Annotated in this window: 43 protein-coding genes (1 of these 43 only partly in view); 19 read left to right on the top strand and 24 right to left on the bottom strand. The window is 60.1% G+C overall.

The window, feature by feature from the left end:
- Window positions 1-842, top strand: the 3' portion of a protein-coding gene (locus TBK1r_RS14010; protein ID WP_095742452.1) for a ribose-phosphate diphosphokinase. Its footprint begins 109 nt before the window's first position; 842 of the gene's 951 nt are visible here — the last part of the coding sequence; the start codon falls outside the window, past its left edge; its stop codon occupies window positions 840-842.
- Window positions 843-849: 7 nt separating this feature from the next.
- Here the strand turns inward: TBK1r_RS14010 and TBK1r_RS14015 are convergent, their stop codons facing one another.
- The gene (locus TBK1r_RS14015) at window positions 850-1545 is read right to left on the bottom strand and encodes an IS630 family transposase (protein WP_145209010.1); all 696 of its coding nucleotides are present in this window, start codon (window positions 1543-1545) and stop codon (window positions 850-852) included.
- Window positions 1542-1985 carry a helix-turn-helix domain-containing protein gene (locus TBK1r_RS14020; protein WP_145209012.1) on the bottom strand — a complete coding sequence of 148 codons (444 nt, stop codon included), beginning with the start codon at window positions 1983-1985 and terminating at the stop codon, window positions 1542-1544. The genes TBK1r_RS14015 and TBK1r_RS14020 overlap by 4 nt, the downstream gene beginning before the upstream one ends.
- 491 nt (window positions 1986-2476) lie before the next feature.
- On the opposite strand from TBK1r_RS14020, the gene TBK1r_RS14025 reads away from it, so the two are divergent.
- Window positions 2477-3577 (top strand): acyltransferase family protein, encoded by a 1101-nt coding sequence (locus tag TBK1r_RS14025; protein ID WP_419581333.1) that lies wholly within the window; start codon window positions 2477-2479, stop codon window positions 3575-3577.
- A 22-nt stretch (window positions 3578-3599) separates the two neighbouring features.
- On the opposite strand, the gene TBK1r_RS14030 is transcribed toward TBK1r_RS14025, so the two are convergent.
- Window positions 3600-5213 carry an amidophosphoribosyltransferase gene (locus tag TBK1r_RS14030; protein WP_145211581.1) on the bottom strand — a complete coding sequence of 538 codons (1614 nt, stop codon included), beginning with the start codon at window positions 5211-5213 and terminating at the stop codon, window positions 3600-3602.
- A gap of 311 nt (window positions 5214-5524) precedes the next feature.
- On the opposite strand from TBK1r_RS14030, the gene proB reads away from it, so the two are divergent.
- The 3 genes from proB to TBK1r_RS14045 all read left to right on the top strand — a co-directional run bounded on the left by proB (window position 5525) and on the right by TBK1r_RS14045 (window position 9195).
- The gene (proB, locus tag TBK1r_RS14035; protein WP_419581334.1) at window positions 5525-6676 is read left to right on the top strand and encodes a glutamate 5-kinase; all 1152 of its coding nucleotides are present in this window, start codon (window positions 5525-5527) and stop codon (window positions 6674-6676) included.
- A gap of 97 nt (window positions 6677-6773) precedes the next feature.
- The gene (locus tag TBK1r_RS14040; protein WP_145211586.1) at window positions 6774-7955 is read left to right on the top strand and encodes a S1 family peptidase; all 1182 of its coding nucleotides are present in this window, start codon (window positions 6774-6776) and stop codon (window positions 7953-7955) included.
- Window positions 7956-8394: 439 nt separating this feature from the next.
- A complete protein-coding gene (locus TBK1r_RS14045) occupies window positions 8395-9195 on the top strand; it encodes a hypothetical protein (protein ID WP_145211589.1) in 801 nt (266 codons plus the stop codon).
- Window positions 9196-9256: 61 nt separating this feature from the next.
- Here the strand turns inward: TBK1r_RS14045 and rfbA are convergent, their stop codons facing one another.
- Genes rfbA through TBK1r_RS14060 form a run of 3 tightly spaced genes read right to left on the bottom strand, consistent with a single transcriptional unit; the run spans window position 9257 to window position 12524 of the window.
- Window positions 9257-10141 (bottom strand): glucose-1-phosphate thymidylyltransferase RfbA, encoded by an 885-nt coding sequence (gene rfbA / locus TBK1r_RS14050; protein ID WP_145211592.1) that lies wholly within the window; start codon window positions 10139-10141, stop codon window positions 9257-9259.
- Window positions 10138-11205, bottom strand: coding sequence for a dTDP-glucose 4,6-dehydratase (gene rfbB, locus TBK1r_RS14055; protein ID WP_145211595.1), 1068 nt, complete (start codon window positions 11203-11205; stop codon window positions 10138-10140). Before rfbB ends, rfbA begins: the two co-directional genes overlap by 4 nt.
- Window positions 11202-12524, bottom strand: a complete 1323-nt coding sequence (locus tag TBK1r_RS14060; RefSeq protein WP_419581335.1) for a prolipoprotein diacylglyceryl transferase — start codon at window positions 12522-12524, stop codon at window positions 11202-11204. Before TBK1r_RS14060 ends, rfbB begins: the two co-directional genes overlap by 4 nt.
- A 107-nt stretch (window positions 12525-12631) precedes the next feature.
- Between TBK1r_RS14060 and TBK1r_RS14065 the strand changes: the two genes are divergently transcribed.
- Window positions 12632-13528 carry a hypothetical protein gene (locus TBK1r_RS14065; protein WP_145211601.1) on the top strand — a complete coding sequence of 299 codons (897 nt, stop codon included), beginning with the start codon at window positions 12632-12634 and terminating at the stop codon, window positions 13526-13528.
- Between the two features lie 281 nt (window positions 13529-13809).
- Here TBK1r_RS14065 and metF read toward each other — a convergent pair whose 3' ends face one another.
- Window positions 13810-14700, bottom strand: coding sequence for a methylenetetrahydrofolate reductase [NAD(P)H] (gene metF, locus TBK1r_RS14070; RefSeq protein WP_145211604.1), 891 nt, complete (start codon window positions 14698-14700; stop codon window positions 13810-13812).
- Between the two features lie 629 nt (window positions 14701-15329).
- Here metF and TBK1r_RS14075 point away from each other — a divergent pair.
- Complete coding sequence (locus TBK1r_RS14075; protein ID WP_419581336.1) at window positions 15330-16790, top strand: GntP family permease; 1461 nt, start codon at window positions 15330-15332, stop codon at window positions 16788-16790.
- Here the strand turns inward: TBK1r_RS14075 and TBK1r_RS14080 are convergent.
- Entirely contained in the window at window positions 16707-18083 is a 1377-nt protein-coding gene (locus tag TBK1r_RS14080) for an A24 family peptidase (protein WP_419581337.1), read from the bottom strand. The two genes, TBK1r_RS14075 and TBK1r_RS14080, sit on opposite strands and share 84 nt — an antisense overlap.
- A gap of 186 nt (window positions 18084-18269) precedes the next feature.
- On the opposite strand from TBK1r_RS14080, the gene TBK1r_RS14085 reads away from it, so the two are divergent.
- The 5 genes from TBK1r_RS14085 to TBK1r_RS14105 all read left to right on the top strand — a co-directional run bounded on the left by TBK1r_RS14085 (window position 18270) and on the right by TBK1r_RS14105 (window position 22199).
- A complete protein-coding gene (locus TBK1r_RS14085; RefSeq protein ID WP_145222599.1) occupies window positions 18270-19655 on the top strand; it encodes a cryptochrome/DNA photolyase family protein in 1386 nt (461 codons plus the stop codon).
- A gap of 360 nt (window positions 19656-20015) precedes the next feature.
- Window positions 20016-20447 (top strand): 50S ribosomal protein L13, encoded by a 432-nt coding sequence (gene rplM / locus TBK1r_RS14090; protein WP_095737125.1) that lies wholly within the window; start codon window positions 20016-20018, stop codon window positions 20445-20447.
- Window positions 20448-20532: 85 nt separating this feature from the next.
- Window positions 20533-20946 carry a 30S ribosomal protein S9 gene (rpsI, locus tag TBK1r_RS14095; RefSeq protein ID WP_095737124.1) on the top strand — a complete coding sequence of 138 codons (414 nt, stop codon included), beginning with the start codon at window positions 20533-20535 and terminating at the stop codon, window positions 20944-20946.
- Window positions 20947-20961: 15 nt separating this feature from the next.
- The gene (gene infA / locus TBK1r_RS14100) at window positions 20962-21183 is read left to right on the top strand and encodes a translation initiation factor IF-1 (RefSeq protein WP_094411247.1); all 222 of its coding nucleotides are present in this window, start codon (window positions 20962-20964) and stop codon (window positions 21181-21183) included.
- A 203-nt stretch (window positions 21184-21386) separates the two neighbouring features.
- Complete coding sequence (locus tag TBK1r_RS14105; RefSeq protein WP_145211608.1) at window positions 21387-22199, top strand: inositol monophosphatase family protein; 813 nt, start codon at window positions 21387-21389, stop codon at window positions 22197-22199.
- Between the two features lie 235 nt (window positions 22200-22434).
- On the opposite strand, the gene cls is transcribed toward TBK1r_RS14105, so the two are convergent.
- The 8 genes from cls to TBK1r_RS14145 form a co-directional block, all read right to left on the bottom strand.
- Window positions 22435-24030, bottom strand: a complete 1596-nt coding sequence (gene cls, locus TBK1r_RS14110) for a cardiolipin synthase (RefSeq protein ID WP_145211611.1) — start codon at window positions 24028-24030, stop codon at window positions 22435-22437.
- Between the two features lie 345 nt (window positions 24031-24375).
- Window positions 24376-25404, bottom strand: a complete 1029-nt coding sequence (locus tag TBK1r_RS14115) for an acyl-CoA desaturase (RefSeq protein WP_145211614.1) — start codon at window positions 25402-25404, stop codon at window positions 24376-24378.
- A 334-nt stretch (window positions 25405-25738) separates the two neighbouring features.
- On the bottom strand, window positions 25739-25945 hold the full coding sequence (locus TBK1r_RS14120; RefSeq protein WP_095737120.1) for a small basic protein: 207 nt from the start codon (window positions 25943-25945) through the stop codon (window positions 25739-25741).
- A 119-nt stretch (window positions 25946-26064) separates the two neighbouring features.
- Complete coding sequence (locus TBK1r_RS14125; protein ID WP_145211617.1) at window positions 26065-26460, bottom strand: hypothetical protein; 396 nt, start codon at window positions 26458-26460, stop codon at window positions 26065-26067.
- A 2-nt stretch (window positions 26461-26462) separates the two neighbouring features.
- Window positions 26463-27761 carry a beta-ketoacyl-[acyl-carrier-protein] synthase family protein gene (locus TBK1r_RS14130; protein WP_145211620.1) on the bottom strand — a complete coding sequence of 433 codons (1299 nt, stop codon included), beginning with the start codon at window positions 27759-27761 and terminating at the stop codon, window positions 26463-26465.
- A gap of 22 nt (window positions 27762-27783) precedes the next feature.
- Window positions 27784-28293: a 3-hydroxyacyl-ACP dehydratase FabZ family protein gene (locus tag TBK1r_RS14135; protein WP_145211623.1), complete on the bottom strand. Its 510-nt coding sequence runs from the start codon at window positions 28291-28293 to the stop codon at window positions 27784-27786.
- The gene (locus TBK1r_RS14140; protein WP_095737163.1) at window positions 28293-28682 is read right to left on the bottom strand and encodes an acyl carrier protein; all 390 of its coding nucleotides are present in this window, start codon (window positions 28680-28682) and stop codon (window positions 28293-28295) included. The genes TBK1r_RS14135 and TBK1r_RS14140 overlap by 1 nt, the downstream gene beginning before the upstream one ends.
- Window positions 28683-28767: 85 nt before the next feature.
- A complete protein-coding gene (locus TBK1r_RS14145; RefSeq protein WP_145211624.1) occupies window positions 28768-29259 on the bottom strand; it encodes a 3-hydroxyacyl-ACP dehydratase FabZ family protein in 492 nt (163 codons plus the stop codon).
- Window positions 29260-30136: 877 nt separating this feature from the next.
- On the opposite strand from TBK1r_RS14145, the gene TBK1r_RS14150 reads away from it, so the two are divergent.
- The 3 genes from TBK1r_RS14150 to TBK1r_RS14160 all read left to right on the top strand — a co-directional run bounded on the left by TBK1r_RS14150 (window position 30137) and on the right by TBK1r_RS14160 (window position 35210).
- Window positions 30137-33025, top strand: a complete 2889-nt coding sequence (locus TBK1r_RS14150; RefSeq protein WP_145211627.1) for a DUF1553 domain-containing protein — start codon at window positions 30137-30139, stop codon at window positions 33023-33025.
- 1 nt (window position 33026) lies between these two features.
- A complete protein-coding gene (locus tag TBK1r_RS14155) occupies window positions 33027-34427 on the top strand; it encodes a DUF1501 domain-containing protein (RefSeq protein ID WP_145211630.1) in 1401 nt (466 codons plus the stop codon).
- A 171-nt stretch (window positions 34428-34598) separates the two neighbouring features.
- Entirely contained in the window at window positions 34599-35210 is a 612-nt protein-coding gene (locus TBK1r_RS14160; RefSeq protein ID WP_145211633.1) for a peptidylprolyl isomerase, read from the top strand.
- A 392-nt stretch (window positions 35211-35602) separates the two neighbouring features.
- On the opposite strand, the gene TBK1r_RS14165 is transcribed toward TBK1r_RS14160, so the two are convergent.
- Window positions 35603-39349, bottom strand: coding sequence for a 3-keto-alpha-glucoside-1,2-lyase-like domain-containing protein (locus tag TBK1r_RS14165; protein WP_145211636.1), 3747 nt, complete (start codon window positions 39347-39349; stop codon window positions 35603-35605).
- Window positions 39350-39984: 635 nt separating this feature from the next.
- Between TBK1r_RS14165 and TBK1r_RS14170 the strand changes: the two genes are divergently transcribed.
- From TBK1r_RS14170 to TBK1r_RS14180, 3 genes are all read left to right on the top strand, one after another.
- Entirely contained in the window at window positions 39985-40656 is a 672-nt protein-coding gene (locus TBK1r_RS14170; protein ID WP_419581339.1) for an RNA polymerase sigma factor, read from the top strand.
- A 186-nt stretch (window positions 40657-40842) separates the two neighbouring features.
- A complete protein-coding gene (locus tag TBK1r_RS14175) occupies window positions 40843-42111 on the top strand; it encodes a PQQ-binding-like beta-propeller repeat protein (protein ID WP_145211642.1) in 1269 nt (422 codons plus the stop codon).
- Window positions 42112-42120: 9 nt separating this feature from the next.
- Complete coding sequence (locus tag TBK1r_RS14180) at window positions 42121-43968, top strand: arylsulfatase (protein WP_145211645.1); 1848 nt, start codon at window positions 42121-42123, stop codon at window positions 43966-43968.
- Window positions 43969-44155: 187 nt separating this feature from the next.
- Here TBK1r_RS14180 and TBK1r_RS14185 read toward each other — a convergent pair whose 3' ends face one another.
- The 7 genes from TBK1r_RS14185 to TBK1r_RS14215 all read right to left on the bottom strand — a co-directional run bounded on the left by TBK1r_RS14185 (window position 44156) and on the right by TBK1r_RS14215 (window position 55527).
- The gene (locus TBK1r_RS14185; RefSeq protein ID WP_145211648.1) at window positions 44156-47137 is read right to left on the bottom strand and encodes an exo-alpha-sialidase; all 2982 of its coding nucleotides are present in this window, start codon (window positions 47135-47137) and stop codon (window positions 44156-44158) included.
- A gap of 193 nt (window positions 47138-47330) precedes the next feature.
- A complete protein-coding gene (locus TBK1r_RS14190) occupies window positions 47331-48824 on the bottom strand; it encodes a sulfatase (RefSeq protein ID WP_419581340.1) in 1494 nt (497 codons plus the stop codon).
- Window positions 48821-50416 (bottom strand): sodium:solute symporter family protein, encoded by a 1596-nt coding sequence (locus tag TBK1r_RS14195; protein WP_145211651.1) that lies wholly within the window; start codon window positions 50414-50416, stop codon window positions 48821-48823. The genes TBK1r_RS14190 and TBK1r_RS14195 overlap by 4 nt, the downstream gene beginning before the upstream one ends.
- Complete coding sequence (locus TBK1r_RS14200) at window positions 50416-51861, bottom strand: sulfatase (RefSeq protein ID WP_145211654.1); 1446 nt, start codon at window positions 51859-51861, stop codon at window positions 50416-50418. Before TBK1r_RS14200 ends, TBK1r_RS14195 begins: the two co-directional genes overlap by 1 nt.
- Window positions 51862-52007: 146 nt before the next feature.
- Window positions 52008-52961: a dihydrodipicolinate synthase family protein gene (locus TBK1r_RS14205; protein ID WP_419581341.1), complete on the bottom strand. Its 954-nt coding sequence runs from the start codon at window positions 52959-52961 to the stop codon at window positions 52008-52010.
- On the bottom strand, window positions 52958-53659 hold the full coding sequence (locus tag TBK1r_RS14210) for a GntR family transcriptional regulator (RefSeq protein WP_145211660.1): 702 nt from the start codon (window positions 53657-53659) through the stop codon (window positions 52958-52960). The genes TBK1r_RS14205 and TBK1r_RS14210 overlap by 4 nt, the downstream gene beginning before the upstream one ends.
- A 1094-nt stretch (window positions 53660-54753) precedes the next feature.
- Window positions 54754-55527 carry a gamma-glutamyl-gamma-aminobutyrate hydrolase family protein gene (locus TBK1r_RS14215; RefSeq protein ID WP_419581342.1) on the bottom strand — a complete coding sequence of 258 codons (774 nt, stop codon included), beginning with the start codon at window positions 55525-55527 and terminating at the stop codon, window positions 54754-54756.
- A gap of 860 nt (window positions 55528-56387) precedes the next feature.
- Between TBK1r_RS14215 and TBK1r_RS14220 the strand changes: the two genes are divergently transcribed.
- On the top strand, window positions 56388-57500 hold the full coding sequence (locus TBK1r_RS14220) for a 3-oxoacyl-ACP synthase III (RefSeq protein WP_145211664.1): 1113 nt from the start codon (window positions 56388-56390) through the stop codon (window positions 57498-57500).
- Window positions 57501-57671 lie beyond the last annotated feature (171 nt).

A 57671-nucleotide genomic window follows, 5' to 3' on the forward strand; every position in this document is an offset into this window, starting at 1 on the left:
ACGGGGAAAATTATTGCAAATTGGACGAAGACGTCCGTGGTCGCGATGTGTTTCTGGTTCAGCCGACGTGCCCGCCGGTCAACGACAACTTGTTCGAGTTGTTGGTGATGATCGATTGCTGCAAGCGCGCCAGCGCCGAACGGGTCACCGCGGTGATCCCGTACTATGGCTATGCGCGACAAGACCGCAAAGACGAAGGCCGCGTGCCGATCACGGCCAAGATGGTCGCCAACATCATCGCTCGCGCCGGTGCCGATCGCGTGTTGACGATGGATCTGCACGCCGCCCAGATCCAAGGCTTCTTTGACGTCCCGGTCGATCACCTGTATGCCGCACCGGTGCTCAATGAACACTTCAGCAATCGCGGATTGACCGATGACAAGATCGTCGTGGTCAGCCCCGACGAAGGCAGCATCAAACGCGCCGTCGGCCACGGCAAACGCCTCGGCGGAAAACTGGCGATCGTCGACAAACGACGCACCAACGCGTTGGAGGTCCGCCAAAGTACGATCATCGGCGGTCCCGTCGAAGGCAAGATCGCGCTGATGTTTGACGACATGATCAGCACCGCCGGATCGATCTGTGGTGCCGCCAAACTGGTTCACGAAGCCGGGGCCGCGGAAATCCACATCGCCTGCACCCACGGCGTCTTCTGCGGACCGGCCATCGAACGACTCCGCGAAGCCCCCGTCGATTCGATCACCGTCACCGACACGATCCCGATCGCCGCCGACAAGATGTTGCCCAAGATGGTCCAATTGTCCGTCGCACCCCTGTTGGCCGAAGCGATCAAACGGATCCACCACGATCAATCGATCAGCGAACTGTTCCGCGAACGCTAGTGGTGCGTCAAAGTCTAATTTTAGGGTAGACGGATTTGAGTTTAACCCGGGCGTCGTCAATTTTCATCTGCCAGTCAACGCCTCGTTGTCTTGCATTGATGTCCGATGACCATGCTGCAATCTCTCTGGCCAACTCCTCAATACTTCCAATGCGTCGCCCGCCAACACATTGACGGGTGATGCTGCTTAACTCGTTCTCTGCGATATTGAGCCAGCTACCGTGCTTGGGCGTATAGCACCAGTTGATTCGCTTCACCAACGCCCGTGCTCGAGACGGCTCAAACACTTCGTAGAAAGCCCCGCGAGTGTGCGTGTTGAGATTGTCGCAAACCAACGTCACCGTCTCGCAATCGGCGTAACGTCCCTCAAGCAGCTCAGCCATTAGCAAGGCCCAGTCCGCTTTGGTCTTGGTCTCTCTGGCGTAGGCTTCTCGCCATCCTGCCAGCGGCTCGGTGTACATGAAAATGTTCGCTACTCCGGCACGTTCGTATTCATAGTCCACCCGGCGGGGATGTTCGGTGGTCGCTTCGATCGGAACGTTGACGTCCTTGATCAGTTGGACCGGTTGTTCATCCATGCAGATCACCGGATGACTCGAATCGTACGGTTTTTCGTAAGTTTCTAGCACATCTTCCATGCTCGCGGCGAACTCCGCATCGCACTGTGGCGGGATCACCCAGTACTCGATGTTGCGATTATTCATGCGATTTTCTTTAGCGTCTGGCGAACGGTTTCATGCGAGACCGAATCGCAGATCCCCAGTTCGACGACTTTCTCGGCGAGCAATCTCAGCGACCAGTTGGCATAGCCTGCTGGCGGTTTGCCTAGACGAGTGGCGATGATTTTCGCCTCTTCTTGACCGCTGAGGCATTTAGGTCTGGCAGGCTCCGCACGTTTCTTTCCCTGCAGTGTTTGCTCAAAGCCAAACTCGACAAACCGCTGTCGTATATTTTCGACCGTCTTGGTGCGGCAACGATAAGCTTCAGCAATCGCCGCATCGGTCCATGCCAAATCGTCTGCATCCGCAGCAAGCAAGATTTGGGCACGACGCACCTTCTGGCTAGAACCGCTAAACTTCTTGACGATTGCATCGAGCGTCCGACGCTCCTGATCGTTCAACCGAACGATGTACTTTTTCTGCATTGGAAAACCCTCCGTGTTCCCCAAAGCATGAAGCTTTTACGCGATTAGACCAACCCTAATTCTTGAAGCTGACGCACCACTAGGGCGGCAGCGGGGCAGGAACGTCACTGCCGGCGAAGAGGATGGGGTCAAAAAATGGGGTGGTCAAAAAATCATCCCACCGAAGTCCAGCTCAAGGCTCAGTGTTTCTCAAGGCTCAGTGTTTCTCAAGGCTCAGTGTTATTGAGCGACCACGAACGACATGATCACGACCACGGCGTGGGATTTCGTGTCGTTCGCGTTTTTCGTGGTTGAAACAACCACGATCCATCGACCGGATCTCGATCGCACGGGGCGGCGACGAGCGGTGCATTCGGCACATCCGGAATTTCTTGAACCGTATTCGCACCGCTCACCACGGGTCGGGCGGAAACCCGCCGATGGCGGCGAACGGGCAAAGCACATTTCAGGATCACTTCTGCACGCCCCACGACGGTCCTCTCGGTTCTCCCATGGCCCAGAATTCGCCAGCCACTGAACACGTTCTCCAGCCGCATCGACGCATTCTGGAGTTGGATTCACTGCGGGCGCTCGCAGCGATCAACCTGCTGCTGTTCCATTTCACGCACGTCTACAGCGTCAAATTCGGATACACCTCGCCACTGGGTTTCGAATGGCCTTACGGCGCGTACGGCGTCGAGATGTTTTTCATCCTGTCGGGGTTCGTCAACAGCATGTCGCTGATGCGACGCGGAAAACCCGTCGACTTCGTCGCTGCGCGGTTGATCCGCATCCTGCCGATCTTCTTGATGGTGATCGTTGCCAATTTATGGATCATGAGCTTCGCGCCGCTCAATGAGATCGGCATCACGACGGCACAATTCGCCGCCAATTTGACGTTGTTGCCACGCATCTTTGGACACGAGTGCGTCGACCCGGTGATGTGGACGTTGCAAGTCGAGATGATGTTCTACTTCACGCTGGTCGCGTTGTATCGATCCGGCGGCCTGCGGCGCTACTTTGTCGGCTGGGGATCGTTACTGGTCCTGTCGTATTTTGTTTGCCCGGCGCTCGATGCGGTGGAATCGACGGCGGCCGGTGCGTGGTGGTTCTCGCTGGCAACGGCGGCCCGGCGTTTGATGCTGTTGGATTTCGTGCCGTTGTTCTCAATGGGATTCCTGCTGTACATGGTGAAAACCAAAACGGGGCGGTTGTGGCAAAACCTGCTGGGCATCCTGGTCGCCGCCTTCGTCTTTCACAGCATTGATCACGGCAAGCACAACCCGGCGGCGACGGCGTTGATCCTGGGACTGGTGACCGCCTGTGCGTACGGCAAGATGCCCGTGCTGCGGTTCCGTCCGCTGCTGTTCGTCAGCACGATCTCCTACGCGCTCTACCTGTGCCACAACAACCTGGGGTGCGTGTTGATTCACCGACTGGACCACAGCGGCTATCCGCCAGTCGTGTGCTTCGGTTTGGCCGTTGTGTTCGCGTTCTGTCTGGCGACGCTGGTGACCACGCGGATCGAAGGCCCGATCACGAACTGGCTGCGAACACGCTGGGAACGCTATCGCAGCGGAGAACAGACCTCCGCGGCGGTGGCGACGGAGTAGCCGCGGAGACTCGTTTAAACCGTTACTGCTCGCTCAGTGCGGCGGCGAGCTGTTCGTAAGTGCGACCGGAATCGATCTTGTTGCCGCGGTTGTCCAGTGCGATCTGGTACAAGTGTTGGCCACAGGTGGTCGGGTACTTTCCGGTGACACAGGCTCGACACAAATGGTCGGCTGGCAATTCGATGGCGCGTGCGAGCGCTTCGACCGGCAGATACCTGAGCGAGTCGGCGCCCAAGTCATCGGCGAGCCGTTGCTGGGCTTCATCGGTCAATTCGCCTTCGGTGCCGAAATACTTGGGCCCGATTAACTGATCGATCGTGCTCATGTCGATACCGTAAAAACACGGCGCGACGATGGGCGGACAAGCCACGCGAACGTGAATTTCTTTGGCGCCGCCGACTTCGCGAATCCGATCCAACAACACGTTCATGGTGGTGCTGCGGACGATCGAATCTTCCACCAGGATGATGCGTTTGCCTTCCATCACCTCGCGCAGCGGAGTGTACTTCGTCGCCGCTTTGACTTTCCGCGCCCGGCCGCCTTCGATGAATGTTCGACCGGCGTACCGATTTCGGATCAGCCCTTCGCGGCAGGGGATGGACAGTTCGTAGGCCATCGCGTCGGCGGCGGCTTTGCTGGTGTCCGGGACGGGGACGATGATCGTGTCGGGATCGTCCAACGGGACACGGCCGAGTTCGCGTTCACCGCGGGCGAGTTCTTCCCCCAGTCGCGTTCGGCTCAAGTAAACGCTGCGGTCATCCAGCGTGCTGGCGACGTTGGCGAAGTAAATCCATTCAAAGAAACAATGCGCGGGCTTGTCGACCGGCGCGAATTGTTCCATCCGAAACCCCGACTCGGGGCTGACGATGATCGCGTGTCCCGGCGGCAGCGATTTAATTTGATCGGTTTCAAACCCCAAGTTCAGCAGCGCGACACTTTCGCTGGCAGCGGCAAACAGGGGGCCCTCTTGGACATAACACATCGGTTTGATGCCCAGCGGATCGCGGGCCACGATCATCTCGCCTTCGGCGGTCAACAACGCCAACGAGTACGCACCGTCAAAATCGGCGGCGACCTGTCGCAGCACATCGATCCATTCGATCCGCTCGGTCGAATGGCTGAGCACCCGGCCGATTTCGTGCAGAATGATTTCGGTGTCGGTATCGAGTGTCAGGTGATGGTCGCCGTCGGCCAACAAGCGTTCTTTCAAAACGCCATAATTTGCCAGTTGGCCGTTGAAACAAAAACTGAACCATTTCCGTTTGTGGATGTGATCCCGCTGAAACGGCTGGGCGTAGCTGCGGTCGTCCTGGCCACAGGTGGCGTAGCGGACGTGACCGATCGCCGCACGTCCGGCCAGACCCCGCATCAAGGACTCGCATTTCGCGCGGTGGTTGAGCCGAAACACCTCGGTGACGGTGCCGACGTCTTTCCGTGTGTGCAGCAATTTGGCTCGATCGGGATCATACGTGGACATCCCGGCGGCCAATTGGCCGCGGTTCTGGATATCCAGCAACATCCGCGGCAGCAATCGAGAGATCTGACGCGGCCCCTCGTCGGTGCACATCGGGCTGCGCCCGCGGCCGGAAAGATGGTAAATCGCCGCGACACCGCATTCGTGGTGCAACTCGCTCATGCCGGGGTTTGCTCGTCAAACGTTGAGAGGGGAGATCATGGGATCGCAGCGAGCATGTGACTCGTCGCAGATGTCTACGTGCCTATTGTCCAAATGCAGACCGATTTGTCGAACCGCCCAGTCGCGGGGAGGATTCGATTTTCGAAAATTTGACGCGGTTTGGCCAATCACCCGCCTTTTGCCGGATAGGCGATGTTCGGATCGGAAGTTATCGTGTTCGGGGTTCTGTCGCTTAGACAGTTTACTTGAGAACGTCCGCCGGACCTGTTTTTTCGCGTTCCGCCCAAACTTCCTCGCCGTTTGTTGCCTTTGTGACTGATTCGGATTCCAGCCAGCTGCGTCACGCCGCGATCGAGGGAGCACGCTGCGTGGTTGTCAAAGTCGGCACACGGGTGTTGACCGATCCCCAAGGCAAATTGGATCGTCGCCGCATCGAATCGCTGGCCAATGGCCTGTGCCAGATCGCCGACACCGGCCGCCAGACGGTCATGGTCAGCAGCGGGGCGGTCGGCGCCGGCATGGGAAAACTGAATCTGGATCGACGCCCGACCGATTTGGCAAAGTTGCAAGCCGTCGCCGCGGTCGGACAAGCCGATCTGATCCAAGCCTATGAGAAAGCATTGGCGGGGTGTGGCCGGCACGCCGCGCAAGTCCTGCTGACACGCAACGATCTGCGCCGCCGCGACGGATACCTGCACGTTCGAAACGCGTTGGCGAGTATTCATGAATTGGGCGCCGTGGCGATCGTCAATGAAAACGATTCCGTCGCCGTCGCAGAATTGATGACAACATTCGGCGACAATGACCGCCTGGCCGCGCAAGTCGCCGGGCTGCTGGACCAAGCCTTGCTGATCATCCTGTCGGACGTCGATGGACTCTACGACGGCCCGCCAGACGCCCCCGGCAGCCGACGCATCGATTTGGTCCAATCGCTCGACGACAAAATCTTGGGCCTGGCCCAAGATCACCGCAGCACCCTCAGCAAGGGCGGCATGGCCAGCAAGCTGTCGGCGGCCAAGCTGGCCACCGCACACGGACACGCCGTCATCATCGGTCCCGGCCGCGTCGACGGAGTGCTGGAACAGATCCTCCGCGGCGATTCTATCGGTACGCTGTTTCTGCCCGGCCAACGGAACCTCCGCGGGCGACGCCGTTGGATCAGTGGTTCGGCCGAAATCGAAGGCCAATTGATCGTGGATGCCGGGGCCGCACGGGCGCTACGCGAAAACGGCCGCAGCCTGCTGGCGATCGGAATCCAAGAGGTGCGTGGCAAATTCAACGCCGGTGCCGTGGTCACGATCAAGGACCAGGAGGGCAACGAAATCGCCCGCGGTCTGTGCAATTATCCCTCCAAAGAAGTTGATCGGATCAAGGGAAAAATCAGCGACATGATCACCGGAATCCTCGGCCACCGCCCGTACGATTCGGTCGTCCATCGCGACAACATGACGCTGCGAATCTGACCTGGTAACACTCCCCGGCAATCTCCGCTTGGTCAGACAGACCCGTCCGCCCGCGGCGAATGAACTCGCCGCGCACTCTCTGTCGCCAGGTGCCGCCATGCCCGTTTGGACCCGAAACACGCTGCTCTACCCGTTTTTGATCGCCCTGGGCATGATCGCCCTGCCAACCACCCCGCTGCACGCCGATTCCGCCGGCTACCAGCAAACGCTCAAAAGCACCGCGTGGGTGATCACCAGCAACGCCGAAAATGAAACCTCCGCCGGAACCGGCGTCTACGTCGATGCCGAGAAAAAGCTGCTGTTGACCAACGCCCACGTGATCGGCGAAAGCCGCAAGGCCGTCGTGTTTTTCCCGACCCAATCGGGCGGCAAGCTGGCCGTTCGCCGAAAATTTTACCTCGACAACATCCTCAAACTGGGCATCCAAGGCGATGTCGTCGCGGTCGACCGCAAACGCGACTTGGCCCTGATCCAATTGCCCCGCGTGCCGGCCGGGATCGAAGCGATCGCGATGGCCGATGACAGCACGACACCGGGCGCCAAAGTCGCCCTGGTCGGCAACCCCGGCGACAGCGAAATCCTGTGGATCTACACCGCCGGGACCGTTCGGTCGGTGTACCAAAAGAAATTCAAATCCAGCCACGGCGAACATGACTTCATGGCGTTGGAAATACAGAGCCCGATCAAGCCGGGTGACAGCGGTGGTCCGATCGTCGACGAAGCCGGCAAGCTGGTCGGATTGGCCCAGTCGTTCTCCCCGCAAAGCCCCTTGGTCAGCTTCTGTGTCGACATCACCGAAATCCGCCAAATGCTGGCCAGCCCTTGGAAAAGCGCCCCGCTGCCGGCCAAGGTGCTGCTCGACGAAGCCGGAATCGAATACACCCGACATTCCAGCGGCCACTACCAAATCGACCGCACCGTCGGATCAAAAACCCAAGCCGTCTTCGTCGCCAAGAACACCGAATACCACGGCCGGGCCGACATTCGCCGCATCTGGTCGACCGTCCAGACGACCGACCAGGCTCCCAGCGAAACGCTGCTGATGCGACTGATGCGTCAGAACACGGCGACCAAACTCGGCGCCTGGGCCATCGAAAAAACCGACTCCGGCTACGTCGTGTTCTACGTCGCCAAACTGGACGCGACCGCCAGCGACGAAGCCATCGAAAGCACCATCGACTACGTCGCCCGCCTGGCCGCCGCCATGGAGCAAGACCTGAAACCGAAACCCGACCAAAAAACCGCCCAAGCCACGCTGCAAGCCTGGTTGGCGGAGTAGGGGGAGGTTTCAAGTTTCAAGTTTCAGGTTTCCTGACTCTAACGTTTTCTATGTACCGGAATTTGCCGGATAGGCGAAGTCTTTCAGGCCCGGAGGGCCGGCAGAGTGAATGCCGGTGGCGTGAGCCACCGGAGATGATTCCAAGGAGTCTCTGAGGCCCAGCGGGCCGACACAATTCCCCAGCTTTTAGCAATACCCGCAGCTCATGAGACCGATTATGCCGGCCTTTCAGGCCTCCGTGATCGAGGTCTTTCCATTCCGGTGGCTGACGCCACCGGCAAGCATTGTGCCAGCCCTCCGGGCTTCATCGCGAACAAACATGGAAAACGTCAGAGTCAGGAAACTCAAAACTTGAAACATTCTCCCATGAGATCCGCTTGGTTGTTTGAAAGGCAACTCAACGCCGCAACCCAACATTCTTTCTTCCGGATCTCGACCCATGAAACGCACTGCCAAAAAACTCTTCGTCGCCGCAGCCATCGCCGCCGTCTCGATTCAATCCGTTCCGACTGCATCGGCGTGTGGCGGACGCGGGGGGCGAGTTTCTTATGCCCCGGCTTACGGCGGCTATTCCCGCGCCGCGTCGAACTATCGCACGACGTTGCCCGTGACACCGCCGATTCATAACGCTCGACCGTCGTTCAACCCGCCGTTGCACCAAACGTCGCAACCCGCCGCGGTCGCACCGCCGGTATCGACCGCATCGACGGTTGCTGCCGTTCGCCCGCGACCGCGGGCCCAAGTCGCGTTGCAAACTGCGGCGGCACCGCAGCCCACCAACACGGCCTCAACCGTCCAATCGCAGCCGTCCGCGCAAACGACCGCAACGACTTCGGCGGTGGATGCCGAAACGTCGGCGCTGGCCGCACTGGCGTCCCTGGCCGCTTCCCAGCCGACGGCGACGACGACTCCATCAACCACGCCGCAGCCCTCCGCGCAACCGGTCGCAGCCTCCGCAGCCACACCCGACCACATCGGCAGCTTTCGGGCAACGCTGCCGAGCAACGTCACGATTGAATTGAGCTTGAACGGCAGCGGCACGTTTTCGTGGGTCGTCAGCAACAACGGCAAAACCAGCCAGTTCTCGGGCCAATACCGCGTGACCGACGGACGGTTGACGTTGGTCCGCAGCAACGACCTGCAGAAGATGGCCGGCAAGCTGACCCTGGGACCGAACGGTTTCACGTTCCAACTGGACGGTGCCAACAACGCCGGACTGGATTTCAAGAAAGTGGGGTAGGTCACACGGTGCATCACGATGGGCATGCTCGACATGCCCATCGTCCGACGCAACCGCGGGCTTAGCCGCGATGCGTGATCGGGTGCTCGAGCAACTTGCGAAGATAACGTCCGTACTCGCTGTGCCGAATCGATTCGGCACAGCGGGCGAGCCCTTGGCGATCGATCCAGCCGTTTCGAAACGCGATCTCTTCCGGACAACAAACCTTCAACCCCGTCCGCTTTTCGATCGCACCAACAAAACTGCTGGCGTCATGCAAACTCTCGTGCGTCCCGGTATCCAGCCAAGCGATCCCACGGCCCAGCACCTTCACTTCCAACGCCCCTTGCTCCAAGTAAACGCGGTTCAGATCGGTGATCTCCAGTTCGCCGCGCGGTGAAGGCGACAACTGCTTGGCAATCTCACTGGCACGGGAATCGAAAAAGTACAAACCGGGTACGGCAAAGTTGGATCGGGGCTCGGCGGGCTTTTCTTCCAACGTGATCACGCGGCCGGCGGAATCGAACGACACGACGCCATAGGCGGATGGGTCTCGCACTTCATAGGCAAAGATTTTTGCGCCGCGGACTAGCTCCGCCGAACCACGCAGCAATTGAATCAAGCCCTCGCCGTAAAACACGTTGTCGCCCAAGACGAGACAACTCGGTTGGCCCTGCAAGAAATCTTCTCCCAGGATCAACGCTTCGGCTAATCCGCCGGGACGCTGCTGGACCTCATAAGAAATCCGAAGTCCCCATGCCGAACCGTCCCCCAACAACGACTGAAACAGCGGCGTGTGACTGGGGGTGCTGATCAGCAAGATGTCTCGGATTCCGGCCAACATCAATGTCGACAGCGGATAGTAGATCATCGGCTTGTCATAGACGGGCAACAACTGTTTGCTGATCGCCGTCGTCAACGGCGCCAGTCGGCTGCCACTGCCGCCGGCCAAAATAATGCCCTTCATGATGGATCCGTCCTTGAAACCTGGCCGAGTCGCTGGAGTTGGTAGTTCCCGTCCAGGATCGATTGCCACCAGTCGCGATGGGTCAGGTACCAATGGACGGTTTGGCGAAGACTGGTTTCCAGGTCAAATTGCGGCCGCCAACCGAGTTCGCTGCGGATCTTGGTCGAATCGATCGCGTACCTGAAATCGTGGCCCGGTCGATCAGGCACGAACTTGATCAGCTGCTCGTATCGCCCGTCGCGTCGTGGATTCAGTTCGTCCAAGATGCTGCAGAGCGAACGGACCAAATCGATGTTACGCCGCTGGCTGTCCCCGCCGATGTTGTACGTTTGGCCGACACGACCGTTCTCTAACACACGGCACAGCGCCCGGGCGTGATCGAGCACATACAGCCAATCGCGAATGTTTTCACCCTTGCCATAGACCGGCAGCGATTGCTCCCCGAGCGCCTTGATGATCATCAACGGCAGCAGTTTTTCGGGGAACTGGTACGGTCCAAAATTGTTGCTGCAATTGGTCACGATCACGGGCAAGTCGTACGTCGTCTTCCAAGCCCGGGCCAGGTGGTCCGAAGCAGCTTTGGTGGCCGAGTACGGTGAATGCGGGTCGTACGGCGTCGACTCGCTAAACTCGCCGGTCGCACCAAGCGTCCCGTAGACTTCGTCAGTGGAGACATGCAGAAAGCGAAACGACGCGGCGCGCTGGCTCGCCAGGCCTCGGTAATAATCCACCGCCGCGGTCAACAGATGGAACGTGCCGACCACGTTGGTCTGGATGAACGCGGCAGGGCCATCGATGGAACGGTCGACGTGTGATTCGGCGGCCAGATGCATCACGGCGTCGGGACCATGCTGGGCAAAGACACCACGCATCGCTTCCAAGTCCGCGATGTCGACGTGACATAACGTGTAGCGGTGATCCTCGGCGACGTCGGCCAACGAGTTGGGATTGCCCGCGTACGTCAACTTGTCCACGTTGATGACAGTGTGCGATGACGACGTGAGCAAATGGCGGATCAGGTTGCTGCCGATAAACCCGCACCCACCAGTGATCAGGATCTTCACTTGACCACTCCTGACCTCGCAGCGTCGCTGCCATCGACCGTTTCCGTGCGGACGAAATACAGCCAAATCAATCCGGCGATCGACAGACTGAACACGACGACACTGACCCACTGGGAAATCGACAGCGACGTGTTGAATTGACCGGCCTCGTCGACCCGAACGATCTCCAGCACGAACCGCAACACCGCGTAGGAAGCAAACCCGATGAACATCAACGCGCCGGTGCGAGTGATCATCAACGACAGGGCGCAAAGTGCAATGCAAAGGACCAGGGCACTGATACTGCTGATCGGTTGCGCCGCACGCACCGGCAACGCCCGCTCGGGAAGCTGGTCGGGCGCCAACACGTGTGTCTTACCAGAAACACGCATCATCCATCCCGGCACAATCTCTTCTTCGGGGGTCTCCGGGTCGGCTTGCTTGAACGGACGTCGATCAAAGTCACCGGCTTCGTAGACGTCGTTGGCCTGGATGCCCAATTCATCCGCGACGCTGTCCGGGACCACCGAACGAATCTTGCCGGTTTTTAAATCGATGTTCATGCCCAGCAATTCGCCGCTGGCCAATTGCTCTTGATAAACCTTGGTGATCGGCGGAAATCGCAGCGACGCCCAACCGGGTTCGCATCGCCCGCCGTAACAGCAACCGTTGAGCAGGCAGCCGATCCGGCCAAAAAAGACGCCCAGGAAAATGCAGGGGACAATCGCATCACCGAAACGCAGCAGAGGGATTTTGTTTCGAGAGGTGAAAACGAGGAAGGCGAGGAATCCGCCGATGAACGAACCGTAGACCACCAACCCGCCTTCGGTGAACGCCAGCATGTTTTTGATCGTGTCCAGCGTCGTCTCGCCGATGTATTGGTCGCGGTACTGGATCACATAAAACAGCCGGGCGCCGACGATGCCGCCGATAAAGACCCAGGGGGCCAACCCGAAAATCCACTCGGGGTTCATGCCGGCACGCTCGGTCCGGTAGGCCGCCAGCGCAATCGCACTGGAAACGCCCAACACCAAGAACACGCCGTAGCCGCGGATCGCCATCCCGACCGGATCGCCGGCGACGTTTGTCAATTCGACGCTGGGCAGGATAAACACGACCAAGCCCGCCGCGATCGCCCAAAACAAGCCTTCGCCGGCGAGGACCTGGCCGAGCGTCGGTGGTCCGGACGGGTCGTTTTCTCCCGCGTGCCGGCTGAGTTGAAACTGGGCCCAAACCAGCCGAACGACGAGTGCCAGCACGAGGATCCCCAGCGCCCAACCGAACCCAAACACGGGAAACGGCCCGATTTCGTGGGGAATGAAGAAAAGCGTGCGTTGCATCGATGACGGTGAAGGGTTGAAGTTGCGAAAAACCCGGTGACATTGGCCTAGACCACCGGCGTCTCCCTTTTCTACGCTCCAGAGAGTGAAAAAGTCCAGGTCGCCTCGTGGCATCCCCCCGAGGACGCCCACCCAATGACGACCACCCGATCACGAACCACACCTACGAGATCGCCAGCATGATGCGGCCTTCCCATTTCATCGTTCCGAATTGGTTCGCGGCAATCCTTTTGATTGCCGGGTGCAGCCTGCTCACATCGGCCCGCGCCGACGCGGCCGAACCGCCCCAGGTCCGACTCGCCGCAGCAAACGTCCCGGTCGCCCCCGGCGACGCATTCCAAGTCACCGTGGAGGTGTTTGAAGTGCTCGGCAATGAAAAACTACAGCTCCAGGATCGCCACCTGGTGCTGTTCAAAGGCGGCAAAGCCTACGACTTTGGGTTGACCGAACCGCGCGATGTGACGCTGATCGACCCGGTCAATTCCCAAGTCATCTTGCTCTCACGTGTCGACCACGTCAAATCGACGATCACCCACCACGAGATCGTGACCGCCGCAGCCCGATTTCGACTCTTTGCGACCAACGAAGGCCTGGAGACCCGGTTGGGAATCGACGCCAAGACGACCAAGGATCCGAACCAAGACAATCGCTACAGCATCGAGTTCGGCGACTATCACTACAGCGTCGCGGCCGCCGAACCGTCGATGGCGGCACAACCGCATCGCTTCGCCGAGTTCACCGACTGGGTTGCCCGAGTGAATCTGGTCCGCAAACTCGGCACCCCGCCGTTTGCCCGAATCAATCTGGGAAACGCCATCGCGGCCGAGGGTTTGATTCCGCAAACCGTCACGCTGACACTGAAATCCCAGACCCACTCCCGGACGTTCGTCTCGTCCTACACGTTCAAACCGGGGCTGAGCAAGGAAAGCCAACAGCGCCTCGATGAGGTCGCCGGCATGCTGACGCTCTACCGCGACGTGCCGCTGGCGGCGTTTCCGCGCTAGCGGGCTGTCGATTTAGTCGTTGTTCTGATTGCAACGCGATGAGGTTAGCCCGACGCTTGAGCGAGGGGCGCCGCGTGGCCTCTTGCTAACGCATGCGGGCTTAAAGCGACTGGCCGCTAGTGGTGCGTGTCAGCCAAATTTTCAGGTAGTGGACGAGGCGACGAGTCCGGGTAGTGGACGAGGCGACGAGTCCTCTGCAGTCGGCATCTTGGCGGAGGACTCGTCGCCTCGTCCACTACCGCCTATCCGAAACGCAAGGTGGCAAGGAGCACTCGCGCGATCTACGACTGCATGCCCAGCGACAGGCCGTCGAGCATTTGACCGGCCGCATCGCTCTTGTTGAGCACGTAGTAGTGAATCCCGGGGACTCCGTTTTCGATCAAATCGATCGTTTGTACCCGCGCGTGATCCACCCCGACTTTGAATTGATAGTCGGCATCGTCGTTTTCGTTCATCGCCGCGGCCATCTGGTCCGGGATGCGTGCTTTGCACATGCCGGCGATGCGGAGTGCCTGCTTGTAGTTGGTCACCGGCAAAATCCCGGGCACGATCGGCACGCGGATCCCTGCGGCCTGGCAGGCATCGCGAAAACGATAGAAGTCGTCGTTGTCGTAGAACAACTGCGTCACGATCACGTCTGCCCCGGCATCGACCTTTCGCTTCAGGTTGTCCAGGTCGGTTTGTGCGTCGGTCGCTTCCTGGTGGACTTCCGGATAACCGGCGACCGCGATGCCGAACTGATCGGGAAAACGTTCTTGGATCAGTTCGACCAATTCGTTGGCGTACCTTAGTCCGCCCTCGACCGCCTGGAACGATTCGCTGCCCTTGGGCGGGTCGCCACGTAATGCGACGATGTAATCCGCCCCGCGCCGCTTGGCTTCGGCCAAGTACTCACCGAGCTGGCCGACGGTCGATCCGACACACGTCAGGTGCGACGCAACGGGCAGCCCTGTCAGCTCGCGGACCCGTTGGACCACATCCAGGGTGCGCGATTGGGTCGAACCGCCGGCGCCGTAGGTGCAGGTGAAGAAACTCGGCTGAAATGCCTTCAATCGCTCGACGTTCTTTTCCAGCAGGTCCATGCCCGCATCGGTTTTCGGCGGGAACAACTCGAACGAAATCGCGCACTGCTCGCCGTTGTAGTGATCGGCAAGTTTGATCGGAGAACTCATCTGGGACCGAAAAGCGGGGTGAAAAATCGTATGGAAACGGCGTCCATTGTAGCCCCTCGATCAGATTCGCAATGCGCCCTCTCAGAAAGGTGGCAAAGGCCAACGCCTGGCACACCAGCGCACGTTGGCGTCCAGCCTTCCGGCGACGGTCCGACGCGCTGCGAAGCAGCAAGACGGGCGGCTAAAGCCTGCACACCAGCACACGTTGGTGTCCAGCCTTCAGGCGACTCCCCCCACGCGCTGCGAAGCAGCAAGACGGGCGGCTAAAGCCTGCACACCAGCGCACGTTGGTGTCCAGCCTTCAGGCGACTCCCCCTCGCTGCTCCGCAGCGACCCCGAGCGGCACCAGCGCACGTTGGTGTCTAGCCTTCAGGCGACTCCCCCTCGCTGCTCCGCAGCGAAAGGGGCGGCGAATGCCTGCACACCAGCGCACCGTCCCCTCCCCCGTGACGCCCCGCTAAGGGCCAAATCTTGACCCACGCGGGCCGCCCGCCTAGACTCGCCGCTCCCGCCAGCGACTCCGGAGCCGCTGAATGCTTCTCGGGCATCCCCTTCCGTCTCTCCGCCTGCTCCACACGGTGCCTCCGTTGATCGATGCGTCTTTGCTTCCCCCGGTTGATCTCCTGTCGATGACTTCTGCTGCGATGCTGTGGGGGCAAACCGAGACGGTGACGCCGCCGGCGGGGCCGTTGATCGCGCTGCTGGTGTTCGGCATCGCGTTGCTGTTGGTGCTGATCCTGAAACTGAAACTGTCCGCGTTTCTGGCCTTACTGGTCGTCTCGGTCTTCGTCGCCGCGACCAGTCGGACGGTCAATCCGGAAGCGGTCCCGCTGACCCAAGTCGCTGACACGATCGTCAAGAGCATGGGCAGCGCACTCGGGTTCATCGCGACGATCATCGGGATCGGCGCGATCTTCGGCGCGATCCTGGAACACAGCGGCGGCACGCAAGCGTTGGCCAATCATCTGGTACGCATCTTCGGTCCCAAACGCGCGTCGTGGGCGATGTTGTTGACCGGGTTCATCATCTCCATCCCCGTTTTTCTGGATGTCGCGCTCGTCATCTTGGCGCCACTGCTGTTCGCCCTAGCCAGAGACACGAAACGGCCGTTCCTGCATTTCGGCTTGCCGTTGGTCGCGGGGATGGCCGTGACCCACGCGTTCGTGCCTCCGACGCCCGGACCGGTTGCGGTGGCGTATCTGTTGGGGGTCAACTTGGGCTGGGTGATTCTGTTCGGCGTGATGGTCGGATTGCCGACGGCGATTCTGTGTGGCCCGTGGTTGTGTGTGAAGCTGGCCAAGGGCGTGGAGATCAACCTGCCGCCGGCCCCGCAAATCGACGAAGACGAGCAAGTCGCGTTGCCGTCCTTCGGTTTCATTTTGTTCTTGATCGCGCTGCCGATCGGGTTGATTTTGGCCAACACGGTCGTCGAGCAGTGGATCGCGTCCGGGCTGCCCGAAGGCCTGACGCGTGACGAGCGAGGGGCACAACTGGCCGCGACGCTGGCGACCGCATCGCCCGTGGTGCAGTTCGTCACGTTCATCGGGCACCCCGTGATGGCGTTGCTGTTTTCGACGATCTTTGCGTTGTACTTTTTGGGCACACGGCGTGGCGTGGACCGCGAGACGTTGCTGGAAATTTCGACCAAGGCGCTCGGCCCGGCGGGGATCATCATTCTGATCACCGGAGCGGGCGGGGTGTTCAAGGGCGTGCTGGCCGCGACGGGAATCACCGACGCGATGGAAGAGATCTTTCGCGATTCGGGCATCTCCGTGTTGCTGTTGGCGTGGGTGTTCGCGACGCTGATTCGCGTCGCCCAAGGGTCAGCGACCGTGGCGATGCTGACCGCTGCCGGACTGATGGGCAATTTCGTCGATGGCATGAGCCAGCCGCAATTGGCACTGATCACCGTCGCGATCGCGGCCGGAGCGACCGGGTTTTCGCACGTCAATGATTCGGGGTTCTGGATGATCTCCCGCTATTTCCAGATGTCCGAAGCCCAGACGCTACGGACCTGGGGCGTGATCTCGACCCTGATCTCGCTGATCGGATTCGCCATCGCCATGGTGTTCTGGCAATTCGTTAGCTGAGCCCGACGAGGCGATCTCCGCTTCACCGGCAGGAGCTTGTTCGTCAACACCGGCTTGCCGACCGACACCTTCATCGGCAACCGCATCCACCGACGCGACGTCCGTGGTGGCGGCAGTGCGATCCCGGACGAACCACGGCACCACCAAAACCAGTAGCGCCGAGACGATGATGACGTTGCGGCTGCTCTGGTCGCTCGGCCAGTACGGCGTTTCCCAAAGCACACGCCAAAACAACAGGTGCAGCGTCAACGCAAACGGCAACGCAAACGCGAACGCCTCCATCGCACCCCGATCCGCAATCTGGCCTTTCGGTCCATCATTGATGGGGATCCAACGCAACATCGGACGCAGCAGCAACGAAAGGATCGCCGCAACGATCACCAGCGCCGGCATCGATTGCCAACCGATCACGATGGCGGGGATCGACAGCATCGCGATCAAGTCGACCAGCCGCGTGGTGCCGCCCCCGAGCGGGTCCAGCTTCAAATCGGCCGAGGGGCACAGCCCTTTGGCCAGCACGCGCCCGAACAGCGCCGCGGCAACCAGGGCGGTAGCCACCCTCATGATCGCCTCGACGTGCAGCCCCTCGGGGACCCAGTACAACGGCCGAGTGGCCTGCCACGGGACGACCATCACGGTCGGATAGCCCAGCATCGGAATGACCACGGCGATGCCGGCAAACACGATCAATCGGGTCGGCAATCGCGTCCCGTCGATCCGGATCAACGCCATCGCCCAGAGCGTCGAAACCGCGACGGTGTGATAGGTCAAGATCGCCAACAGCTCCGGTGACACGCGAGGCGTCCAAAGCGGACCTTCGTGCGCGTGGACGAATTGAGCCGGCAGCGAAAGCGAGTACAGCTGGGTGATTCCGATCAGCGTCAGCGAGCCCCCCACCAACGCTTCGACGATCGGATAACGGCGGGAAATCGGCAGCGAACAGAATCGACATCGCCCGGCCAGCGAGATCCAGCCCAACACCGGAACATTGTCCTGGATCTTCAACGTGTTGGCACAACGCGGGCAATGCGAGTGACCTCCGATGCCTTCGCCACGAGGCATCCGCCACGCGACGACGTTCAGGAAACTGCCGATCGAACTGCAGAAAAACAGCAGCCAGCCGACGATGGTCGCATCGATCAACCGCGGCTGGATCAGGTCCTCGAAGTCGTAAAACGCATACATCCGCGACTGGATCCACGCCAATCCGAAGATGTAGGCGGCCGCGGCGAACACGATCAGGGTCAACGTGGCCAGCAGGGGAAGCTTTTTTCGCAGTCGGTTTCGCGTCAAGTTGTCAGATCCGAATGAATGCCGGGCCGGTTGCTCTGGCACAATACTATCGCCGTGGTGACGTCCGCTACAGTCTTGCTTGAAAATTCCACCCGTCCATGAGCCAAGATGCCAATCCCCGAGATTCGACTCTCTCAGGCGAATTCCCGTTCCTTGCAACGTGACGGCCAGTACGTGTTGTACTGGATGATCGCGTCACGACGAACACGTTACAGCTTCGCGCTGCAACATGCCGTCGACCGGGCCGAAGCACTCGATAGACCGCTGGTGATCTTCGAACCGCTCCGCGTCCGTTACCGCTGGGCCAGCGACCGCATCCATCGCTTCATCATCGAAGGCATGCGAGACAACGCCGACGCCTTGCGTGACAAACCGGTGACGTATTTTCCCTACGTCGAGCCGAAACCGGGTCGCGGCTCACCGCTGCTGGCGAAATTGGCTGAAAAGGCGTGCACGGTGGTCACCGATGAATACCCTTGCTTCTTCCTGCCCGACATGATCAACGCGGTCAAGGATCGCTTGCCGGTGCCGCTGGAACTGGTCGACGGCAATGGCGTCGTACCGATGCGGCTGCCCGAGCGGACGTTCACGGTCGCTCACAGCTATCGACGCTGGATGCAAAAAAACATCCTCGACTGCCTGACCGAACTGCCCGAACCCGACCCATTGGACGGTGTTTCGCTACCTGAACTGGATCAATTACCGGCCTCGGTGACGCGAAAATGGAAGCCGGCGGACCTCGATGCGCTGCTCCAACCCGATGGCTTGGCCAAGATCCCGATCGATCATGACGTCGCCCCCAGTCCGGTGGTCACCGGTGGCAGTGCGGCCGCGGCGGAACGCCTGGACCGGTTCTTGGCCGATCGGCTGGAAGTGTATCACACCGATCGGAATCATCCCGACGAAGAAGCCACGACCGGACTGAGCCCGCACCTGCACTTCGGCCATATCGCCACCCACGAAATCGTCGAACGGGTCTTGGATCACGAAGAATGGACCCCAGACCAGGCTTCCGAGGCAAACGGCAAGAACAACGGGTTTTGGAACACCAGCGAACCGGCCGAAGGTTTTTTGGACCAAATCCTGACCTGGCGTGAAATGGGCTTCAACCTGGCGTTTCGCGAGCCCGACCAGTACGACAAAATCGAGTCGTTACCCGATTGGGCCAAGAAATCGATCGCGGCAACGGCCGACGACGAGCGTCCGGTGACGTACACGCTGGAGCAATTTGACGCAGCCGAAACCCATGACGAGGTTTGGAACGCGGCCCAGCGGCAACTCGTCCGCGAAGGCGTGATGCACAATTACATGCGAATGCTGTGGGGCAAGAAAATCCTGCACTGGACCGAATCCGCCGAACAGGCGTTGGAGTTCATGATCCATCTGAACAACAAATATGCTCTCGATGGGCGTGACCCCAATTCGTACAGCGGCATTTTTTGGGTGCTGGGGCGTTACGACAGGGCTTGGGGTCCCAAACGCCCCATCTTTGGGAGTTTGCGTTACATGACCAGCGACAGCGCGCGCAAGAAACTTCGGCTGACGAAGTACTTAAGCCGTTTCGAAAGTTGAGGCGGCATCCCATTTTCGACCCCGAAAACTCTGAAAAGCCCTTGCCGAGCCGCGCGGGTGTCGATACGCTTCCGAATCCTCCGCCCGAGGACCGTTCTCGGTCTTTCTCGGCGGCAGACCCGCGAACTCGATTCGCTCAGCTTCCAAGCGAGATGCTGCCGTGATAAACCGGCTGAAATCGCAGCCGAAGACAAAGGGTGCCTGACAACACGGCCGATCTGCACGTCAAAGTGGCAGCGACCGCATCGATGGCAACGACCCGTTGGATCGTCCCGTTGTGCTGAGCCTTCCGTTTGACCTTCGCCCGACCGCACATTTTCCGTTACCCGTAGAACTGTTTCCGTGACGCAACCTACCTACATGGCCAAACCCGGCCAAGTTGAAAAGAACTGGCACGTCGTCGACGCCTCTGACGAGGTACTCGGACGCTTGGCCAGTGACATCGCTGTCGTCCTGATGGGCAAACACCGCCCGCAGTACACTCCGCACGTCGATTGCGGCGATTTCGTGATCGTCACCAACGCCGACAAGGTCGCGATGACGGGCCGCAAGATGGACGACCGGCACTACACCTGGTACACCGGCTATCCCGGACTGAAACTGGAAAGCTATGCCGATCGCCAGCAACGCAAGCCGGAAGACCTGATCTTCCACGCCGTCCGCCGGATGCTGCCGAAAAACAAACTGGCCCGCCAGATGATCAAGAAACTGAAGATCTATGCCGGCCCGGATCACCCGCACGTCGCTCAAGATCCGAAGCCGCTGGCTCGCACAGGCAAGAAAGTTAGCTAGCCTCATTCGCTAGCCCCACGCGTCTGTCTCGCTCGGCTAGCACCCTGAAACCACCCTCCAAACGACTCATTTACCGACTCTACTGATGACCCTGGTCAAAAAAGACAAGATCAACGGTGACGCCCTCGGAACCGGACGACGCAAAAGCAGCGTCGCTCGCGTTCGCGTCCGTGCCGGCGAAGGCAAGATTACGATCAACCGAAAACCGTTGAACGAATATTTCGTCAACGACCAAGATCAAGCTGCAATCACCGCAGCCCTTGCCGCCGTCGAATTAACGGACAAGCTCGACGTCGTCGTGCGTGTCACCGGTGGCGGTCTGACCGGTCAAAGTGGTGCGGTTCGTATGGGACTCGGTCGCGCACTCGTCAGCTACGACGAATCGCTTCACGATGCCCTCCGGGATGGCGGGTTCCTGACGCGAGACTCTCGCATGAAGGAACGAAAGAAACCTGGTTTGCGCGGTGCCCGACGTGGCGTCCAGTTCAGCAAACGATAACCCCTAGGAAAACAGTTGGGAAAGAAAGAAGAAGCGTTCGAAGTCGAGGGCACGGTCACCCAGGCCCTCGCCAACACCCGGTTCCGAGTCCAATTGGAAACCGGCAACGAAGTGATGGCGCACGTCGCAGGACGGATGCGCAAGCACTTCATTCGTATCGTCCCTGGCGACAAGGTCCGTGTCGAACTGTCGCCCTATGACCTGACCAAGGGTCGAATCACCTACCGAGAACGCTAGCGGTCAGCCGACGCACCTCGCGTCGCGAGCAGCCTTGACGTCGCGGCGCTCGCCAGAGCGTGGAAAACGCCAGAGACCTAGCTCCTGGCGTAGGCAGCTACGCTTCAACGGCGATCCACGGTGTCTCTTGTAGTTAGGCGCTGCCCAGCGTGGCGGCATCTGCCCGCCCGCTCCCCCGCCGCAGCAACTCGCCCGAGCAGTCCATGCCTAGCGACCTGGCAACCATCCTCCGCCTCGCCGACTCGGCCGCTGCTGCCGGCGGCCATGTCCTGCATCGATATTGGCACGAAGGCGTCGAGCTGCGCGATAAATCTGAAATCGGCGGCAAGAGCTACGACCTGGTCAGCGATGCCGATCTGGAAAGCCAGTCCGTGATCGCGAATCTGATCGCCGAAGAATTCCCCGATCATGCCTTGATGGGCGAAGAAGACCTTGTCGGCGACACCGGTGCCGAGCACCTGTGGGTCATTGATCCGCTCGATGGCACCAACAACTTTCTTCACCATGTGCCGCACTTCGCCGTCTCGATCGCGTACTACCGCGGTGGCGTCCCGACGGTCGGCGTGGTCCACAACCCGATCACCGGCGACACCTACACCGCCGTGAAAGGCGGCGGGGCGAAGCACGACGGCAATCCCATCGACGCCTCAAGCGTCACCGCACTCTCCAGCGCGCTGATCGGATGTGGATTCTATTACGACCGCGGCGCAATGATGCGGTCGACCCTCGCGGCGATCGAAGATTTCTTCAGCCACGACATCCACGGGATCCGCCGCTTCGGAACCGCAGCGTTGGATCTCTGCGCCGTCGCCAGCGGCATGTTCGGCGCGTTCTTTGAGTACAAACTCTCCCCCTGGGACTTCGCCGCCGGCCAGCTGATTGTGACCGAAGCGGGAGGCAAGGTCTCCGACGCCAAGGGAAATCCCCTGGGGCTGGTTCCATCGAGCGTGCTGGCCAGCTGCCCCGGTCTCTACGACGCCGCGCTGGCGATCACGACGAAGCATCACCCGGCGTAACCGCAACGCGGCAGTGGCTTGCCAATTCCAGCCCGCTCGCTAGCGCTAAAAAATGCTTCACAGCGTTGCCCGAAGGGTGTCGAAGCAAATGACGTCGGCGCCCTCGGACCCGGCCAGCCCGCACGCTCTGGCTCACCAATCAAATCCTTTACGTACGCAGACTGCCGCACCGCCGGCGGATTAATTCGCTGCGCCCCCGTCTAGTGAGCGCTACGATGCGCTCGTGTCGCTCCCGTTACTGGATCGGAGCCAGCAGACGCGAGGCGCGGACCAACATCCGAAACACAAAGGCTCGCTCTTGCAGTTCATCACCGCTGGTGATCTGGCTCTGCGACAAGTCCTCTTCGAGCATCTGCGCGACGTCCGCGACGAAATCGGCATCGAAGAACGCCAACATGACTTCGAAATTCAGCCGGAATGATCGATTGTCAAAGTTGGCCGTGCCGACAGCCGCGACCGAATCGTCGACCAGAATGACCTTTTGATGCATGAACCGTCCCTGGTACCGATAAACGCGGATGCCGGATGCGTCCAATTCATCCAAGTACGAAAACGAAGACAACCAGACAAGCGTCGAGTCCGATTGCTCCGGGATCAGAATGCGGACATCAACACCGCGAAGCGCCGCCATTTTCAACGCCGTCACCATCTGCTCATCGGGAACAAAGTAAGGCGTCGCGATCCAGACGCGTTGCTGGGCGGATTGGATCAGCTGCATAAAAAACAGGGACGCGGTCTCGAAGTCATCTGCCGGACCTGTCGGCACACACAGCCCAACGCCGCCGGAGTCCGTCGCCGCAACGGGAGTCCATTGAAGTCCATCGAGAATCTCGTTCGTCACCGCATGCCAGTCTTCGGCAAACACCACTTGGCAGCATTGGACGAGAGGCCCACGAACTTGGACATGGGTGTCTCGGTAGAGCCCCAGCTCATCGACTCCGTATCGATATTCATCGCCGATGTTCAGACCACCGACGAAGGCGGTGTCGCCGTCGACGACAATTAATTTTCGGTGATTGCGAAAGTTCAGTCGAGTCGTTGAACCGTCGGCCAGTGGAGAGTTGAACCCGACGACCGCGACACGGTTTGAACGCAATTCCGAGACGTACTCACTCGGTAAATTGCGACTCCCGTACTCGTCGTAGAGCACACAAACCCGCACACCTTGGTTCGCCTTGGCGATCAGCAAGTCTTTGAATTCTCTACCGAGTTGATCATCGTGAATGATGTAGGATTCGACCAGCACATAGGATTCGGCCGCTTCGATCCGGGCCATGATTGCGTCGAACGTTTCAATCCCGTCGATCAACAATTGCGCCGCATTGCCACGCGTCACAGGTAACTTCACGAGACGCGTCAGCAATCGCTTCGTGTCGTCCGTAGCGGGAACCACCAACTCTGCCGATTTGAGGTCTCGGTAGAGTTGCTTGACGATGGGCTGCCCCTTCGAGAGGCTCGCTCGATAGGCGATCGCACTTGCACTGTAGTCAGTCTCGCCGACCGTCCAGTAGAGCGGGACCGCGATGGAAGGCAATGTATTGAGCGAGACAATCCAGGCGATCGCACCCTGTGGAGAGCGCTGCTCGGTGAGCACGTTCAGCGACGCGATCGCGCCCAAGACGTGCGTCACCAGAACGAACACTGCGATCAATCGCCGTCGTCTCAGCCGCATCCAAGCAGCGAACCGCGCCAACCGATCGCTCTTACGGAGAACGAAACGAATCGGAAAGAACAAGGCGCCGAGGACTCGGTCTCGGATCTTTCCCGGCCAATAGCGAGCACGCCAAAGGAATGACCAGATGGAACGCGTCTGTTGTCGAGGAGCATGCATTGTCAATCGTGGTGATGCTGGGCTTGAATGACAGTGCACCCTCCTGCGAAATGCAAGTTTTGCTGATGGTCCCTCCGTGATCGTTGCACGCTTCTTCTGAATGAGAATCGCTGCAATCGCCCAAGGGCGTGCTCGCCCGGCCGCGTAAGAATGTTTCGCGAGGGCTTGCACTGATCGTCATTGCGAAACTGCTGACGGATGCATTGCTTATGCCAATCACCTTCGATGCCGCCAAAGAGCGAAACAGCCACTCAGAATTGATCGATCACGCACCAACGTGGTCGCTGATCAACTGCACATTGGACAGACGCTTGGCTTAGCGGTAATGCGTTCGAGCCGACCTGCCTACTTCGTCATCGACTTGGGTCGCACGACGTCTTTCGCCAGCCCGACCATTTCCATGAATCGAATCACACGCCACGACATGTCGAATTCCCACCAGCGGTGACCGTGGGCGGCCGAGCGGGGTTCGGCGTGGTGATTGTTGTGCCAGCCCTCGCCGTGGCTGAACAGCGCGACGAGCCAGTTGTTGCGACTGTGGTCACGCGTCTCGTAGTTGCGATAGCCGAACGCGTGAGCGACCGAATTCACCGCCCAGGTACCGTGCAGCACGAACACGGTGCGGACCGCGACGCCCCAGACGTAATAGCTGGCCGCGTATTTCAGCGCCCCCGCACCCCCGTCGACGAAATAACCCACCAACGCACCGATCAAGGTCAACACGATGGCGTGCCCGAGGAAGACGAAGAACCAACCGCCCTTTCGCTCCAGACGCAGATAGAACGGATCTCGCAGCAAGTCGCGGACGTAGCGCTCGTAGTGCGACGTCCGATCGAGGTCTCGGTTGCGGACCACGACCCAGCCCATGTGGCCCCACAGAAAACTCACCAACGGCGAGTGCGGATCGGGCTGGTCGTCGCTGTGCTGGTGATGCATGCGGTGGATCGCGACCCAGCGAGCCGGCGAGTCCTGCAGATTACACATCCCCAGAATCGCCAAACCGTGCTCCAGCCATTTCGGGCAGGTGAACCCGCGGTGAGTGAGCAACCGATGGTAGCCGATCGTGATCCCCATCATTCCGAACACGAAGTGACCGGCGATCGCAATCACCAACCCCGACCAGGTGAACAGCCACGGGACGAAGGCCAGCAGGGCAACCAGATGGACGGCGGAGAGCACGGCGACGTACTCCCACAGAATCCGCGTCGGGCGCGTTTTCTCGGGGTGGGGAAGCCGCTGAGGATCGACCGCCACAGCCGGATCACCGGCAGGACCACTGGCCGTTTCAGTGACCGCCACGGTCTCCGCGGTCGAGCCTGACTCGGTGGTGTCGGTTTCCGCGACAGTCTTTGCGGTTGCGTCGGCAGTGGACATCAAAAAAAGGCCGGGTTGAGGGAGTTGGCGACTGGCGGGTTCGCCCCGCGACGGGCATGCCAAAAAGGCCCCACATGCATCCCTACTCGACTCGGCCACGCCGTCGTCTCGGACGGCCGAAGCGATTGCGCCACGACATTCGCCGGTAGGCGGCGGGCGGCGGGGGATGCAGGGGCAAACGTTTCCGAAGACGTAAGTTGTACGCGAACGCCGGGGCATTCCGGCAGGCCAAACGGCGAAGAAAAAAGCCGTGCGCGAAAGAATTCGCTCACGGCTTGATCGTTCGTGCGGCAACGCACAGCCGAAGCTGAACGTGCGCGACAACTGGGCTCGACTACTTTTTGTCGTCGTCGGCTTTCTTGACCTTCTTCTTCTTCTTCAGCGAGACCTTGACCACACGCACCTTGGGCATGCCCAGGATGGCTTCGTCTTCGTTGAATTTCTCAAGTCGTTGCAACTGGGCGATCCGCTCGGCTCGGGTCAGCACGTTCCGCGCTTTGATCGCCCCAGCTTTTACCTTCAGGCTGCGATCGAGCGTCATGGTAGCTTCCTCGGGGGAGGGAAATTGGGGTTTTGAAGTGGTTTCGAGCCGCGAAGGTTAATGCCTGGGGCCGGAATCCGCAAGGTTGAGCGGCGAATTTTTACCACCGGGGGGCAGGCTCACTTTTTCAAGTAACCGGCGCTCGTCTGGAAATACTTTCGCCGCCGAACGACATGTCGGTCGGCATCGGACGCGGCCACCAAATCCGCCAGATTGGCCTGGCAGTAGCGGCACTCCGCGGTCTCCAGATGGAAACGGATGTAGTCCGATTGCTCGTCCGACAACGTCTCCAGCAAGAACTGCCCCAGCTCCTCTCGCGAGGGGCACGAAAGCCGTCCGCGTCGCCAAATCGCCCCCAGCGTGTGCAACCCCGCGTTCTCGCGGCCACGCACGGCGATCAACCGCTGCCGCAACTCCGTGTCCTCCCGCAATTGCCCCTCCAATGCCGTGGACCGCTCATCCGAGAGCGCCTCGTCGAGGAACGCGACCAGTTCGGCATCGGTGAATTCGGGCATCGCTAGACGTCGCGACTGAGGCACAGGGTGACGTTTTGGCCTCCAAAGCCAAAGCTGTTGTTCAAGGCGTACTTCACGTCCGCCGGGCGGGCTTCGTTGGGAACATAATCCAGATCACAAGCGGGATCGGGGTTTTCGTAATTGATCGTCGGCGGCAGCACCGAGTCGCGCATCGCCAACAGGCACACGATCATCTCGGTCACGCCCGCCGCGGCAATCAGGTGTCCCATCATGCTCTTCGTGCTGCTGACGGGAACCTTGGCCGCATCCTCACCAAAAACTTCGTGACAGGCCAACGATTCGACTTTGTCGTTGACCGTGGTGCTGGTCCCGTGGGCGTTGACGTAACAGATGTCGGCGGGTTTCAGGCCGGCGTCGGCGATCGCCATCCGCATCGCAGCGATCCCTCCGTGGCCGTCGGGCGGGATATCGGTGATGCGATAGGCATCGGCGGTCGTTCCGTAGCCGGCGATTTCACCGTAAATCGTCGCCCCGCGGGCCTTCGCACGGTCCAGATCTTCCAAGATCACCATCGCCGCCCCTTCCCCGAGTACGAAGCCGTTGCGCAGCCGGTCGAACGGACGGCTGGCCTTGGTGGGCTCATCGTTGCTTTCGCTCAGCGCGGTCAGCAGGTTGAATCCCGTCACGCCGAAGGGGTGAATCATGCTGTGCGTCCCGCCGGCCAACATCACGTCGGAGTCGCCGCGGCGGATCATTTCGGTCGCTTCGCCGACCGCTTGGCTGCTGGCCGCACAGGCGGTCAGGCAGTTCATGTTGGGGCCTTGCGCGTTGAACAGCGTCGCCAGATGAGCCGCCGGCATGTTCGGCTCCTGTTCCAGCTCGCTGGCCGGATCGAGCAGCTCCAGCCCGCGGGCGATGAATTTCGACGCATCAAATTCCCCGCCGGCCATCGCCGCGGTCATCATCTGACTGAACGTGTTGAAATCCTGGTTCCCTTCACCGCTGCCCAGATAAACGCCGAAGCGAGTCGGATCGGTGATCGTTTCCAAGATGCCGCTGTCGGCCATCGCCTGTCGGGCGGCCCCGATGGCGAATTTGGTGTGGCGACCGAGGGTTTTGGGACGGCCCGGCGGCATGTCCTCTTCGGCCAACTCCCAATCTTTGACCTCGGCGCTGATTTTGGTCGGAAACCCGCTGGCGTCGAACAGGGTGGTGTAGCCGACGCCGCTTTTGCCCGCTTGAAGCCCGGCCCACACCGTATCGACGTCATGCCCCATCGGGTTGACCATGCCGATCCCGGTGACGACGACGCGACGGCGGTCTTTGTGATCACGCTGCATGCTGACTTCTCGGCGCTGGAATCTAATTGAGTTTATCGTAGGTCGGGAATCGATTTCCGTTGGCGTCGACCGCCACCGAAAAGAACTTCATGATCTGCAGCATTCCCCTTAAATCGTCCGGCTCGAACAACGGACCGTCGATCAAATAGCCATCTTCGAGAAATGCGAACATCAAATCGATCTCCGCTTGAATCTCGCCGTCGCAGTGGCTGGTGCTGGTGACGGTGCCGCCATTTTCCTGAACGGCGTCCATTCTGACTTCGTAGTTCAACGTGGTTCCGTTGAGCGCGGGCGCATGAAACTTCGCTCGCCCGACCTTGGCCAAGACGACGCGTTTGTCAAACAAAAAATGCTCCGCCACCAGGATCCCGCCCAGCTGAGCCATCCCCTCAATGATCAGGGTCGGCGGCAAAAACGGGTATCCCGGGCAATAGTCGTCGACGGCTTCTTCAGCCAAGCTGATGTTCTTGATGCCCTTGGCGTGCGAGCCAGAGACAAATTCGGTGAACCGATCGACCCAGAACCAGCGCATCAGTCGTTGACCTTGGCTCCGACGTAACGGCACAGATCGCCGACGGTCAGCAGATTGCCGAAGTTCTGCACCTTCGGATCGGCTTCGAAGTCGCTCAAATCAGCCCAGGGCATGCGTTTTTTCAGTTCGGCCAGTCCGTCGGCGGTGACCACACCGTCCTGAACGTATTGGCTGTTGGTCAAAATGTCTTCGGGAGACAATTCTTCACGCGGAATCTGGATGTCGAATGCCTTTTCCAGCTTAAAAACGATGTCCAGGAAGTCGATCGATTCGGCACCCAGGTCGCCGACCAGGGTGGCGTCCATCGTGACCTCGTCATCGTCAACGCCCAACGCGTCTTCGAGTGCCGATTGAACCTTCGCGAAAATTTCGTCTTCTGTCAGAGCCATCTCGTGTTTTCCTTTGCAAATGCTTTTCTGCACATCCCGCCCAGGGGGTCAGTCCCCCGGTTCAAAACTGGACCTGCAGATGAAACTAGGTGGTTGGATTGGGGGTGAACGAAACGTCACCGAACAACTCTTTGAACTGCTTTTTTGCCCGCCGAATGACGTCCGCGTCTGTACCAGTCTCCGGCGGCTCGATGCTACCCGAACGTTCCAAAATCAGCCGCGCCGCGACGGTCACCCGCCCCTGTTTTTCGGCGGTCGCCTTGACGGTGATCAGCCCGTCGGCCTCCTTGACGCGCTCTGCGGTGACCTGAAGCGTTTCGTCGGGCGACAGGAAGTCGCCGAATTTCACGTTGCGGACTTCACGCAGTAGCACCAGTGGCGAGGCAAAATCGTCTCCCGTTCGGATCATCCAGACCGCGGCTTGATGCAAGGCTTCGAGCATCATCACGCCCGGCATCACGGGAAAACGCGGAAAGTGATCTTTCAAATATTCCTCATCCGCTCGCAAGGTGCGTTCAGCCACGATCCGTTGTCCGGGATCCAGGCTGACGATGCGGTCGAGTTGGCGATACTTCATGAAACGGCAATGATGAACCAAGAATCAGTGGGCACGGCGTCTTGCCATCTCGATGCGATTGTCAGCCCTGGACGCGTTTTCACTCTCTCCAGCCATCGGCTGTTGAGACCTTCACGCTTGAGTTTGGATGGGTATCGGCAGCGGTAATGTCAGCCGATTCGGAAAACTCAATGTTTTCCGCAGCCACAAAATAGTGATCTGGGCAAATTCGCTCAACCACAGCACGACGAAGTCCGCAAAGAGTCGTCAAGGTTTTGACACGCCCCCTCCCGCCAGACCGCCCCCAGCGGCCTATCGATTGAAGCCCGCACGCGCTACCAAGGGACCACCCGACGCCCGGCGTTAACCGTCTGCCCATCGGGGACAGACCCCAGACCCATCGGGGACAGACCCCAAGCCCATCGGGGACAGACCCCAAGCCCATCGGGGACAGACCCCAGACCCATCGGGGACAGACCCCAAGCCCATCGGGGACAGACCCCAAGCCCATCGGGGACAGACCCCAAGCCCATCGGGGACAGACCCCAAGCCCATCGGGGACAGACCCCAAGCCCATCGGGGACAGACCCCAAGCCCATCGGGGACAGACCCCAAGCCCATCGGGGACAGACCCCGGAACCCGTCGGGGACAGACCCCAGTGCCCGTCGGGCGAGGAATTAGGGCAGATGGGACAACTAGGACTTATGTGTCCCATCGGTCCCATAGGTCCTATTCGCCCCCTGGCATCCCGGCGCAGCGTCCCGGGGTCTGTCCCCGGACCCTCGGCGCGGAACCTCCGGGGTCTGTCCCCGGTGGGAAAATTGGCGTGGCGGGGGGATTCCTGCTAGGCTACGGGGCCTTCCTTTTGCATCGCCGTCTCCCCGATAGCCCGCCCCGATGCGATTCTCCACTTCTGCTCGCTGCCTCCTCTCCCGCATTGTGGCTTCGGCGTTGTTTGCGTTGCTGTTCTCTGTCGCGGGGACTGCGACGGCGATCGACGCGGACTCCGAAGCGTTCTTTGAAACCAAGATCCGCCCGGTTCTCGTCAAGCACTGCTACGAATGCCACTCCGGCGAATCCGAAGCAATCGGCGGGGCTCTGTGGCTGGACAGCGCCACGGCGATGCGTGATGGCGGGGAGAGTGGACCGGCGATCCGCCCCGGTGATGCCGACGCGAGCTTGCTGATTTCCGCGATCCGCTACGAATCCAGCGAAATGCCACCGGACGCACCGCTTCCAGCCGCGGTGGTCGACGATTTCGTCCGCTGGATCGACGCCGGCGCGATCGACCCGCGAACAAAATCCGCCAACGGGTCGCCCCGTCCGGCCGCTGATGAAATTGATTTGCAGCTGGGACGTCGGTTCTGGGCCTTTCGCCCCCTGACCGATTTCCGCAAACCACTTTCGCCAGCATCCGAAGCGGCGATCGGCGAAAACGTGATCGACCACCAGCTCGACAAACAACTTTCTGAACACGGAATCGACCCGGTCGGCACCGCGCCCGCCGAGATTCGGTTGCGGCGATTGGCCTTTGACCTGACCGGTTTGCCGCCGTCCGAATCCATCCAGCGGCGCTGGGCGGAATCGCCGACTGAAGAAACGTGGGTCCAACTTGTCGACGAACTGCTCGGCTCTCGCGCCTTCGCCCAGCACTGGGCGCGGCACTGGATGGACGTCGCCCGCTACGCCGACAGCAATGGCAGCGACTTCAACGCGACCTTCCACGAAGCCTGGCGCTACCGTGACTACTTGATCGATTCGTTTGACAGCGATCGGCCGCTGGACGAAATGATCCGCCAGCAAGTCGCCGGCGACCTGTTGCCCGCCGCGACTGACCAACAACGTCATGACAACATCGTCGCGACAACGTTCCTGATGCTCGGCCCCAAGATGCTCAGCGAGCGGGCCAAAGAGAAATTGACGTTGGACGTGGTCGACGAACAGATCGACACGGTCGGCCGCGCGTTCCTAGGCATGACGCTCGGATGCGCCCGTTGCCACGACCACAAGTTCGACCCGATCCCCACCGAAGATTACTACGCGTTGGCTGGGATTTTCAAAAGCACCCAAACCCTCAACGGCGAATCGCAAAAATACGTCAGCACCTGGAATCGCGTCGAATTGCCGACCACGCTCGAACACCGGCAAGCACTCGACCAGCACCGCACAACGGTCGCTGCGATCGAGGGCCAAGTGAAGGAAGCGACACACGCATTGCAACTGGCAAAGGACGGTGAAAACAATGGAATCATCGTCGACGACCGCGACGCGACCAAGATCGGCGACTGGGTGGGATCCACGTACACGAAAGGTTTCATCGGTTCGGGTTACGTCCACGACAACAACACCAACAAGGGATCGCTGTCGATCGAGTTTCGCAAACGTCTGCCGGCCGGCGGACGCTACACCGTGCGATTTGCCTACAGCAGCAGCGACAGTCGGGCCGCGAAAATTCCGGTCACCCTCATCACCGCCGAGGGAAGCGAATCATTGATCGTCGACCAGCGAAAACGATCGGACACGCCGCCTTGGAATGAGTTGGGAACGTTCCAGTTTTCCGCCGACCAAGACGCGGTCGTGACGATCCGCAACGACGGGACCGACGGCTATGTGATCGCCGACGCCGTCGCATTTCTGCCGGCCGATCAGGCGGAGAAGTCGGACGAATCACGGCAAGCGGCCGAGCGAATCGCTGCCGCCCAGAAACGGCTGGACGAACTGAAGAAGCAACTCGATGCCGCCAAGAAAGACGCACCGCCGCCGCTGCCGGTCGCGATGGCACCGCGAGATTTTCCCACCGACAAGATCGCCGACAGCCCCGTTCATATCCGTGGCGAAGTCAACAACGTCGGCGATGTGGTCCCACGCGGTTTCTTGCAGGTCTGTGGCCCCGGCGACGCGACGATCGAGACGCCCACCGGTAGCGGTCGGGTCGAACTGGCCCAGTGGCTGACCGATCCCGACAACCCACTGGTCGCCCGCGTGCTGGTCAATCGAATCTGGATGCACCTGTTCGGCGAAGGCATCGTGCGCACGGTCGACAACTTCGGCACCCGCGGCGATCGCCCCTCGCATCCCGAATTGCTCGATGCCTTGGCGATCGACTTCATGCGACAAGGCTGGCAACTGAAACCCTTGGTGCGGCGAATCGTTCTATCCCAGGCCTACGTTCGCAGCAGCGAGTTCGACCCGCAAGCCGACGCGACGGACCCCGAGAACCGACTGCTTTGGCGGGCGCATCGCAAGCGACTGTCGGCCGAATCGATACGTGACACCATGGTGCTTGCCGCCGGGACGCTCACGCCGGAAGAACGCACCGCGCCGGTCGCCGACAAAGGCGTGTTGGTGACGGCCAACAATGCGGTCACCAAAGCCGTCGCCTCGGGCATCGACCAACCCGTTCGTTCAATTTACCTGCCCGTGATCCGAGGCTACCTCCCTCCGCTGATGACCGCGCTCGATGCGGCCGACCCCGACTTGCTGGTCGGCAAGCGACCGACGACGAACGTGCCCGGCCAGGCGTTGGTACTGATCAACAGCGACGATGTGATCCGTTGGGCGCAGCAAACCGCCGACCGGATTCTGCAGTCCGAGTCGACTTGGGAGGGCCGGTTGCGGGTGGCCTATCGTCTGTGTCTTTCCCGACAACCCTCCCCCAGCGACTTGGACATCGCCGAACACTACGTCGGGATTTCCCAGTCCCTGACCGACGACCAACTCAAGCACCGCTTCGCAGACTTTGTCGCCGCGATCTTTGCCTCGACCGAATTTCGAATGCTGGATTAAGATGCCTGATTCCTCCACCCCGCCGCTCCAACTCGGCCGCCGCAGCCTGCTCGCACAGGCCGGTTTTGCGATGGGGTCGCTGGCCGTTTCCGCACTGACGCCGATCGGAGCACGGGCGACCGGTGCGATCGACCTGAACGCCGGGTCGCATCCGAAGCCTCGCGCCAAACGCGTCATCTTTCTGTTCATGCACGGCGGGCCGAGCCACGTCGACACGTTTGATTACAAACCGCGACTGGCAACCGATGACGGCAAGCCGCTGCCGTTTGACCTGCCGCCGAACCTGGACGCCGTCCCCAAGCTGATGAAGGGGCCATGGGAATTCTCGCGCCGCGGACAGTCGGGATTATGGGTCAGTGAACTGTTGCCGCGCATGGCCACGCTGGCCGATTCGCTGTGCGTGATCCGCAGCATGCACACGCGCGGTCAGTCCCACGGTCAAGCCGTCGGGATGATCAACACCGGCAGCGACAACCTGGTCCGGCCGAGCGTCGGCGCGTGGCTCAGTTACGCGCTCGGCAGCGGGCATCCCGATCTGCCGGCACACATTGCGATCGGCCCGGCCACCGCGCACGGCGGACCGCGCAACTACGGCGCCGCGTTTTTGCCGGCGATGCATCAGGCGACCGCGATCGGCAGCAACGGCAAACCGGGAACCGCCAAGATTCCTCATCTGACGGGAGCATTGAATTCCGATCGCGTGGATCGACGGATCGAGATGCTCGCCGCGCTCAACGCGAACCATCTTTCCCAAAGCGGCCCGGATCGTGAAATCGAGGGTGCGATCCAGGCGGTCGATCTGGCGCGACGCATGCGATCGGCCGCGCCGGACGTTTTTGATTTGGACTCCGAAACCCAGGCCACCGAGCAGGCGTATGGGATCGACGAAACAGCGACCCGCGAATTCGGCCGAAGCTGTCTGTTGGCGCGACGATTGGCCGAAAGTGGCGTGCGGTTCATCACGGTGTCCAGCGGACAGGTCTGGGACCAACACAGTAATTTACAAACGGGACATGAGAAAAACGCGTTGGCGACCGACAAACCGATCGCGGCGTTGATCACCGACCTGAAGCAACGCGGTCTGTGGGACGACACCTTGATCGTCTGGGGCGGCGAATTCGGGCGGACGCCGGTCGTGCAGGGATCCAACGGCCGCGATCACAACCCGCAAGGTTTCTCCGTGGTGCTGTCCGGCGGTGGGGTGCGGGGCGGGTTTGCCTACGGCCAAACCGATGAGTTCGGCTACTATGCCCGAGAAGACCGGGTCCACATGCACGACCTGCATGCGACGATTCTGTATCTGATGGGGATCGACCACAAACAGCTGACGTATCGCTACGCCGGACGCGATTTCCGGCTGACCGACGTCCACGGCAAAGTCGTCGACGGCATCGTGGCATAGCCTGTTTGGGCCGATATTTCCCGACCGGCGGGACACTTGGGGGGCACCGTTTCGCCACTGGCCAAACCTGGCGACATGGCGATAATGTGGACCCAAAGGAGCGGCCCTGTCGGCCGATCCGCTAGTTCGTTCCCCGTCTTGCCTGTAGACTCCCCGCCATCGGAACTCCCCATGCTACGAACCCTAACCGCATTGGCTCTCGCAGCCACCTTCCTGACCATGACCAACGAAGCATCCGCCAAATCCGCCTCTGAAGCAGAAGTCACCCACAAAGTCTATTTCGACATCGAGATCAACGGCGAGCCCGCCGGCCGGATCGTGATGGGCTTATTCGGCGAAGACGTCCCAAAAACCGTCGAAAACTTCCGCGCCCTCTGCACCGGCGAAAAAGGTGTCGGAAAGATGGGCAAGCCCCTGCACTACAAAGGCAGCAAGTTTCACCGCGTGATCACCGAGTTCATGTTGCAAGGCGGTGACTTCACGGCCGGAAACGGAACCGGTGGTGAGAGCATTTACGGTGAAAAGTTTGCCGACGAAATATTCGCCTTCCCGCACGATGAAGTCGGATTATTGAGCATGGCCAACGCCGGCCCGAACACCAACGGCTCGCAGTTCTTCATCACCACCGTCAAGACGCCTTGGTTGGACGGCAAGCACGTCATCTTCGGCCGCGTGATCGAAGGGATCGATGTCGTCAAGCGAATCGAGTCGCTCGGATCACGAAGCGGCGCGACCCGACTGCCGATCGTCATCGCCGACAGCGGTGAACTGAAAGCGGAGTAGCAGTCGATCAAGTGAGCCGACGGCGCTAGCCGCGGGCCACTTGCTTTGGCACTGAAGGAGGTAGCGGAACGGCGCGAGCCGTCCGGTTTCAGCTTGGAAACACCGTGAAAGACCGGTGGGCTCGCGCCCTACCGCTAACAATAAACACCCCGGTTGGTGTCAAAGTAAGTGGCATTAGGCTCGCGCCCAATGCCACTTCGTTTGGCATGGAACGAGGTAGCGGAACGGCGCGAAGACACCCTGAAAGACCGGAGGGCTCGCGCCCTACCGCTAACAAAAAAACACCCCGATTGAAGTCAACTTAGCGGTATTGGGCCCGAAGGCTCACACCAACCGGCTGATCATCGTTTGACTCCGGCGGTGTTCCCGTCGATCGCACCGCCGGATCCGTTTCATCGCCCCCAGCGTTTGTCGTTGGGATTGCCGGCGGTCATCAGGTAGGTCAGCAAGTCGCGAACTTCCTCGGCCGATAAACGGTCCAACAAATTCTCCGGCATCTGAGAAACCTTGGAAGCTTCGATCAGTTCCACACTGTCCGCATCGAGGTCCACCGCCTTCGCGTTTTCGTCGATCGGATAGACCGTCAAGTCGCCGTCTTCTTTCTCGACCACCAACCCGATCAGCACTTGGCCGTCGGCGGTCAGCACGCGGGAGGATCCATACTGGTCCGAGATGTCTTTGCTGGGATGAATGATGGCTTCGACCAAATAACGTTCGTCGAATTTGTTGGGGATGCTGGTCAAGTCTGGTCCGATCGCACCACCCAGTCCCGCCAAGCGATGACACGCGGCACACTTGGCGCTGAAGAACAATGACCGTCCCCGCTCAAAGTTCTTGGGACCACGGTTGGCGGCCAACGCCGCATCGACGGTCCACTTCTGGCCAGGACCTTGGGGCTCGACGATCGGAAAATCGGGCTGCGGATTAAAGTCTTCGCCGGTGATTTCCTGAAGCGCCACGCGTTGCTCGGACGAACAATTCGCCAGAGCTTCGTCGCGGATCCGCGTCAGGTAGCCGGCATAGCTCGCTCCGCCGGATGCCTTGGCGGCTTGATTGAGAAACGCGAAGTAGCTGCGTCGCTGGTCCAGCGTCCATCCGGTTCTCAAGTTTCGCAACATGAACGCGTACAAGATCTCTCGCGACGGCGGCATCGACTGGATCATGTTGTCGATCGTCCGCCCATACCCCTTGTTACGACTGGCGAGTTCAGACCACTGGGGAGGCTCCGTCGGTTGCCGGTTTTCGATCAACGCCATCGACTTGGCAATCACCGACTCGCTGCGCAGATACGTCAACACACGAATCAGTTCGGTGTTCACGTCGTCGTCGTCACTGGGCAATAGCGGATCAAGTTTGGCGATGACTTGCTGGGATTCCAGATCGGTCGGTTTGCCAAGCCGCTCAAAGACCAACGCATAGGCACGGAGCATGCCTAACATTTGCGGCGTGTTGAGCGAGTCGAGCGGCAATTGCAGCAATCCGGCCAGCGCACCGGCGCGATGGTATTCGCTGCCCATGCGTGCCAGCGCGACCGTCGCCGTGATGTGTGCTTGGGGGTCTGATTCGAGCACCGCGCGCTCGGCCCAGGTTTCCAAGGGCTGACTTTCGACCGCGATTCTGGCGGCATGACGGAGGAAACGATCGTCGCTGGAAAGCAGCGGCCAAGCGGCCTGGAGCGCATCGGGTGACACGATGCCATGAAACGCTTCCAGCGATCGACGCTGTTTCCGCGCAGCCTCCGCCGCGGGATCGATCGCCGTCGGACGCTCCCGAGATTCGTCACCGACATAGCGGACACGATACAGGCCCGATTGTGTGCCCCGTCCGCCGACGGCGAAGTAGAGCGCGCCGTCATGACCGATCACGGCGTCGGTCAACGGCAGCGGCGATCCGTACAGAAACGGCTCCGCCTCGCCACGGTATCCGGCCCCATCGGGTTTCAAGTGAATCGCATACATCGTGCCGAAGGTCCAATCGCAGGCGAACAGGGCGTCGCGATAGCGTGTCGGAAAATCGGCTTCCAATCCCGAGACCATGCCGGTCGGCGATCCCGGTCCGATTTCGACCACCGGTGGCAGTGAATCTTCGTAGTAGGTCGGCCACTTTCCCGACCCGCTTCGCCAACCATAATCCGCGCCGCTAGCCGCCAAACAAATCCGCGTCGGTCGATACCACGGCAAACCGAGATCCCATTCCATGTCGGCGTCGTAAGCGAACAGATCACCGTGTCGGTTCAGTGCGATGTCATACTGGTTTCGAAACCCAATCGTGCGAACGACTTGTTGTTTCGACGCGACGTCCAATTCCGTGACCCAGCCGCCGGGCGCCAAACGACCGCGGGCGTGCCCGTTGGAATCCCACATCCGCGGCAACAAATGGCCTTCGTACCAAGTCGGCACGCGACTGCGACTGTGACTGGCCAACGGTGCCGCGTTGCCTCCGTCCAAATAAAGTCCCTTTCCGTCCGGCATCGGCAACACAGCGTGATTGCCATGCTCACCGCCGCCGGTGGTTCCGGGATAAGTTTCCGCCACGTCCAAGACGTCGTCACCATCGGAATCACTCAGCCGCATCAGGTTCCCACCGTTGCGATGAAACCACAGACTGTCCTGCGCCCAGTGCAAGCCCTGCGCCCCGGAGACACCCGCGAGCTGCCCTTCGGAAACCTTTTCGATCGTCGGCGCTGTTCCCGGTCGCAGCGTCACGCGGTACAGCCCCGCGCCGCCTTGGTCAGACGCATACAAACGGCCTTGGGGATCGGTCGCCAACGAAACCCAACTGCCCTGTTCCTTCGGCACCTCGTAAATCTGTTCGACGACAAACCCCGCCGGCGCATAGATTTCTTGGGGACGAAGGGTCGCCCGGCCGCCGGCATCCGCACCCTCAGAAGTCGGAATCCCCCAAGGGCCCGCACCGATCGCGGCGATGGTTTTGACACTCGCCCAGCCCGAATCGTCGAACCCAACGGCGTTCCAATCGTCCGTTTGCGTTTCGGAACGCTTCCACGTCTGGTCGGTCACGATTGAAGTGGAATTGCCGTCGGAATTGTCCAGCGTCAACTTGGCGACCAACGCCGCCACACCGCCTTCGTTCTGGCCGGCGATCGCGATCACATTGCGACCGGGCTGAAGCAGCTTGGCAACATCCTGATCGATCGGCGACTGCCAGGCGTCGCTCTTGGCCACCTGCTTTCCGTTGAGGAAGACAGTCATGCGGTTGTCACAGGTGGCGTACAAGCGGGCGTTTTTCACCCTCGATGCGGCTTGAAACGATTTTCGAAACCAGACCTTTTGATTCCCTGCCGACTTGTCGGCCCAGATCCATTGGGGCTGCGGCGATTGCTTGAGCCAGGTTTCTGCATTCGGTTTGGGGGCCGCTTCGTCCGCACCACGCTCGGTCGCCGCCTTGGCGGATGACGTCGAATCAATCGCAGCCTGCAAGACCCGTTGTGCCTCGGCACCCTCGAGCGGTCGCAGCAGCAGATTACGGTACTCCGCCTTCATCGCGGGTCCTTGATGAAGTTGCAGCCCCAACAATCCGGACCGCTGGGCATCCGGGTGATGGTCCGTGACATCGACCGTGGTGACGCCATTGATCTGATGAATCATCCGGTTGCCGACGGCGACGATGACCAGTTCATTCCACTGCTCGGTCACGATCCCACCAAGCGGCGTCAAGGCCTCCGTCACGTCGGACTTGCCGTCCACGGAAATGGTCACGCGCTGACCTCCGGTGGCGATGATCCCACGCCCCGTTTTTTCGCCGTACATCATGCCCATGTATTCGGGTTTGGGATGCAGGTCGGCCTGATAGCCACGCAGCGCCAACTGTTTTTCGTCTGCCAGTGCACTGCGATACTGGACGCCGGAATTATTTCCTTCGAAACGAACCAGGCAGCGAAACTCAAAATCGCTGACCTCGCCGCCCTGCCAAATCAGAAACGTATTGGTAGGAACCGGATTTTCTTTCGTCGATTCCCCGACAATCGCCCCGTCACGAACCGACCAAAAGGCAGCCAATCCCTTCCACTGGGAAAGATCCTCGCCGTTGAACAGGACTTGGTACTTCGGCCCCTCGCACCATCCGAACGTCGCGGTGCAGGCGAGCAGCCCTAATAGTATTAATCGCAGTTGTCGCATCGAATTTCGTTTCCGCTGTGAAGTCGTTTCGGTGTGTCGATCGGCACTCAATCATCTGGGGCAACGCCGGCTGACCCGAACCATGAATGCGTCGGAAAAATGCAGTGGCCGGTGTTCGTCCTCGACGTTGTCCGTCGCTATAGATCTTAGCTGGTTCATTTCAGAAAGGGTGACGGCGAACACCAGCAGAATCGCCAGCAGAATCGGCCGGGCGTCACGAACCGGCTGGTGTCAGTTGATGATCAGCGATTTGGCGCGAGCCTACGGGCCCTGCACTGGTCAACACCTTGTCGCTTTAGCGGTATTGGCCGCGTGGATCCTTGCAAACGCGTGCGGGCTTGACTCGACAGCCCGCGAGCCCTCCCAGGTCTCGCTTCGCCCCGCCCGGCTGCCAGGAGGGTAAAAGGCGAAAACGGCGCGACAAGAACCCATGACATGGGGGGATGTCGGCACCGAAAGAACTGCGATCGGGGGAGCGAATTCGGCAAATCCGGCGGTCTTCGGCGCGCGGCAAACGGCCCATCTCGGTCGCTTTGCCGCACTATTTTCCTGTGCCCGAGTGTAAGTGGCGGACTCGATGCCGTTTAGACGATTTAACAACCCTCTTGTTTTCGCCTACCTCATCGACCGATTCAATGATCGCCCCCAGCCACTTTCACCATCCCGATGATGTCGATGCCCAGTTGATGCTCAGGATCAAGAACGGCGAGAGCGATCTTTTTGACCGCCTGGTGCGACGCAATCGTACGACGGTGCTGCGCTTCATCCGGCATTTCCAGGCCCCCAGTGTGGTCGACCCGGAGGACCTGACCCAACAGGTTTTTCTGCGGGTGTACAAGTCGCGGCACACCTACCAAGCGACGGCCAAGTTTTCCAGCTGGCTGTACACCATCACCCGAAACGTGGTCTCCAACACCAATCGACAACTGGCCAGGCGTCGCGAGGTTTCCATGCAAGGAACACCCGACGCCAAGTTCGAGTGGCAGACCCCGTTTGAGATTTCGGTCAACTCGGATCCGGCCCATCATCTGGTCCGCAGCGAATGCCGACTCGCTGTGCAACGCGCCATGACTCGACTGGGACAGCGTCAGCAACAGGCCCTCCGCCTGGTCCATTTTCATGGCTACAGCTATCTGGCTGCTGCGAAGGAATTGATGCTGACGGAAATGGCCCTCAAATCTCTGGTTCAGCGTGCCCGAACCGGGTTGAAAAAATCGCTGCAGCAGGAACACGGCGAAGACATTGACGATATGCTGAGAGCTTGCGCCCCCTGCCACCAAACGCCATTCGCGATCAAACGGTCGTGAATCGATCCGCCAGATTCCCCCTGTCCGATCTGATCTGATCCGACTCTGCCCTGCCCGATCCGCCCTGCCCGATCCGCAGTGGCATCAAGCGGAGGTGACGGACCAGACGGCAGGCGGTCCACGTCGGGCGGTCCACATCGGGGGCAAACCGTTCAGACCCCTTTTTCTGAAAAGAACACCATGAACATGATGCGTCCTCTGATTTGCACTGCGATCCTCGCCAGCCTGTCGCTTCCGTCCGCTTCCTACGGCGAAGACAACTGGCCGACCTTTCGCGGCGCCGACCGATCTGGGGTTTCTAGTGACACCGGTCTGTTGGACCAATGGCCCAGCGACGGCCCCGAGTTGATTTGGACGGCCGAAGGTGCCGGACGTGGTTACGCCAGCGTCGCGATCTCGGACGGCAAACTGTTCACACTCGGCGATGGACTTTCCACCGCCGATGACGATGACGAATACCTGGTGTGCTTCGATCAAAAAACCGGCCGACCGATATGGCGCAGCAAGACAGGTGTCCCGTGGACCAGCGGCAATGAATCCTGGCAAAGCTCTCGCAGCACGCCGACCGTCGATGGCGATCGCGTCTATGTCCTCACCGCGTACGGTGAATTGATCTGCTTCAGCACGACGGGCAAAGAACGATGGAGACGCCATCTGAAAGACGACTTGGGCGGCAAAAAGGCCGACGGCTGGGGCTACAGTGAATCCGTTTTGATCGACGGAGCGAAATTAATCTGCACCCCCGGCGGACCGCAATGCACGATGGCCGCCCTCGATAAGATGACCGGCGAAACCCTGTGGACCTGCGTCCGCGCAGAGGACCGTGGTGCCGGACATGCGTCGGTCGTCGTTTCAACGCTCGGTGACACAAAGGTGTATGTCCAAACGACCGGCAGCGGACCACTCGGCATTCGCGCCGATGACGGAAAACTGCTGTGGTCCTACGAGATCAAACGCACCACCGCCGTGATCCCCACCCCGATCGTCAAAGACGATTTGGTGTTCTTTTCCGCCGGTTACGGCACCGGCGGAGGCTTGCTCCGGCAAATCCCCGATGGAGACGGTGTGACCGCAGCAGAGATCTATCCTCCGAATCCCAAACTGGGAAACAAACACGGCGGCATCGTGCTCGTCGGTGATTTCCTGTACGGCGACTCGGAAGACCAGGGAGTCCCGTTCTGTGCCGAATTGATCAACGGTCGGACCGAATGGAAATCGCGTGGGTCCGGAAGAAAATCGGCCAGCATCACCGCTGCCGACGGCAAACTTTTCATCCGCTTCAGTGACGGCACCGTCGCACTCGTGCCGGCGTCACCGGACGAGTACGAGGAGCGAGGCAGTTTCAAAATCCCCGGCAGCGGCGAGCGTCCCAGTTGGGCACACCCCGTGGTCGTCGGCGGCAAACTCTATCTCCGCGAAGGCGATCAGATCCTCTGCTACGATGTCAAAAAGTAGCCGGCGATCATGATGCGCACTAAGAAGGGTCAGGAGCGTTATTGGCAACCTGGGCAATCCAGGCTTGCCTATTCTGAATTAAATGCTCCTGAACTTTTTTTCACGCTGGTTGCAGCCTTGTGTGTGTCGGCACTGGTTGCGTCTGCCCTGAACGCGGCGTCTCCGTCACGGCCCAACATCGTGTTCGTCATGACCGACGATCAAGGGTACTGGGACACTGGCGCGACCGGAAATCCGCACATCGACACGCCGAACATGAACGCGATCGCCGAACAGGGCATCCAGCTGGATCGCTATTATGCGGCGCCGGTTTGTGCCCCCACGCGAGCCGGATTGATGACCGGACGCTACTACTTGCGAACCGGGTTGTACAACACACGCTTCGGCGGCGACTCGATGGGCTTGGGCGAAATCACCGTTGCCCAACTGCTCAAGCAAGCGGGCTATCGAACCGGGCTGTTCGGTAAATGGCACCTGGGAAAATACCCCGGCTATCAACCGCAAGAGCGTGGCTTTGACGAGTTCTTTGGACACTACCACGGGCACATCGAACGGTATCAGTTTCCCAACCAGGTCTATCACAACGGACGGCCGGTCGAGGCACGTGGCTATGTCAGCGATGTTTTCACCGATGCCTCCATCGACTTCATCCAACACTCCGTCGAATCACATGACGGACCGTTTTTTTGTGCGTTGATGTTCAACGCCCCCCATTCACCGTTCCTGTTGGATACGTCGCACTATGCACAACCCGAAGGCGACAAGACGCTGAAGAAATACCTCGATCGCGGGCTTCCCATCCGCGAAGCGCGGATCTATGGATTGATCGACCGAGTCGACCAAAACATCGGACGGTTGCTCGAAGCGATCGAACGGTTCGGCGCCGCGGATAACACGCTGGTCGTGTTCACCAGCGACAACGGCGGCGTCAGCAAGTTTTGGAAAGGCGGGATGAACGGAAACAAGGCGGGAGTTTACGAAGGCGGCGTCCGGGCGCCCTGCTTTGTTCGCTGGCCGAAACGAATCAAACCGGGCCACAAAATTCAGGCTCAAACCTCACACGTCGACTGGCTGCCGACGTTTTGTGAATTGGCCGGTGTCGATGTCCCACAAGACCGAACGATCGACGGGATCAGTCTGGTTCATTTGTTGACCCACGGAGACGACAAGCCCCATCATCGGTACGTCTATCACACCTGGGATCGCTACCAACCCAACGCCGAAAAGCGTTGGTCCATCAGCGACGACCGATGGAAATTGTTGTGCCAAGTCGGCAGCTCGACGACGCCTTCGAAAACCCACTGGCGGTTGTTCGATCTGCAGGCCGATCCGGGTGAAAAGAAGAACGTCGCCCAACAGCATCCCGATCACGTGGACCGCTTGCGAACCGAATTTGTCCGCTGGTTCAACGACGTCACCGCAGGCCAATCCTATACCCCGGTCCCCGTCCCCGTCGGCGACGTCAGCGTCGACATCGAACCGAGTTGGGCGACCTGGACCGGCAAACACATCCAGTACGTTTTTGACGGTTACGACTGGGACACGATCCAGGGCTGGAAGGAACCCGGTGAACGAGCGAGTTGGAAACTGGACGTCGAGCGTGCCGGCTCCTACCGCGTTCGCCTGACCTACGGGTGCCGCCCCCTCGATGCCGGCGGCAAATTGATCTTGCGCAGCGGCGATCAACCCACCAGCCATGACGTCGTAGCCAGCGCGACCGCGGACCAATTCGAAACTCACCCCGCCGGCGTGTTGCATTTGGAACAAGGCCAGGTTGAATTGGTCGCCGAAGTCGCCACGTGTCCGGGAAACGAGCTGATGCGTTTGAACCGGATCACGTTGGAGCCGGTGGAGTAAGCGGGGCCCGTGTTCACACTTCGATGAACCCTCGCTTCGCTCTACCCCCTACGCATCAAGCGGACCTTGGGCGATGCCCAAGGCTATGGATGTAAACGGCCGTTGGCCGAAGCCATTCACTCAGAATAGATCTGACATGCAAAAGATGTGTAAACACCATCGTCCAGGGCGAAGGTGACCCAAGGAATCACTTCTCCTCGACCAACTTGCTCGGATCGATGACGACGTGTTTGACCTTTTGCCGTTTCCAGGTGTAGGTCGCATGGACCAGACCGTCGTCGGTCTGGATGATCGCCGGGTAACTGAATTCGGCGCCCTTTTCTTGTTCCAGCGTCCCGACACGTGTCCAGTGATCGCCGTCTTCGGAAATCGCCAGGTTCAACATCCCGCGTCGTCCCCAACCGCTGCTTCCGCTGCCCAGATGGTTGTAGATCAGCAAGTGACGGCCGTCGGCTAACGAAACGACTTCGATGCCCGAGTTGGGGTTCGGCAGGTCGATGGCTTTCAGAGCCGACCAAGTGGTTCCGCCGTCGCTGGAGCGAGTGCTGACGATCACGCCTTCTTTGCTTCGGCACAAGGCTTGAAGCGTGCCGTCGGCATGTTGCAGCAGGGTCGGTTGAATCGCGTTGAATTTGGACGCGTCGTTGATCGGCCCGATTCGGTTCCACGTCCCGGCGGGCTGACCACCGAGCAGATCGACTTTCTCGAAATGCACTCGCCAACCGTCATATTCGGTCGACGATCCACACAACAGACGCCCGTCACCGGTCAGGATTGGTTTGCACCGCACCGGACCGTCGATGCCTTCGGGCAATCGGACGCGATCACGGAACGTTCGCCCGCGGTCATAGCCGACCATCATCTCGCCCCACCAGCTCTGCGGGTCGGGGCCGACCTTGAAAAACAATAGCGTCGGGGCGTCGCCGGGTGGTTGAAACAGCACCGGATTCCAGCACGGATGACGCAAGCCATCATGCTGGACACCGGTCGCCACTTGCGAAGGCGACGACCAGCGGCTTCCATCGTGATAGCTGGTCCAGATCCCGACGTCCTTGTGCTTCTCTTTCGTTCCACCAAACCAGGCCGCGACCAATCCACGACTGGTCTGACAAATCGTCGATGCGTGGCATTCCTTCGTCGGCAATTTGTTGTAGATGAACTCTTCGCTCACCAAACCGGGCATGCGTGGCTCCTCCGCTTCAGCGACGATGTCCGCGGCGACCTGCTCGTCGGAATACTCAATGCAGTCGTCGTGGGCGATGTAGTAGATCCGACCGTTTTCCGCACCGACCATCAAGTCCGGCTTGCCGTCGTGATTCAAATCGCAAGCCGACGGGCTGGAGGTGTGTCCGGCGACGTTACGGCGGGCCAGATTGCCGATCCGCTTCAGGACAATCTTGCCGTCGACCGTGTCACAATTGCGATACCAGATCGCGTTCTCGGAATTGACCAACACGTCCAACCGCTTGTCGCCGTCCCAATCGACCACGGCAAGCTTGTAGCGACCGGATCCGCCGCACGATTTCTCGTTCAATCGAATCGGTTGCAACTGTTCATCGACAAACACCCGTTGCGCCTCGCCGGCGTCGGATCGCAGCGTCAAATAGCCTTCTTGATCCAGCATCACGAGGTCCAGTTTCTCGTCGGCATCAAAATCGATGACCAACGGTGTCGTCCGCCACTGGGTGAGCGCCGATTGGCTCTTGGTTCGCCACCAGTACCACGCCGGCGGAGCCTCCGTGGGCGTTCCCGCGGTCTCCGCTTCGACCATCACGCCGCCGTCGTTTCGCAACCACTGAACGCGGGAAAGGATGGAGTTGTAAACGATGTCGGGATCACCATCGTCATCCACATCGGCGACCGAAAGCGTCGTGTAGCCCCACTTCGCTTCACAGGGTCCCTGAATCGAACCACTGGGCCCGGCCATCACGCGAAACGGCGCGCTGGTTCGTCCATCGGCCGATTGCACTTCCACCAGCGAGGGTGCCGACCACTTCGGCATCCCGTTGCTGCCGGCGCCCAGGTTTTCAAAGTAAGCGATGTTGCCGGCGGTATTCCCACACAAAATGTCTTCATCGCCATCGTCGTCCCAATCGTAGGCAAAGGGCGTGGCGAGCGCACCGAATTTCAACGTGTCGGCCTGCTGCCGGAAATAACGCGGCGCGAGAAAGACCGGTTGACGTTCTCGCAGCTTGCCGGTGTTCTCGATCAACGCCACGCGACCGTCTTCGTCACCGACGATCAAGTCCATGTCGCCGTCGCCGTCCCAGTCCATCGCCTTGGGGGTGATCATTTGCAAATGCATCACCAACGGCTGCCCCAGGTTGTCATTGAGTTTGACGCCGGCAGCGTAAACCGGCCCGGTGCGCGATCCGATATTTTCGAAATACGTGAACCCGTCCAAGAACTCGCCGCACAACAGATCCAAGTCCCCGTCGCCATCAAAGTCCGCGAAGTTCGGCGACGGCCAGCCGTAGACATCGATGTCGCCACCGGCCGCGGTGAGACGTTGGGGAGTCGAGGAGTAACTCGGTTGCTCGTCCGACCCTTCGTTGTCGATGATGTAAACGTTTCCATGCAGCGGACCGTTTCGCCATCGCCCGGCCGCGTCATAGGCGTGGTCCCAACCGTAGTCCGTCCAGTCTCCCGTGCCGACGGCGATGTCTTGATCGCCGTCACCATCAAAATCGACGTAACGCCACATGTTGCCACGCACACGATTGGCATGGACGTTGGACTTGGGGTAGATCTTTTCAGGTTTGTCAAAATCGAACGCGCCGGTCGATGCGTCCCGCGGAAATTCGCTCCCCGGTTGCAAAATCCTTGGCTGCCCATCGACATAACTGACCTGCAAGTTGTGACCGGCCTTGCCGAGTCGAACGCCGGGTTTGAACACCGGCATCTTGATGCTCGGATCCTGGGTCGGGTTCTCAAAGTAATAGACGCCTCCGGACGGCTTGTCCGGACAGGCAACCAGCAGATCGATGTCGCCGTCGCCGTCGTAATCCATCGGCATCGGCCAGGCCCAAAGCCCGACTCCCAGATCGACTTCCAATCCGGGGTTGTTGTACTCGAGCGGTTGAAGCTTCCAATCCGGATCGGCGGCGTGCAGGGAACCGGTGACCAGGACGAGTCCCAGAAGCAGTAGAGGGTGGAGGTGGCGATTCATGGTTTTGTCGTGGGGATATTGGCAGAACAATGGAAGGCGGGAGGGAGCAAGGAAGGGATAACGATGGGAAGGTTGGGTTGAATGGTTTGGCTGGAGGGAGCGGTGGGAAGGCAGAATGATACGGGGCAGAATGATACGGGGCAGAATGATGAGGTGGGGAGTGATGGCGTGATCGCATGACCGGGCATGGCAATCATTCTGCCTCTTTTTGTCCAGGCGGTGCTGCCATCCGGGCCTGCATGGATTTCAGCTCCATTTGCAACTCACCGCGTAACGCGTGCGCGATCTCGGCAGCCGAATCAGAAAGGTCGTGTTGTTCTCCGGGGTCGGATGCTAAATCGTACAGCTCGACGCGATCGTCTTCGGCAAACCAGAGCAGTTTGTGCTGATCGCGGCGAAGTGCGGATTGGGGGCGGGTTTGACTGACACAAAAATCGTCGATGCCGATCGTCTGCTTCGCATTCTTGTACCCGCGTTCGGGATGGTAGTAGGGAAAGTGCCAGATCAGACTGCGATCAGTCGGCTGGGATGTCCCTTGCAACACGCCTCGAATCGATTCACCGTCAACGCTGTCGACCGTACCGCCGGCGACGTCAACGAAGGTCGGCAACAAGTCATAGCCGATCACCGGCGCATCCGACTCACTCGCCGCGTCGATCTCGCCCGGCCATCTGGCGATCATCGGCACGCGAATCCCGCCCTCGTAAAGGTTCCATTTCGAACCCCGCAGCGGTGCGTTGGAAACGTATTCGGGATGACCACCGTTATCCGACATGAATACGACCAAGGTCTGATCCGCTTGCCCCGAGGCGTCCAGGGCATCGAGCATTTGACCGACGTGATGGTCCAGTGTCTGCAAGAACGCGGCGTAGGTGACACGTCGGTCACGATGGGGGATACCTTGCGGGATGACTCGATCGAATCGGTCGACCAGCCACTTGCATGGCGTTTTGACGGGTGTGTGCACGTAAAACGATGATGCCATCGCGAAAAACGGTCGGTCCCGTTTCTCGACCAAATAATCGCAGACTCGGTCGACCATCGAATCCGACGCGTACTCGCCTTCGCGCTCAATGCTCGCCACGGGAGACCGCTTCCACGAATACGGGTGCGTGCCAAAGTCTTCGACGGCAATTTCAAATCCCTGTGCCGCCGGACCGTGCGTCGGACTCCAGCCGAGGTATCCGCCGTGATGCTGATTGAGGTGCCATTTGCCGAAGAACGCGGTTTCGTAACCGAGTCCGCTCAAATGCTCGGCGATCGAGGTTTCCTGCAGCGGCAGATTCAAGGTCAACGGCGGTGCTTGCAGCATCGTCGTCCCCTCGATCTTCTGAAACCCCGGTTGATCCTTGGTGACAAATTCAAACCCCAGCCGAGCCGTCGTCTTGCCCGTCAACAAACTCGCTCGCGATGCGCTGCAAATCGGCGCCGACGCGTAGCCGTGGGTCAACCGCATGCCTTGCCCAGCCAATCGATCGATGTGGGGCGTCTGGTGCCAGGGGTGCCCGTAGCATCCCAGGTCTGCCCAGGCCAGATCGTCAACCAGAATGAACAGAATGTTGGGCTGGTCCGTCAGGTTGGGCCGGTCGGTTGCTTGGGAAAAACAACGCGTCGATCCCGTCATCACGACAAACAGAGCCGCCATCGACAGCGGTCCCATTGCAATCTTCAAAATCCATTGCCTCACTGCACCGCTCTCCCACGAGAAACAACCAAACCGAGCGTCACCATCACTGCCGGGCCGAACACGATGACCAGAAACGGGTGGAACGGACTGGCGATCGATTCGAACGCCATCGGCCAGTAGGCGGTTTTTGAGAACGTCATCCAAGCGATCAAGACGACGCCGGCGGCGAGAATCAGAATCGCCGGGCGTTCCCGCAGTCTCGGCGAGGTGGTTCCCAACAAAAACAGTCCGATGATCGCCGCGCCGAGGACCCCCGACAGCGTCCACCAGATGTCCAACACGCTATTGGTCAACCGCACCAGAATCAACGCCACGATCGTCCCAAGAGCCCCCCAGACCAACGTCGCCGATCGCAACACGAGCATGCTGGCCTGGTCGCTGGAATCGGGCCGCAACAGCCGCTTGTAAAAGTCGCTCATCACCAACGTTGCCGAAGAGTTGAGCCCGGTCGACACGGTGCTCATCGCCGCGGCGAACACGGCCGCGATCAGCAACCCCCGCGCTCCCACCGGTAAATTCGCCGCGATGAAATGGGGAAAGACGCGATCGCCCAAGTCGGTTTGCGATAACCCGTCGGCCGTGGTTTGCAATTGATCTTGATAATCAGCGGATTCCGGATCGACACCGGCTTGCATCAGCTTTTGACTCGCCACGATGTTCCGCACCGCGTCCATGTCTTCGGGATGATTTTGATAGTGGGCGTACAATGCCGTTCCGATAAACAGGAACAGCGCGCTGACGGGAACGTACAGCAACGCCCCCAACCAAATGCTTTTTGCGGCTTCCCGATCGCTGCTGGAGGCGATGTATCGTTGGACGTAACTCTGGTCGATGCCAAAGTTCTTGAGGTTTTCGAACAACCCGTAGGCCAACACGATCCACAGGGTCGGCGTGGCCCACTCCGTCACCGATCGACTGCCCAGCGAAAACTTGCCTTCGGCCGTTGCGACTTCAAACACTTGTCCTGGACCATCGGGCATCCCCATCAACAAGATCACCAACGCCAGCAAGGCACCGCCGAGCAACACGAAGGCCTGGATCGCATCGGCCCAGATGACCGCGGTGATGCCGCCGATGAAGGAATACGCCGTCACGATCACGCCGGTCACCAGAATCAGCGTGCGTATGTCCCAGCCGAACAGGATCGCCATCGGCAAGGCCATCAAGTACATCACCACGCCGATGCGGGCGACCTGAAACAACAAGTAAAACGCACTGGCAAACAAACGGGCCCACAATCCGAACCGGTGTTCCAACAAGGAATACGCGCTGACTTCACCGGACGCCCGGTACATCGGCAAAAAGTACCGCACCGCAATCCAAGCGGCCGGAGGCAGGGCGAGTGAAAAGGCAAACGCATTCCAATTGTCCACAAACGCCTTTCCGGGCAATGCCAGGTAGCTGATGCTGCTCAGATAGGTCGCGAAGATCGACATGCCGCACAGCCATCCCGGTAACGACCGCCCGCCCGCGGTGAAGTCGTCGGCCGATTTGTTGCGCCGCCAAAACACCAAACCGATCGCCAGAATGCCGACGAAGTAAACGATCAGCACGAACCAGTCGATGCCCGTAAAGAATGTCGCTGCGATCATCACTGTCCTTTCGGCTCCCCCGCCATTGAGTTCAAGACCGCTCGCAACTGCGAAAGATGTTTCTGGTAGTCGCCGTCGTCGGCACGGTTGACCGATTCGGATGGATCCACGTCGTGATCATACAGTTCCACCCCGACCAATTCGCCACCCGCCGATGATCCGTCTTCGCTGGAACGCCATTCGGTGTAACGAAAGCGCGGAGTCCGGATGCTGTGGCCCATCGCTTTCATCGATTTGCCGTAGTAAGACGGACGGGGGTGCTGAGTCAGTGCGGCCGGCTTGACCTGCACGGCGTCACCATCGATCAACGGCCGCAGACTGACGCCTTCGATTCCACTCGGTTCGTCCAGACCGCAGAGGTCGGTGATCGTCGGGTAGAGGTCCAGCAATTCCACGATCGCATCGGTCTGCTTCACCGCCACACCCTGCGGCGGCGCGATGATCAGAGGCACGCGGGCGTCGAGTTCAAAATTGGACGTCTTGCACCACAGCGTGTGATCGCCAAGCTGGAACCCGTGGTCGGACCAGAACACGATCAGAGTTCGCTCGGTCAAACCCAAACGATCCAACTCACTGAGCAGCCGACCGACTTGCGCGTCCATGTAGCTGATCGCGGCAAGGTAACCGTGACGCAGCTCTTGCTCGTCGTCCTTGCTCAACGTCGCCGGTTTGCTTTTGCCCAACAGTTCCTGACTGTTGTGCCAGGCGATTCGCGGCGTCCCGACCGGCCATTGCGGGCAATCCGGCCCAGTGATCTCGTCACGATCGTACAGATCCCAATACTTCTTGGGCGCATTGAACGGCAAATGCGGCTTCCAAAATCCGACCGCTAAAAAGAACGGCTGTTGCGACGTCGCGCGTTCCCGCATCGCATCGAGTGCCAGCGTCGTGATCCGCCCATCAAAATAGGCGTCGTCGGGCACGTCACGGCACTCGCACCGAATCGCTTCGGCGAAGTCGCGAGGAAGCTGCCCTTCAACTTGAGGCACATCGTGTCGGTGGGAATCAAAATGCATCACCGCCGGCACGCTCCAAGAATCCGGATCGCCGTGAATTTCGGTCGCCCAGTTGTGAAAGATCTTGCCGATGTTCTGGGCGAAATAGCCGTTCTGTTTGAAATACTGCGGCAGCGTCACGACGTCGGGAATCGCGTCACGAAAGTGCTTGGTCAAGTTGTACTGGGCCAGCGTGTTCGGCCGCCGACCGGTGAGCAGACTGCTGCGTGAGGGATTGCAAAGTGCTTGAGCGCAATACGCCCGATCAAACCGAGTGCCCCGCGCGGCCAAACGATCCAGATGCGGCGTCTTGACCAACGGGTGACCATAGCAACCCAGATCACAGCGCAAATCATCCGCCGCAATGAACAGCACGTTGGGACGATCAACCGCCGCAGCCTGCGACGTGATCGCCAACGTCAACCAAAAGATGAAAAACGTTCGAATCATTGGGTCTTGGGTACTCAGTACTAAATTTCAAATTTCAAATTTCTCATCATTCTGCCCCATCATTCTGCCACTCATCATTCTGCCACTCATCATTCTGCCCCCATCGTCTTGCCCCCATCGTCTTGCCCCCATCGTCTTGCCACTCTTCACTCCGCCTTCCCCAACACCCCGATTTCTCTCAACACTGCCGCGACTTGTTCGCGTTGCGGTTCGAGGAACCGATTGAAGGGATCGGCGGGCAGGTCTTCGCAAATGCCGATCAGTGAGAGTGCGGATTTGGTGGCTTTGATGTGTCGCGACGCGTACTTGCCGATCTCGTAGATCTCTTGGAACTTCAAGATCGTTGCCAGGGCGGCATCGGCTGCTTCCGCGTCATCGGCGACGAGGGCCTTGTAGCAATCGACAAAGACGCTGGGCATGACATTGGCGCCCCCGTTAACACCGCCATCACCTCCCAGCGCGATCGCCTGGGGCAACAGGGCTTCCGGGCCGATCAAGACCTGCCAGTCCGCGCGAATTGATTTCAATTGACACAGTTTTTCAAAGTACTCCAGGTCCCCGCTGCTGTCCTTGACGCCGATGATCGAAGGGATCTCCGACAGTCGTTTCAGCGTCTCGATTTCAAACCAGACCTTCGTCAGTCCCGGCATGTTGTAGAGCATCAACGGCAGGGGAATTTTCGGCGCGATACTCTGCACGTAGCGTGTCAGTTCGGTCTGACCGGCGGGAAAATAATAAGGCGTCGTCAGCACCGCGGCGTCGGCACCGCATTGGGCGGCATACTCGGCCAGGGTTACGGTTTCGACGTACGCAGTGTCGGTCACTCCGACCAGTACCGGCACGCGCCCGCCGACGATGCGAACCGATTCGGCGATCATCTCGCGGCGCAACCGGTAACTTAAACTCGGAGCCTCCCCGGTGGTCCCCAAAATGAACACCCCCGCCACGCCGCCGTCGATCACGTGGTCCAACAAACGCTGCAACCCGGCGCCGTCCAACTCGTCACGTGCCGCCAGCGGTGTGACCAACGGTGGCACGATCCCCTGGAGCGAAATCGGGCTGGAGGCCGAAACCGATTGTCCACTTGCATGATCTGTCACGACACTTCCCATCGATTGGTTTCCCTGGATTCAATTTCTTGCAGCGTCAACTGAAGCCCCGATGCGATGTGACGCTGCATCGCATCGCGGGCGCGTTCGGGGTCCCTGGATCGGATCCCGTCAAAGATTGCGGCGTGATCGTCGCACGTCGACTCCATGATCGCGGCGTCATAGGCGTGCCGCTCGGCGGCGAAGACACGGACCAGGGCGTTGAAACTTTCGCTCGACCGGACCATCGTTTGGTTGCCGGTCGCGTCGATGATCAACATATGGAATCCGAGGTCCGCGCGTTCAAACTCCGCCGTGTCACGCTTACCGGCTTGTCGGTTTTTCGTTTTTGCGACCTTGCCGGCGATCGTCCGCATCCGCCCCAGCGCCCGACCGATCGCGGCGATCTGAGCCTCGCTGGCGCGTTCGGCGGCTTTGGCTGCCGCGTATGGCTCGATGGCTTCGCGCATTTCGTACAGTTCGACCAACTCGTCGGGATTGATCGTGCGAACGACGGCCCCGAGCTGCGGGACCAGTTCGACGAATCCTTCGTTGGCCAACAACCCCATGGCTTCGCGAACCGGCGTGGCGCTGATCCCGAGTTCCTGTCCGATCGGTCCGTAGCGAATCCGGCTGCCCGGCGCGAACTCACCGGCGATCAGCCGCGAGCGGAGGTTTTGGTAGGCCAGTTGGGCGTGGGTGGAAGTCACGGCGACACTCAGGTTTGTAGAGGTCTATAGACTTTACCAGAACCGCGGCGCCACGCAAGCGACCGACGAGACAAGGCAACGCGGTGAAGCATCGATTCGCGACAGGCCGCGAGCCCTCCGGTATTGCAACGGGCTTTCACGCCGAGACCGGACGGCTCGCGCCGTTCCGCTAACATCTGCAGTACGTGGGCTGCCCCCGAACGGGGTCAAAGCCAGTAGCCGGAGGTGAGCGGAGCGACACCTCCGGATATCCGGTCCCCGGAACGACACGGCCGCGTCCGGCAACGCTGTGAAGCACTTTTTAGCGGTAGGGCGCGAGCCCTCCGGTGCTTCGGGAACGACGAGGGACCAGAGGGCTTGCGCTGGGCTGCTAAAAGTTCGGGGTTGACGACCTTATTCCTTTGCGCTGGTTTCATTCCAAAAATGTCCGGCACCCGTTTCCCCGTTGCAGGACACGGAGCAAGATATTGAAAATTGCAAAATGAAAACTTCCAATTGCAAATTTGCATTTTTCAATTTTCAATTTGCAATCTTCCGTCCGTCCAGATTCCTCACGACCCATCGTGTCTCGGCTGAAGCGAGGCCGAGCGGTGACGAAATCAAACGGAAGCGAAGTCGCGTAAACCGAACAGAGTGTCAACACCAACGTTTTAGCGGTCCAGGCTTGCGCCCTGCCGCTAACACCTCGTCAAACGCAGGGAATAAACGGCTTTGCGGAGGTGGCGCTGCGCTGACCTCCGGCTACTCGCTGCCATCCCTTCGGGACGTCGATTGTATTACTGAGCTCTGTTCAACCCCGTTGGGGTTGGCGGCCGGTTGGCGACCGGAACTTGGGGTGCGCGGGCGCGACCCCAAGCTTTGATGTGGCACGCCGCTGGCGTGCGGGCCGCAGGAGCGGTTGCCGCTCGCGAGTCGTTCCCACAACGCGGTACGGCGAGAAATTCGTCAGTCATACAATCGACGTCCTTCGGGATACTCGGTTCGCTGGCGCGAACCGGCTGGTATCGCTCGCACTATCAGCCGTTTGACGCGAGCCTGTCGGGCGGGAGAGATGACAGGTCGAAGGCCGATCCCACGAAAGCGTCGTCTGGCGCTCAGGCAACCAGACGGAGTTTTTCGGCTTCTTGCTCTTTGGCCGCGCAGATGCCTTCGATGAACTCTTCGAAGATGCGGACGTCCAGCGCCGAGGCGGCGGCACATTCGGGGTGGAACTGGGTTCCGACCGCGAACCAATCCATCATTTCGCTTTCGATGGCTTCGATCACACCATCGGGGCAGCGGGCGGTCACGCGGAAACCCGGTGCGACTTCATCGATCGCCATGTGGTGGCGACTGCTGACACGAATCTCACCGTCGCCAAAGACGCGGCCGACCAGCGAATCACCTTCGACTTCCAGGGTGTGTCGGTGGTTGGGGTCATGGGGGTCCAGGTGCGGAACCGCCGCCGGCAAGTCTTCTTTGATGTGCAGGAACAGGTTGCCGCCCTGTTGAATGTTCAACAGTTGCATGCCGGCACCGATCGCCAGCAATGGGATGCGACGCTCGGCGATTTCTGCGACCAAGTGGCGGTCGCTGGTTTCGCGGACCGGATCCATCGGGCGAACGCTCGAATGCAACATGAAGCCGTCGTTGCGCGGATCCAGGTCTCCGCCACCGATCATCATGAAGCCTTCAACGTGATCCAGAATCCGGGCGATCGATTCGGGGTCGTCCATCGGAGGCACGACGACCGGAATGCCACCGGCCGAAAGAATCGATTGAAAATAGCCCGCCGCCAGATAGGCGAACCCGGGTTTGCTGCGGTCAGCAGCTTTAAAATCACAATTGATACCAATGATCGGCTTGGTAACCAGGGCTTCGTTTGACATCCGACGTTTCCTCATAAAAGTCGCAAAATCCAAGAATGACAACGCAGCCGCGTGCTGCGTCAAAAAATGGGTGCACGGTTACCTGGAAGAACGCCCCGCCACTTCGGCTCGACGCAAACAATGCGTCGGTCGGAGGTGACGGGAAGCAGGAAAACGCAGCGGCAAAGCGGTTGCGAGTGAACCGGGATTGCCAAACCGAACTGCCGAGTCGGGGTGAGTCCGCTGAACTCGATGAATAGAAGAGCGATAAGAATCCATCTTGGAATCCATAGTGATCGTCCTTAATCAGGACCGCCCCGGCGGTATCGGCTCTGGGTCAGAGGCCGGCGACGTTTCGCAAGCCTCTCCGAGCGGTGCGAAAAGTAGCGGCAATTTTCACTGGTTCCAAACAATCTCTACATCTTGTGCAAAGTGACGTGTGCTAGCACGACAGGCAGTGCTAGCAAAGCGCTTTTTTGCTATCAAAGCGGCGTTCAGAGGCGGATGGCTCCCGGAAGCAACCCGGTATCAACCCGGAACGCGACCGGAACGCCAGGCTGAACATCGTTTCCGCGGGATTGGCCCGTAGGCTCGCGACAAACGGCTGATCATCAACCGACATCAGCCGGTTCGCGTCAGCGTCCGGGCGCCGCCGCTCTCAATCGACAAGGTTCAAACCAGGACGAGGCCCGTACGCTGGCGTGAGATGGCTCATCCCGCGTGCGATCCGATTCAACCAACAGGCCACCGACGGCCTCCGCGACGCCTCTCCCTGAGAATGCTGCTGGGGTAGACTACCGCAACTCAGCTGGAACCGAGCGGAAGAGAATCAGGCCTGGCGATACAACCGACGAAAATTCAACCGAGAAGGAAACGCGTCCGTGAAATTTGAAAACGTTCGACTGGCGGCGATCGGCGCGTTGGTCCCCGACGAGGTTTGGTCGAGTGACCAGATCGAACAGCGTCTGCAACCGCTCTACCAGCGTCTGAAGCTGCCCGAAGGCCGACTGGAGCTGATGTCGGGAATCGCCCAGCGCCGTGTCTGGCCGGTGGGGACTGTCCCCAGTGGCCCCAGCATCGAAGCGGGGAAACTGGCCGTCCAGGCTGCCGGGCTGGGCGTCGAATCGATCGGCTGCCTGATCCACGCCAGCGTGTGCCGTGATTTCCTGGAGCCGGCGACGGCATCGCGGGTGCACCACGGGATCGGGCTGTCCTCGGATTGCTGGGTCTATGACGTCTCCAATGCCTGCCTGGGCCTGATCAACGGCGCGATTCAGATTGCGATGATGATCCAGAGCGGCGCGATCGATGCCGGGATAGTGGTGGGCACCGAAAACAGCCGGATGCTGCTCGAATCGACGATCCAGGCCCTCAACGGGGACACGTCGCTGCGGCGCAAGGACATCAAGGGCGCGTTTGCGTCATTGACGATCGGATCGGGCAGTTGTGCCTGGCTGCTGACCCACGAGCGTTTGGCGCCCGAGGCGACCGCGATCGAGGTCGGCATCGCCGAGGCCCGCACCCGGTTTCACGATCTGTGCGTCAGCGACAGCGACTCGGCCGGCGCGGAGATGCAACCGCTGATGGAGACCGATTCGGAGCAGCTGATGGCCGAGGGGATTGCCACGGGGGCGGCGGCTTTTGAAAAACTGTTGGCCGAAAGCGGCTGGGATCGCGGGTCGATCGAGCGAACGGTTTGCCACCAGGTCGGGACCCGCCATCGGGTGGCGATGCTGGAATCGATGGGGCTTTCCACGGAGCGGGATAGCGTTTCGTTTCCCCAGCTCGGCAACACGGGCTCGGTTGCCCTGCCGCTGACGGTCGCGTCGGCGGCCGCGCAGGGCGACCTGACGGCGGGGGACCGGGTAGCGATGTTGGGGATCGGGTCGGGGATCAACAGCGTGATGCTGGCGGCCCGCTGGGGCAGCACTGCGATCGCGGGAAACATCAAAGCGATTCAAAATGTCCCGTTGGCCTTGAAAATCCCGAGCTGAGCGGCGACACTCTGCCGCTTCCCAAAACCGACGCGCGACCGCCCTCGGAGAATCGTCTCTCCGGGTGAAATCAGCGGATCGCGCCGGCAGCGTTTCGATCGGTATCAATCCACCGTTCGTCCCGCAGCCCGACCCCCTTTTATTGATCTGTAGCGGTCCACCCGCGGCTTG

Origin of the sequence: Stieleria magnilauensis (assembly GCA_007753675.1) — a bacterium.
Taxonomy (GTDB): Bacteria; Planctomycetota; Planctomycetia; order Pirellulales; family Pirellulaceae; genus Stieleria; species Stieleria magnilauensis.

What these genes read in the sequence shown, in the direction of transcription:
- TBK1r_RS14015 (WP_145209010.1), bottom strand. Translation starts at nt 1,545, where the DNA reads ATGAATAATCGCAACATCGAGTACTGGGTGATCCCGCCACAGTGCGAT.
- TBK1r_RS14020 (WP_145209012.1), bottom strand. Translation starts at nt 1,985, where the DNA reads ATGCAGAAAAAGTACATCGTTCGGTTGAACGATCAGGAGCGTCGGACG.
- TBK1r_RS14025 (WP_419581333.1), top strand. Translation starts at nt 2,477, where the DNA reads ATGGCCCAGAATTCGCCAGCCACTGAACACGTTCTCCAGCCGCATCGA.
- TBK1r_RS14030 (WP_145211581.1), bottom strand. Translation starts at nt 5,213, where the DNA reads ATGAGCGAGTTGCACCACGAATGCGGTGTCGCGGCGATTTACCATCTT.
- TBK1r_RS14040 (WP_145211586.1), top strand. Translation starts at nt 6,774, where the DNA reads ATGCCCGTTTGGACCCGAAACACGCTGCTCTACCCGTTTTTGATCGCC.
- TBK1r_RS14045 (WP_145211589.1), top strand. Translation starts at nt 8,395, where the DNA reads ATGAAACGCACTGCCAAAAAACTCTTCGTCGCCGCAGCCATCGCCGCC.
- rfbA (WP_145211592.1), bottom strand. Translation starts at nt 10,141, where the DNA reads ATGAAGGGCATTATTTTGGCCGGCGGCAGTGGCAGCCGACTGGCGCCG.
- TBK1r_RS14060 (WP_419581335.1), bottom strand. Translation starts at nt 12,524, where the DNA reads ATGCAACGCACGCTTTTCTTCATTCCCCACGAAATCGGGCCGTTTCCC.
- metF (WP_145211604.1), bottom strand. Translation starts at nt 14,700, where the DNA reads ATGAGTTCTCCGATCAAACTTGCCGATCACTACAACGGCGAGCAGTGC.
- TBK1r_RS14075 (WP_419581336.1), top strand. Translation starts at nt 15,330, where the DNA reads ATGACTTCTGCTGCGATGCTGTGGGGGCAAACCGAGACGGTGACGCCG.
- TBK1r_RS14085 (WP_145222599.1), top strand. Translation starts at nt 18,270, where the DNA reads ATGATCGCGTCACGACGAACACGTTACAGCTTCGCGCTGCAACATGCC.
- rplM (WP_095737125.1), top strand. Translation starts at nt 20,016, where the DNA reads ATGGCCAAACCCGGCCAAGTTGAAAAGAACTGGCACGTCGTCGACGCC.
- rpsI (WP_095737124.1), top strand. Translation starts at nt 20,533, where the DNA reads ATGACCCTGGTCAAAAAAGACAAGATCAACGGTGACGCCCTCGGAACC.
- TBK1r_RS14105 (WP_145211608.1), top strand. Translation starts at nt 21,387, where the DNA reads ATGCCTAGCGACCTGGCAACCATCCTCCGCCTCGCCGACTCGGCCGCT.
- cls (WP_145211611.1), bottom strand. Translation starts at nt 24,030, where the DNA reads ATGCATGCTCCTCGACAACAGACGCGTTCCATCTGGTCATTCCTTTGG.
- TBK1r_RS14115 (WP_145211614.1), bottom strand. Translation starts at nt 25,404, where the DNA reads ATGTCCACTGCCGACGCAACCGCAAAGACTGTCGCGGAAACCGACACC.
- TBK1r_RS14120 (WP_095737120.1), bottom strand. Translation starts at nt 25,945, where the DNA reads ATGACGCTCGATCGCAGCCTGAAGGTAAAAGCTGGGGCGATCAAAGCG.
- TBK1r_RS14125 (WP_145211617.1), bottom strand. Translation starts at nt 26,460, where the DNA reads ATGCCCGAATTCACCGATGCCGAACTGGTCGCGTTCCTCGACGAGGCG.
- TBK1r_RS14130 (WP_145211620.1), bottom strand. Translation starts at nt 27,761, where the DNA reads ATGCAGCGTGATCACAAAGACCGCCGTCGCGTCGTCGTCACCGGGATC.
- TBK1r_RS14135 (WP_145211623.1), bottom strand. Translation starts at nt 28,293, where the DNA reads ATGCGCTGGTTCTGGGTCGATCGGTTCACCGAATTTGTCTCTGGCTCG.
- TBK1r_RS14140 (WP_095737163.1), bottom strand. Translation starts at nt 28,682, where the DNA reads ATGGCTCTGACAGAAGACGAAATTTTCGCGAAGGTTCAATCGGCACTC.
- TBK1r_RS14145 (WP_145211624.1), bottom strand. Translation starts at nt 29,259, where the DNA reads ATGAAGTATCGCCAACTCGACCGCATCGTCAGCCTGGATCCCGGACAA.
- TBK1r_RS14150 (WP_145211627.1), top strand. Translation starts at nt 30,137, where the DNA reads ATGCGATTCTCCACTTCTGCTCGCTGCCTCCTCTCCCGCATTGTGGCT.
- TBK1r_RS14155 (WP_145211630.1), top strand. Translation starts at nt 33,027, where the DNA reads ATGCCTGATTCCTCCACCCCGCCGCTCCAACTCGGCCGCCGCAGCCTG.
- TBK1r_RS14160 (WP_145211633.1), top strand. Translation starts at nt 34,599, where the DNA reads ATGCTACGAACCCTAACCGCATTGGCTCTCGCAGCCACCTTCCTGACC.
- TBK1r_RS14165 (WP_145211636.1), bottom strand. Translation starts at nt 39,349, where the DNA reads ATGCGACAACTGCGATTAATACTATTAGGGCTGCTCGCCTGCACCGCG.
- TBK1r_RS14170 (WP_419581339.1), top strand. Translation starts at nt 39,985, where the DNA reads ATGATCGCCCCCAGCCACTTTCACCATCCCGATGATGTCGATGCCCAG.
- TBK1r_RS14175 (WP_145211642.1), top strand. Translation starts at nt 40,843, where the DNA reads ATGATGCGTCCTCTGATTTGCACTGCGATCCTCGCCAGCCTGTCGCTT.
- TBK1r_RS14180 (WP_145211645.1), top strand. Translation starts at nt 42,121, where the DNA reads ATGATGCGCACTAAGAAGGGTCAGGAGCGTTATTGGCAACCTGGGCAA.
- TBK1r_RS14185 (WP_145211648.1), bottom strand. Translation starts at nt 47,137, where the DNA reads ATGAATCGCCACCTCCACCCTCTACTGCTTCTGGGACTCGTCCTGGTC.
- TBK1r_RS14195 (WP_145211651.1), bottom strand. Translation starts at nt 50,416, where the DNA reads ATGATCGCAGCGACATTCTTTACGGGCATCGACTGGTTCGTGCTGATC.
- TBK1r_RS14200 (WP_145211654.1), bottom strand. Translation starts at nt 51,861, where the DNA reads ATGATTCGAACGTTTTTCATCTTTTGGTTGACGTTGGCGATCACGTCG.
- TBK1r_RS14215 (WP_419581342.1), bottom strand. Translation starts at nt 55,527, where the DNA reads ATGTCAAACGAAGCCCTGGTTACCAAGCCGATCATTGGTATCAATTGT.